Consider the following 46,465-nt stretch of genomic DNA (forward strand, 5'->3'; position numbering starts at 1 on the left):
GTGGAGTCCAGAGGTAGGGAGGGGGGAGTCGGAACACCCCTCCCTGCCTCTGGCCCAGCGGAGCGTCCCTGCGCGCTAAAGGCAAGCTGGAACTTCCCCTGCGGAGCATCTTCTAAATCGTCCCCGCTCCCGGCATTGCCGCGCCAGCGGCACATCATTCCTCCGGCAGCTTTGCCACCAGCAGGGTAAAGACCACCAGCCCCACGCAGGGCACGATGTTGGAAGCCATACCGGCGGCAAGCCCCACACGCTCGGCCACCATGCCGATGACCCACGGCATCAGGATGGCACCGCTGGAGGCCACCGGCAGCATGATGCCCATGCTGGTCACGCTGGTCATGCGTCCCGCGCTGGCCACGGCGGTGGGGTTCAGCCCGGACATCGAGATGGCAAAGGCGAACAGCAGCAGGATGGCTGCGCCCTGCGTGTGCGCCATGACCAGCAGCACATAGAACACGGTGCACAGCACGCTCATGCCCACCATGGCCTTGCGGGGATTTTTTAAGGGGAACACAAAGGCAATGAGCAGACGTCCCACCAGCGTAGCGCCCCACATCACGGTAACGGTGTAGGCCGCCAGCGTGCCCGCAATGATGCCGCTGCCTTTGAAGTAGGTCACCATCCAGCCGTTGACGCTCTGCTCGGCGGCGTTCTGGAAAAAGAGCAATCCGGTCAGCAGCCAGAAGCGGGCAGAGCGCAGAAAGCTCCAGTCGATGGCTTCCTTCTCGGCGCTGCTTTTGCTCCTACCGCCGCGCAGCGGGGTAAAGACGTATACCAGCCAGAGCAAAAGCCCCATGGCTGCCAGCAGAAAGACGGCCAGCTCGGTGCTTACCCGGGCTGCTGCCGCAATGAGGAAGGGGCACAGCAGTGCGCCGCAGGCGTAGCAGCTGTGCATCAGGTTCATGCCCCGGGTGCGGTCGGCGGAATGATCGCTGACCAGAATGGTACAGGTATTGATCACGCTGCCCTTAGCGATGCCCACCACAAAAAAAGCCGCTGCCAGCAGCGCCACTGCGCCGGTCAATCCCATGACGGCGTAGCCCACCGCATAGCCGATGGTCAGCAGCAGCACACTGCGTTTCATGCCCAGCGCACTGGGCAGCATGCCCATCAGCAGCCCCGCCAGCAGGTTGCCCACGCTCATCAGGGAGAGCAGTGTACCGGTCATGCCGTAGGCAAAGCCGTAGCGCTCCTGCAGCAGGCTGACCACCACACCTGCGCTGATGGCGCAGATGCCGCTGAAGAAAAAGGTCGCAAAGCCCGCATTGCGCAGGCGCGTGTTCTGTTGTTCCATGGTGTACCTCTCTTTGCGGAAATATCCTTTCTCTATTTAACCATTTTTTTGCGGCTTTGCAACCGGATTTTCTTACAAAAAGCAGCAAAAAACTGCCGCACAAAACGTGCGGCAGCCTTTTGCTTTTATAATATGTATTTCTCAGTCCAGATCTTCCGCTTCCAGCACCGCAACACCTTCGTTTTCAAAGGTCTTGCGGAGAAGATCGGCCAGACCCGGGTTGGGTGCCTTGTTGTGGATGCACAGGATGATCTTTCCGTTCAGGCTGGCGGCTTCCACACCCACGGATGCGCCATCCGGCGGCACCCAGACACCAAAATCTGTGGTGTACTGTGCCAGCTCCGGGGTGGCGGGCATCAGCGGGTTGCCCAGATAGCTGAGCCAGAAATCCGAAATGATGCCGCCAATGTACTCGCCCATCTGGAACACCCGCTGCTTGATGCGCAGGGGGGCTTTTTGCTGGTCCACCTTGTACACCCAGCCCATCTGCTCGGTCATGCGGCGGCGCTTGGACTGCGGCTGCAGATCCCGCTTGATATCTGCATCGATATCAGATACAAGATCTGCAAGGCGGGTGTGGGCTTGCAGCTGCACTGTATGCTCAAAGCTGCATACGCAGTTGTACAGCGCATGCGGCACACCGGCCACATCGCGGGTATCGGAGGAGTAGGAATACTGGATCTTCTCCTTGCCCAGATACTCCCGCATGGCCATGCACAGCAGACTCATCAGGGCGCTTACCGGCTTTGCGTTGTTTTCCAGTGCTTTTTCCACAAGGCTCTGCTTACTCAGGCACACCCGGGTACGGCGCAGCGCACCCTCGTAGGTCTGCACTACGTCCCGCCGGATGGCATCGCTCCCGGCCTCCACGGGTGGATACTCTTCCAGCATGGCCTGCATATCGTAGGGCGGGTCGCACATGATCTGCTGCACCGCAAAGGCTGTGCCGTAACGCAGGTTGCAGTACTGCTCCAGAATGCTGGTGAACAGGGGCGATACCCCGTGGCCGTCCAGTAGGAAGTGGTGCCAGTCAAAATAGACGGTATCCCCTTCGCAGCTGATGCAGAACAGATAGCCGTTCGTCTGTTCCGGGATATTGCGCATGGTGCTGCCGTGGTACACAAGGCAGGGCTCCGTATTGGGCTCCAGCCACATCTCCCGCTTTTCCTGCACCAGCCGCTGGGTATAATAAGGCGCACTTGCCAGGGCCGTTGTCAGTGCCCGCTGCAAAAGGGTGATATCCACCGCATCCCGCAGCGAGAACTGGTACCGGCACTGGACTTTTTCCCGACGAAAAAAATACATGACACCCTGAAAGTTATATTCCGTCGAGCGCTGTTGCGTTTCCATTGGTTTTTACCCCACGTTTGCTGCCAGATAATCCACCAGATCACCCATGGTGACAAAGTTGCGCAGCTCCTTTTCCGGGATGCGCAGACCAAAGGTCTCCTCAAGATCTGCCACAATGGTCAGGATCTCCATAGAGGACAGATCCAGATCGTCCATCAGGACGCTGCTTTCGGTCACATCCTCCGGCGATACCTCTGCGACGTCCTCCAGAATAGCCGTGATCTGAGAAATGATTTCTGCACGTTCCATCGTATTATGCTTCCTTTCTGTTGCGTTTTACTTGCGCACCAGCTTGCCCGTAGCGTTGCGGGGCAGCGGTGTTTCGCTGAACTCCACCACACCGATGCGCTTGTACAGCGGGACGGTGCGGTTCATCTGGGCAACAAAGTCACGCACGGTCTGCTGGTGCTCCTTTTCACAGTATACCACAACACCTATCTTTTTGCCCAGTTCTTTTACGATACATTCCTGTACGGCGGGACATTTTTCTACCATGCCCTCCAGCTCCTCGGGGCTGATGTTCTCGCCGCTGTCCAGAATGATCAGGTTCTTCTTGCGTCCGATGATGTAGTAGTAGCCGTCCTCGTCCACCCGGGCAAGGTCGCCGGTATGCACCCAGCCGTCCTTGTCGATGACCTCTGCGGTACCCTCCGGGTCTTTATAGTAGCCCATCATCACGCAGTCGCCGCGCATGCACAGCTCGCCGTCCGGCTCGATCTTGTAGTCCATGTACGCGCTGCCCTGACCCACGGCGCCAATGTGCTTTTCGTCCTGTGCAAAGTTGATGATACCGGCGGCGCAGGTCTCGGTAGCGCCGTAGCACTGGATGACGAACATCCCGTTGTGCGCCATATCCAGCAGCACCTGCGGGTCAAACATGGCAGAGGAGCCGATAGGCACCCACAGATTGCCCAGACGGTCGCGGTGGCCGCGCATCACGTCCTTGTGCAGGGCGTTCATGATCATCGGCACCACAGACATGATCTGGCTGGGCATCTTCTGGATATCGCGGTAGAAGTTGCGGATATCGCTGCCCAAGTTCAGCGGCCAGCCCATGACGGTGGTGGAGAACAGATCGATGAAAGCGCCCAGATGGAACATGGGCAGCACCATGTAGTGGCCGGGCAGGGGCTTTGTCAGATCGATCTTGTCTGCCAGCTGTGCGGAGATTGCCCACAGCACATGACCTGCGCTGAACAGGTTGCGCTCGCTCATCATAACGCCCTTGCTCAGGCCGGTGGTGCCGGAGGTGAACATCAGCACCATCAGGTCATCGTGACCGATGGGGTGCAGCTCGGCTGCCGGCTCATAGCTGCGGAAGCCGTCCATGGGACGCAGGATGCTGCCATAGGCGGCTTCCAGCTGTGCCTTGTTGCCGTAGTCCTCGCCGTCGGTCAAGATGGCGGCGGGCTCTACCAGCTCCAGCTCGTGGGACATCTCTTCCCAGCTCTTGCGCTGGTTCATCGGCACCAGCACGCAGCCTGCCATGATCGCGCCAAAGGTGTTTACCACATATTCGTAGCTGTTCTTGCTCAGCAGACAGATCTTTTTGCCTTTCACATCCGGGATGGTGCTCTGCAGGCAGGTGACCGTCCGGCGGACATCCTGTGCCAGCTCCTTAAAAAGGACGGTGGTCACCGTGTCAGTCTCCTCGGTGTAGTAACGGAAGGCTACGCGCTCGGGAAATTCCTTTTCCATGCCCTGCGTAATGGCATCGTACATCGTGTTCACGAATTTTTCCATTGTAGGCTCCATCCTGTTTTGTTCTGTTTGTTTTATCCTCAGCGCAGCAGTTTGCCCGTGGCGTTGCGGGGCAGCGGCTCTGCACTGAACTCCACCACACCGATGCGCTTATACAGCGGCAGGGTACGGTTCATCTCGGTGATATGCTCCTGCACAGTCTGCTGCTTGTCCTGCGGGCAGTACACCACAGTGCCGATCTTTTTGCCCATTTCCTTCACGACACATTCCTGCACGGCGGGGCATTTTTCCACAAGACCCTCCAGCTCCTCGGGGGTGATGTTCTCGCCGCTGTCCAGAATGATCAGGTTCTTCTTGCGGCCAGTCAGGTACATATAGCTGTCCTCTTCCAGCCGGGCGATGTCGCCGGTGTGGAACCAGCCGTCCTTGTCGATGACCTCAGCCGTGGCCTCGGGGTCCTTATAGTAGCCCAGCATGATGGGGGTGCCGCGCATGCACAGCTCGCCATCGTCCAGCTTATACTCGCAGCTGTTGTCCACATGGCCCACGCTGGTCAGGTGCTTTTCCTCCTGGGAGGAGTTCCAGGCACCATCGCCGCAGGTCTCGGTCATGCCGTACATCTGGGCAATAAAGAAGCCCTTGTCCATCAGATCCTTGAGCATCTGGGGGTCGAACATGGCTGCGCCGCAGGTCAGGACGCACAGGCCATTCAGGCGGTCGCGGCGGCCCTTCATCACATCCTTATACAGGCTCTTCAGCAGCACCGGCACCACAGCCATCACCTCGCTGTGCATCGCGCCGATATCGCGGTAGAAATACTTGAGGTCGTTGCACAGGTTGATGCAGTGGCCGGTAATGCTCCAGGATACCAGGCTGGTCATGGCCGAGATGTGGAACATGGGCAGCGCGGACAGCGAGCAGAACTTATCGGTGTCCCAGCCGGTCGCCTTGCGCACATCATCAAACGGATTCAGGAAGGCGGGCATGGCCGCAAACAGGTTCTTCTGGCTCAGCATAACGCCCTTGCTGCGGCCGGTGGTGCCGGAGGTAAACATGATAAAGGCCATCGCGGCAAGATCTTCCACTTCCTTTACATCCTGTGCGGGGGCAAAGGCGGTAAAGGCATCCATCGGCTCCAGCTTTGCACTGTAGGCATCCGCCAGAGCAGGCTCCCACTGCAGATACTCACCGTCCTGCAGCACACAGACCGGCTCCACCAGATCCAGCTCGTACTGGATCTCGTCCCAGTTCTTGCCCATATTCAGCGGCACTGCCACACCGCCCGCCAGCATGGTGCCGTACATGCAGATGACGTAGTGGTAGCTGTTGCGGGCTAGGATCGCGACCCGCTGCCCCTTGACATCCCCTGCCTTACTGCGCAGGAAGCTGACGAACCTGCGCAGATCCTGGGCATACTGGCGGTAGTACACCTCTGTTACGCCCTGTTTTGCCTCGTCATAATACCGGATCGCCACGCGGTCCGCATAGATCGTTTCCATATTACAAAGTGACTGATACAGCGATGTGACCATAATTTTAACCTCCCGGAGCATTTTGTCCTGCCCAGTGTCCGGCTCCGTCCTTCGGGGCGCAGCCCGGGCGCTCAACTGTGCCCAGTATACAATATCTTCCAGTGCAATGCAATACTTCTGCAACATTTAATTTCCAGCATTGACAATTTTTACTTGCATATCTTTTGGTGCGGTTCGGCCAAATTCTACCTTTCGTTGCAATCTGTCCGTTCCTGTGCTACAATTTTTAGCGCAAAATACCAGTTCCGGTATGATGCGGACTGCAAAACAAAATTGACAGTCTCTATAAAAAGCATTATACTAGCCATATATCATGACAATGCTGTATAAAAATCGATCGTTTGCGCCGTATCCGGCTTTTTTCTTGAGGGGTATTGGTCCGGCGCAGGGAAGGAATCTTTCATGGAAACAACCAAGCCCCGCACTGTCAGCTCCATCGGGATGTTTGATATGCTCAAGGGCGCTGGGATGCTGGCCATCGTGCTGGGACACACTGCGGAGCTTTATCCGCTTCAGTTGTCGAACGGCCTGTCGCTGACCGCCTTTTTGGTCTTTGTCTACCGCGAAACGCTGATGGCGGCCTTTTTCATCGCCAGCGGCTACGGCTTCCGCAAGCGCTCCATCGGCAAGTGCATCCACCAGCAGCTCAAAAGCCTGCTCAAGCCCTTTTGCTACACTGCGATGTTCACCACGGTGCTGCATTTTATCATTCACTATAAGACTTTTCACTACCTGCCCGGCTCCCTGAGCGAGAGCATCAAGGTGGCGGGCGGTTTTCTGCTGGGTCTGCCCCATACGGCTACCTACTTCGGGCAGGAGTTCTTTTCCTGCGGGCCCATGTGGTATCTGCTGGCGCTGCTGATGGGCTGGATCGCGCTGGACGTTATCCTGAACATCTTCCCGGAGCGGTACATCCCGTGGGCGGTGGGCGGCTGCGCCCTGCTGGGCTGGGGTGCCAGCCTTGTATGGGAGCTGCCCTTCTGCCTGATCCAAGGCGCGGTGATCACGCCGTACCTGTACCTTGGTTACCTTGCCAAGCGTCAGCACTGGCTGGATCAGCCCTTGTCCCGCCGGATGTCCTGCATCCTGTGGGCTGCCGTTCTGCTGATCCCGGCGGCTGCCTTTGCCACCGGCATCACCGACTGTGTGTCCATGGCAGAGTGGACCTTAGGCCCCATCAGCATCCTGCTGGACGGCCTTGCCGGCCTGCTGTTCGTCCGGCTGTTTCTGCGGCTGAACCGGCACCGGAACGCGCTGGTAAGCTTTTTTGAGGCCATTGGCCGCCGCTCCCTGTACATCTTCTGCATACATACCGTAGAGCTTACCGCTATTCCGTGGTATCTGTTCGCGGCGAAATACGCCGACCGCCCTGTTTTGGGCATCTGCCTGCAATATGTCCTTTCGCTGGGTTCCATCTGGCTTGTCTGTGCCCTGCTGCAACGGCGGCGGGATCTGGTCATCAAGCTGTTCCCCGCCCGGCGGCACACCCCGCAGGTGCACTACACCCCACGGCACTGATATTCTGAATGTTCCGGCTGCGGCGGCGCAGCCGATCTTAGGATTAGGAAGAGGAGGATCCCGTTATGAACCACGATGCCCCCGTGACCCCTGCTGCCCTGCAGGCGCACATTGCCGAGCTGGAGCAGCAGCTCAAGCTTTCGGACGAGGGTGTTTCCCAGCTGGCGCAGCGGTGTCTGGAGCTGGAACAGCAGCTGCTGACCTGCCAGACCGAGCTTTCCAGGCACAGCGCCGAGGCCGAAAACATTACCCTTACCCTGCCGCAGCTGTTCTATGACACCGGCAGCGGCTTTTCGCCCCGGGAATGCCTGATTGCCACCGAGGATGTCTACAACGAGCTGACCCACGAGGTGTCGGTCACCTTTATTCTGCCGGAGGACGCCCGCGCCGTCCGGCTGGACCCGGGCGAACTGGCCTGCTGCATCACTGACCTTGCCATCTCGGACGAACGCATCAGCTTTCAGCCGGTCAACGGCCTTGTATTGCAGGAGGACAGCCTGCTGTTTTTGGACGTAGACCCCAACCTTTCGCTGCACTGCACCACCGGCTTTGGTGCCGGCATGAAGTTTGCGGTGAACTATCACTACTACCCGCTGGGACGTTTTCTGCACGAGCAGCCCGGCAAATCTCTGCTGCGGGCGCTGAACGACCTGAAGCTGAAAAACGCCACCGCCGCGCAGGAAGCAGCCGAGGTATTGCAGGCCAGCCGCGCCGAGTGTATGCGGCTGAACCAGCAGCTGCTGACCCTGCAGGGCATCCAGCACGAATATCAGGTCTCGCTGGAAAATATGCGCGCCAGCAGCAGCTGGCGGCTGACCGCCCCGCTGCGCAAGCTGCTGACCCTGCTGCGCGGCCACTGAGCCCGCCCGATATTCTGCCCGGAGGAGTTGGATCATGTACACCAGTTACAGTACCCTGCAACGCAAGCAATTGTCCAAGCAGGTCTATACCGATACCCAGAGCACCTATCTTCTGGTCTACGCGCCGGGGCGTCACAAGGCGCTGGAAACGGCGCTGCAAAACCAGCTGCACCGCAAGTTCCGTCTGGTGACCCGGCTGGAGGGCGAGCTGACCCCCGCTGTGGCCGGGGTGCTGCTGGTAAGCGAGGATGTGGAGTGCACCCCCACCGCCCTGACCTATTTTGCCGCCGCCCTGCGGGAGGGCGCAGACCTTGCGGTCTGCGATGCTTCCTTTGGCTTTGACGGCGCTACCGCCCTGTACCTGAGCACCCAGCACCTGCCCGGCAGCCGCTGCGCACTGGTGTCCCGCACATTGCTGGACAAGGTACGCGCCACCGCCCGGGGCAGGGACAGCGTTACCGAACTGCTGCGTCTGGCCCATGCCATGGCGCAGCACAGCTGCCGCATCCCGCAGGCGCTGCTGCACTTCCGCCGGGAGCTGTGCGCCGACGATGTGTTCTCCGCCAAGGGACGCCGTGCGCTGATCCTGAGCCACGAGCTGACCATGACCGGTGCGCCCATCGTGCTGGTAAGCGCCGTGCCGGTGCTGCGCAACCTTGGCTTTGAGGTGGTGGTGCTGGGGCCGGCGGACGAAGGCTCGCTGCCGCTATTTCTGGAAGCCGGAGCCGCCGTGGTCACCCGCCCGGACTGCGTTACTTCCAGCGCCCTGTGGGGGCTGGCCACCAGCGCAGACCTTGTGCTGGCCAACACGGTGGTGGAAGCGCCGGTGGTGAACACCCTGAACGGCTCCTTTGTGCCAGTGCTGTGGTGGCTGCACGATGCCTTTGCGGGCTACCCCTTCATCTCTCACAGCATCCCCAAGGCGCTGGGCAAAAATATCCACGTCTGCGCCGTAGGCTCCCACGCCACCGCCGCCATGCACTCCGTCCGGCCGGATTTTGAAATCGAGCAGCTGATCTACGGTCTGCCGGACTACGCTGCCGAGCAGTTTCCCCGCTATGACATCAGCTTTGCCGGGGGGCGTCCCCTCTTTGTGACGGTAGGCTCGCTGGAGCACCGCAAGGGGCCGGATATCTTCTGCAATGCCATCCGGCTGCTGCCCTCTGCGGTGCGGGAAAAAGCCGTCTTTCTCTTTGTGGGCAAAGCCGCCGACAAGGGGATGTACAGCGCCGTGGACAGTCTGGTGCGAGACTACCCCCAGACCGTTTTCTACCGCAAGCGGCTGGAGCGCCCGGAGGTCAAATCCCTGATGGAGCAGTGCAACTGCGTGGTGTGTGCCTCCCGGGATGACCCCATGCCCACCTTCGTCACCGAGGGTCTGATCTTCGGCAAGCCCTCCATCGTATCCGAGCACACCGGCACCGCCGGGCTTGTGACCGAGGGCGTGGACGGTTTCCTCTACAAGGACGACGACCCGCAGCAGCTGGCCGATAAGCTGACTTGGGCCATCGAGCACCCGGAGGCACTGGCTGCCATGCACGACAGTTGCCGCCGCCTGTACGAGCAGCAGTTCTCCAACGAATCCTATGTAGCCACCCTGACAAGGCTGGTAAAAGAGCTGACGGACGGGGAAGAATAATGAAAAAACAATGCCGGACAGCTGCACGCTGCCCGGCATTGCTTTTTCACGGGAGAGGTCTCCCCATTTTATCAAATGCTCCAAATTGCCCAACAAAGTTCCGCTTCCGTTCACAAAGGGCGGCGGGAGATGTGCTATACTGGTCACAGAATTTCCGGTTGTGAAAGGAGTTTTGTTTCCATGAGCCAAGCCGCCGCGCAGCAGCCCTCCCGCAAAAAGACTGTGATCTCTCTGCTGGTGCTGCTGGCACTTACCTGCATCATCGTGTTCATTTTTAAGGATCACTGGGCCGAGATTACCACGGCGCTGGCGCAGCTGTCGGTGTGGCAGGTGCTGGCGGTTCTGGCGGTCGGCCTCAGCTACCCCCTGCTGGAAGGGTGCGTGGCGTGGGTCATCGTGCGCAGCCGTCTGCCGCAGTTCACCCTGCGGCAGGGGCTGGATGTGGGCTGGTGCGGCACCTTTGGCAACGTGGTCACGCTGGGTGCCGGTGCGGTACCGGTGCAGCTGTACTACCTGCACAAGGCCGGGCTGCCGCTGGGTCCCGGCGCAGGACTGATGACGCTGGAATACGTTTTCCACAAGAGCACGGTGCTCCTGTACGCCACCGTGATGCTGCTGTTACAGCACCGCTGGCTTGCCGCCAACACCACCGGTGTCATGCGCTACCTGCCCATGGCATACGCTGTGGTAGCGGTAATTATCGTGGCGCTGGTGCTGCTGTGCGTCTCGCCGCTGGTGCAGAACCTCGCCCGCTGGCTGCTGGGCTTTCTGCCCAAGACCGAAAAGTGGCAGCAGCACCGTGCCGACTGGTTGGAACAACTGGAGGTGTTGGGCACCGAGAGCCGCCGTCTGCTGGCAGATAAGCCCCGCTGCCTGAAAATTTTTGCCCTGCAGGCGCTCAAGCTGTTCGGGCTGTTCTGCCTGCCCTACCTGTGCATCCGGTTCATGGGGCTTTCGCCGCTGGGCTTCTGGCAGGTGCAGCTGCTCACCAGCCTGATGCTCTTCGTTTCCAACGCTCTGCCTAATGTGGCCGGGATGGGCTCGATCGAAACCGCCTTTCTGCTGGTGTTCGGCAGCTTTCTGGAGCAGGGCGAGGTGATGAGCGTGCTGATGCTCTACCGCATCGCCAGCTATTATGTAGTATTTGCCGCCAGTGCCGTGGGCTTTTTCATCGCCCAGCGGCACCTTGTCCAAATGGAGCCGCCAAAGGAGGCGTAAACGGATGAAAAGCTTCCACATTCCCCGCACCGCTTTATTTTTTATCCTGTTTGCACTGGCAGCTTTTGCGGTGCTTTACCGCCCCATCGACCTGAAGGCACTGGTGCGCGCCAGTTCGCAGGGCACGCTCCGCACCGAGGAAGTGGCGCATTTTGGCAGCACAAACGACATGGACTATCACCTCCTCTCCATGGACAGCGAAGAGTTCCGGCAAACGGCAGAATTGCTTTCCACCGTCTCCTGCCGCAAAAAGCTGAACCAGAACTATTCTGCCTACACCCACGATACCTTCCCGGTGCAGTCGGTCACCGTCAGCTTTTATGACGATGCCGAAAACCAGAAGTTTCTGCTGACGGTGTACTCTGACGGTGTGTGCATCCTGAACAGCGCCTTTGTCAGCGTAAAATACCCCGGCGGCGGCGCAGCGCAGTTGTATGAACAGCTGGCGGGGCTGGGGCAGTAAAAACAAAAATCGGGGCACTCAGGTGGTCAAGTTGAGTGTCCCGTTTTTGTTTTCTTTGCGTCGGCTGTGGTACCAAACACAGCCGGTGCCGCGCCGGAAGCAGCAGAGCAAACCGTGCTGCCGCTTCCCGTAGAAAAGAGAAAGGAATGGAGGAATGGAGCGGAGCGCTTGCAGACGCTCCTTTTTTCTGGTGCAACGCGGTTAGAATTAGCTAACCACCGCTGCGAGAACAGGATACCACAGTCAGTTAGTCTTGTCAACCCTTAATTTGCAAATTTTTTCGCAAAGTTGCCGCGCCGCCGGGGTTTCGGCGTTTTTTCTACATTCTGCCCAAAGAATAGCCTTTCCGCTGGAAGAAAACCCACTTGTTTTCTATTGCTTTTTAAAGTGGTTCTTGCTATTATAATAACGCAAGATTTTGTGGGCAGGTTTTTATTTTTGTCTACACCTTGTAGTAAGAGCTGCCGCTGCCGGCAGTTCAAGACCGTTTCGCCCCCAGAAAACCGCCTATGCAGAGCGGTTTTTCAAAGGCTCATTAGTTAGAATATGCTAACCGCGTAATGGAGCAAGGAGGTTCCAATGATTCAGTTTGAACAGTGGGAAGGCTTCGAAGGCCGTATCTGGAAGGAAGAGGTCAATGTGCGTGACTTCATCCAGAAAAACTACACCCCGTATGACGGCGACGAAAGCTTTCTGGCAGGCCCCACCGAGGCTACCGATAAGCTTTGGGGTGCTTTGCAGCAGCTGCAAAAGGCCGAGCGCGCCAAGGGCGGCGTGCTGGATATGGAGACCGAGGTGGTCAGCAGCCTGACCTCCTACGGCCCCGGCTATATTGACGAAACCCTGAAGGATCTGGAGCAGATCGTAGGTCTGCAGACCGACAAGCCCCTCAAGCGTGCCTTTATGCCCTACGGCGGCATCAAGATGGCAGAGCAGGCCTGCACCACCTACGGCTACCAGCCCTCTGCCGAGCTGCACAAGATCTTTACCGACTACACCCGCACCCACAATCAGGCTGTGTTCGATGCCTACACCCCGGAGATGAAGAAGGCACGCCACACCCACATCATCACCGGTCTGCCGGACACCTATGGCCGCGGCCGCATCGTGGGCGACTACCGCCGCGTTGCCCTGTACGGCATCGATGCCCTGATCCAGTTCAAGCAGGAGGATCTTGCCAACTGCGGCGACGGCACCATGACCGATGACGTCATCCGTCTGCGCGAGGAGATCGCCCGCCAGATCAGCGCCCTGAAGGGCATGAAGAAGATGGCCGAGGCCTACGGCTACGACATCTCCCAGCCCGCCAAGGACGCCAAGGAGGCCTGCCAGTGGCTGTACTTCGGCTATCTGGCTGCCATCAAGACCCAGAACGGCGCTGCCATGAGCGTGGGCCGCATCTCCACCTTCCTTGATATCTATATCCAGCGCGATCTGGACAAGGGCATCCTGACCGAAAGTCAGGCGCAGGAGCTCATCGACCACATGGTCATGAAGTTCCGCATGGTCAAGTTTGCCCGCATCCCCAGCTACAACCAGCTGTTCTCCGGCGACCCCGTGTGGGCGACTCTGGAGGTGGGCGGCATCGGCATGGACGGCCGCAGCATGGTCACCAAGAACTGCTACCGCTTCCTGCACACGCTGGAGAACATGGGCCCCGCACCGGAGCCCAACCTGACCGTGCTGTACTCCTCTGCTCTGCCGGAGGCCTTTAAGAAGTACGCCGCCAAGGTATCCGTCAACACCAGCAGCGTCCAGTACGAGAACGACGATGTGATGAAGCCCGTCTGGGGCGATGATTACTCCATCTGCTGCTGCGTGTCTGCCACCCAGACCGGCAAGGAGATGCAGTTCTTCGGCGCACGCGCCAACCTTGCCAAGTGCCTGCTGTACGCCATCAACGGCGGCGTGGACGAGAAGAGCCACGAGCAGTGCGGCCCCAACTATGCCCCCATCACCAGCGAGTACCTGACCTATGACGAGGTTCTGCCCAAGTATGTGCAGATGCTGGACTGGCTGGCCGGGCTGTACGTCAACGTGCTGAATCTCATCCAGTATATGCACGACAAGTATTACTACGAGGAAGCCGAGATGGCACTCATTGACACCGATGTGCGCCGCACCTTTGCCACCGGCATTGCAGGCTTCTCCCACGTGATCGACTCCCTGAGCGCCATCAAGTACGCCAAGGTGAAGGTGGTGCGCGATGAAAGCGGCCTTGCCACCGGCTTTGAGACCGAGGGCGACTTCCCCAAGTACGGCAACGATGACGACCGCGCCGACGAGATCGGCGTGTGGCTGCTCAAGACCTTCCTTGAGATGATCAAGAAGCGCCACACCTACCGCAACTCCGAGGCTACCACCTCCATCCTGACCATCACCTCCAACGTGGTGTACGGCAAGTACACCGGCGCTCTGCCGGACGGCCGCGCCGCCTTCACCCCGTTTGCCCCCGGTGCTACCCCCAGCTACGGTGCCGAGCAGAACGGCCTGCTGGCTTCGCTGAACTCCGTGGCAAAGCTGCCCTACCACTGGGCACTGGACGGCATCTCCAACACCCAGACCATCAACCCCGAGGCACTGGGTCACAGCGAGGGCGAGCGCGTGGAGAATCTGGTGCAGGTGCTGGACGGCTACTTCGATCAGGGCGCACACCACCTGAACGTGAATGTCTTTGGCAAGGAGAAGCTGCTGGACGCCATGGAGCACCCCGAGAAGGAAGAGTACGCCAACTTCACCATCCGCGTTTCCGGCTACGCTGTCAAGTTCATCGACCTGACCCGTGAGCAGCAGCTGGACGTGCTGGCCCGTACCTGCCATGGCGTCCTGTAAGACCCTTGGGTACGTCCACTCGCTGGAATCCTTCGGCTCGGTGGACGGCCCCGGCGTGCGCTTTGTGGTGTTTTTGCAGGGGTGTGCCCTGCGGTGCAAGTACTGCCACAACCCCGAAACATGGGCGGAGGGCGGCGAAGAATGGACGGCAGAAGCGCTGTTCCAGCGGGTATACCGCTACCGCAACTACTGGGGCAAAAAGGGCGGCATCACGGTCAGCGGCGGCGAGCCGCTGCGGCAGCTGGACTTTTTGACCGAGTTCTTCACGCTGGCGCGCGCTAAGGGCGTGCACACGGCGCTGGACACCGCCGGGCAGCCTTTCCGCCCAGACGACCCGGCGTATCTGACGGCATTTGACCGTCTGATGGCTAACACCAGTCTGGTGATCTTAGACCTCAAGGAGATCGACCCGGAGCGTCACCGGCAGCTCACCGGCAAAGACAACGCCAACATCCTTGCCATGGCGCGGCACATCTCCGACCTCGGCATTCCGCTGTGGGTGCGGCACGTCCTTGTGCCCGGTCTGACCGACGATGAGGAGGGTCTGCGCAAAACGGCTGACTTTATCCGCAGCCTGAAAACGGTGCAGCGGGTGGAGGTGCTGCCCTACCACACCTTGGGGCTGTTCAAATGGCAAAAGCTGGGCATCCCCTATCCCCTGCCGGACGCTGTACCGCCCACCGCAGAGCAGGTAAAGCGCGCAGAGGAGCTGCTGGAAGTGAACCGCTATCCCGGGTAAAGCACCACCGTTTTGATCGCGCTCCGCTTCGCTCTGCGCCCTTCCCGTGAAAATGGGATATCGGAACGCCCGCAGGCGTTCCGATATCCCGAAATTTAAAATAATTCTTCCGCTGAAGATGCCCAAAGCAACGCGGCGGGCATTCTGAATCGTTCTTCGTTCCACCTTGACTTCCCTGCACCGCACCGCTATAATAAAGGGGTAAAAGGATAAATGCGTTTATCCGGGCAGAGTAGCGCCGCACACCGTCTGCGCAGAGAGAACAGGCCACTGGCTGGAAGCCTGTTTGCAGACCGCTGCGCAAAGTGCGCCCGGACAGCACGCGGCGGGAACCCCGTGGGGAAGTATCGCCGTGCGGTGCGCCGCCGTTACCGGCTTTGAGCGACAAACAGAAGTGGAACCGCGATTTTGATTTTAAAACCGCCTTCGGAGTTGTGCCTTGTGCACCGCTCCGGGGGCGTTTTGTTTTGCGGCTTCTGTTTGGAACAAAAAGGAGAATTAACCATGCAGATCTTCAACACCCTGACCCGACAGAAGGAAGAATTTGTGCCGCAGGTGCCCGGCGAGTACCGCATCTACGTCTGCGGCCCTACCGTGTACAACTATATCCACATTGGCAACGCACGCCCGCTGATCGTGTTCGACACCCTGCGCCGCTATCTGGAATACCGGGGCAACAAGGTGATCTACGTTTCCAACATCACCGATATCGACGATAAGCTCATCAAGAAGGGACAGGAAGAGGGCACCTCCATGAAGGAGGTGGCGCAGCGCTTTGAGGCCGAGTACCTGAAGGATGCCGCCGGTCTGAACTGCGAAAAGCCCACCGTGCAGCCCCGCGCTACCGAGCACATCCCCCAGATTTTGGATATCGTCAAGGATCTGATCGACTCCGGCCACGCCTACGTTGCCAAAAACGGCGATGTGTACTTCCGGGTGAAGAGCGACCCCGGCTACGGCAAGCTGAGCCACCTGAATCTGGACGATCTGGAAAGCGGCAACCGCGAGCTGCGCAGCCGCATGGAAGACGATCTGAAGGAAGATCCCGCCGACTTTGCCGTCTGGAAGGCAGCAAAGCCCGGTGAACCCGCATGGGAAAGCCCCTACGGCATGGGCCGCCCGGGCTGGCACATTGAGTGCAGCGCCATGAGCCGCACCCATCTGGGCAAGACCATCGACCTGCACTGCGGCGGTCAGGATCTGATCTTCCCCCACCACGAAAACGAGATCGCCCAGAGCGAGTGCGCCAACGGCTGCGAGTTTGCCCGCTACTGGATGCACAACGGCTTCATCAACGTGGACAACCAGAAGATGTCCAAGAGCCTGCACAACTTCTTTACCGTGCGGGATGTGGCAAACCTCTACGGCTACGAGCCCATCCGCTACTTCATGCTGACCGCCGGCTACCGGATGCCCCTGAACTACACCGTGGACCTCATCGAGAGCTGCAAGAACAGTCTGGAGCGCCTGTACACCTGCCGCGAGAATCTGGACTTTGCCCTGAGCAAGACCGACTTTGGCACCGACGAGACCCTGAAGGAAAAGGCCGCCGAGGCACGCACCAAGTTCTGCACCGCCATGGACGACGACCTGAACACCCCGGATGCGCTTGCTGCCGTGTTTGATCTGGTCAAGGAGATCAACACCCTGTCCGCTGCTTCCAGCAAGGCTGCACTGGAGACCGCTGCCGCCGCTTTTGACGAGATTACCGGCGTGCTGGGTCTGCTGTACAACCGCAAGAAAGACGAGGTGCCCGCCGAGGTGACCGCGCTGGTAGAGAAGCGCGCTGCCGCCAAGAAGGCCAAGGACTGGGCCACCGCCGATGCCATCCGCGCACAGCTGACCGAACTGGGCTGGGCTGTGAAGGACACCGCACAGGGTCCCCAGCTGAGCAAGCTGTAACGCCTTAGTAGTATGAAAGGGGTTCGGAAACGCCTACGGCGTTTCCGAACCCCTTTTTTCACGGGAGAATGCAGGCGAAAACGGCAAAAGCCCCGCAGGGCGGTATGCTCTGCGGGGCTTTTGGCGCTAGGGGAGGTGTACTAAAGGAAGGACGGATCAGAAATCCACCTCGGTGTCGTAGTAGCAGCACTTGAGCAGCTTCTCCATTTCCTCCTGACTGGGCTGGCGGGGGTTGGAGCCGGTGCAGGCGTCGGCGATGGCGTTCTTGGCGATCTCGGGCAGACGCTCCAGGAACACATTCTCCGGCACAAAGCCCTGCTCGGTGGGGTAGGAGTCCGGGCCATAGTGCTGGATGCAGTGGGGGATGTTCAGCGCATCGTTCATGCCGCGCAGGTACTCGATAAGCAGCTTGACCTTCTCGTCATCGTTTGCGCCGCCCAGCTTCATCTCGTCTGCGATGACGCCGTAGCGCTTCTTGGCCTCGGGGTCCTTGGCGTTGAAGGCGATGACCTTGGGCAGGTACATGGCGTTGGCAGCGCCGTGGATGATGTGTGCGCCGTAGTCTGCAAAGGCAGCGCCGGTCTTGTGTGCCATGGAGTGCACGATGCCCAGCAGAGCATTGGAGAAGGCCATACCGGCAAGGCACTGGGCGTTGTGCATGGAGTCGCGCTTGGACATATCGCCATTGTAGCTGTCCACCAGATCGCCTTGGATCATACGGATGGCGAAGATAGCCAGAGGATCGGTGTAGTCGCAGTGTGCGGTGGAAACATAAGCCTCCACAGCGTGGGTCATGGCGTCCATACCGGTGTGGGCAACCAGCTTCTTGGGCATGGTCTCAGCCAGATCGGGGTCAACGATGGCCACGTCCGGGGTGATCTCAAAGTCTGCGATGGGGTACTTGATGCCCTTCTGGTAGTCGGTGATAATGGAGAAAGCGGTCACCTCGGTGGCAGTGCCGGAGGTGGAGGAAATGGCGCAGAAGTGTGCCTTGCGGCGCAGCGGCGGGATGCCGAACACCTTGCACATTTCCTCAAAGGTGATCTCGGGGTACTCGTACTTGATCCACATAGCCTTGGCAGCGTCAATGGGAGAGCCGCCGCCCATGGCGATGATCCAGTCGGGCTCAAACTTCAGCATAGCCTCGGCACCGCGCATGACGGTCTCCACGGAAGGATCGGGTTCGATGCCCTCGAACAGCTCTACCTCCATGCCGGCTTCCTTCAGGTACTCCACCGCACGATCCAAAAAGCCGAAGCGTTTCATGGAGCCGCCGCCGACGCAGATCATTGCCTTTTTGCCGGTAAAGGACTTCAGTGCCTCCAGAGCGCCCTTGCCATGGTACAGATCACGGGGCAAAGTAAAACGAGCCATAATACAAAACCTCCAAAAATAGTACGGCACACACAGCGCTGTGCCGTATTTTTATTTATTATGTTAATTATATAACAATTCGGAGGTAGCTTCAATTGACGTAGCGGAAGAAAAAGTCGTTCTATTTTGGGCGGTTTCCACAAGCAGTAGGATGCAACAAGCCCTCTGCCCTGAAAAAGCGCAAAAAAGCACCCCGAAGTCCTAAAACTTCGAGGTGCTTGCCTTTGGAGCTGCTATCCAGATTCGAACTGGAGACCTCATCCTTACCAAGGATGCGCTCTACCAACTGAGCTATAGCAGCAAATGGCGACCCGGATCGGGCTCGAACCGACGACCCCCAGCGTGACAGGCTGGTGCTCTAACCAACTGAGCTACCGGGCCATGATCGCTCAAGTTCGTGCGGCATCTTACCGCGGGAACGTGCTCTATTATATCGGAAAGTCGGCCTGTTGTCAAGCACAAATTTGCGGAAAATGCAATTTTTTGCAAAAGGGGGTAAAGGAACGAACTCCCTCAGTCAAAACCTGACGGTTTTGACTGAGGGAGTTTTACCAAAAAACAAAACGCACAAGTTCCGAAGAACCTGTGCGTCATGGCAGGGGTAGTAAGTTTCGAACTCACGGCACGCGGTTTTGGAGACCGCTGCTCTACCAGCTGAGCTATACCCCTATATACATTCGCTGAATGCTTGATTATTATAGCCGATGCAAAGGGGAATGTCAAGCCTTATTTTTACTTATTTCTCATTTTTCGTGCCGCCGCAGCTGCAGCAGCTCTCCTGCGCGGCGGAATCCAGCGCAGGCAGCTGGCTTGCCAGCTGCTCCAGCGTAACGCTGTCGATGTACTGGTTGATCACCTCATCCAGCCCCGCCCAGAACGGCAGAGTGAAGCACTGCTCGGACATAGGGCACTCGTTGGTCACGCTGCCAAGGCACGGAATGGGCGCCACGCTGCCCTCGATGGCGCGCAGGATCTCGCCGGCGGTGTAGTCGGCAGCATCCTTAGTCAGGCGGTAGCCGCCCTGACTGCCCCGCTCGCTCTTGACCAGCCCCACCCGCGCCAGCGGGGTGACGATCTGCTCCAGATATTTCAGGCTCAGGTTCTGCCGCTCGCTGATCTCCTTTAGGCTGACGGTGGTGCCCGGCGCATAGCGCGCCAGCTCCGCCATCAGGCGCAGGGCGTAGCGGCTCTTGGTGGAAAATTTCATGGTAGTCCTCTCCTTGCTGTATTTCATAGTATAGCACGTTACTCGGATTTTGCAAAGGACAAACCTCTTGTGCAAACAAAAAAGGTCTGCTATCATAGGATGGAACAGAACCTATCTTTGAGGAGTGAGAGTATGACAGAGAAGATCACCGCAGCAGACGCCATCCGTCTGCTGGATTCCGGCAAGGCTGTCGCCGTGGATGTGCGCGAGCCGGACGAATACGCCGTGGGGCACATCCCCGGGGCAAAGCTGCTGCCGCTGGGGCAGGTCATCGACCGTGCCGCCGAGGTGCTGCCGGACAAAAACGCCCTGTGGCTGGTATACTGCCGCACCGGCCGCCGCAGCGCCGATGCCGTGCAGAAGCTGGAAAGCCTTGGCTACACCAACCTGCGGGACCTTGGCGGCATTTTAAGCTGGCCCTACGAGATCGAGGGCGACTTTGAGGGGCATTTTTAAGGAAAACCATTGAAATGCCCTCCGCTTATGCTCTGGGCATAAATAGCGGAAAATTTATTTTTATTTCGCGTTTGTCGCGGCCTGCGGGCCGCTCCAAACGCATTTTCACAAAAGGGGCTTAGAAAACCGGCGTCCTTCACTCGTGAAAAAGAGCATCTGAAAAGCCCGCAGGCTTTTCAGATGCTCAAATAAAAAATCCAATTCCACTAAAAATATCCAGAGCGCAGCGGAGGATATTCCAAATCGTCCCGCCAAAAAGCCGCTTATTATAATAAGAAGCGCAAAACCACAACAGAAAGGAAACCATGCCATGTCGTTCCATGCAAAAGAGTTCGCGGGCAGCCACTGCGGCTGCCGTTACCAGCAGGATTACCGCCCTACCTTAGGGCGGGACGGCAAAAAGGAATCCGGCACGCTGGAGGTCATCAAGTTCTACTACGATGGCGCTATCCGCTTTGAGCAGCACTGCTACGGCGAGGCTGCCACCTTTGTGTTCGGCGTGTGGGCGTCCGGCATGGATGAGGACGGCACGCTGCACTGGGTACTGCCGGACCGCCGCAAGAGCTATTACGACGAGAGCTATCTGCCCAAAAAGCTGGACCGGGTGGACGAAGCCGGAAACTTGTACTTTGACGGCGGCATCTTTCCGTGGAAGCTGGCGGACGACTTTGCCGAGGATAAGCGCTGGGGCTACCCCAAGTGGAAGGTGTTACTGGGAAAACTGACCGGAAAGGGCAAAAAAGGTGACTGAATCACGAAAATCCAGTATTCATATTGACATACTAGGGAATGATATGGTATAACTTATCCGTTGAAAGGATTCCGCATCTGCACAGGGCATTCAAGGCTCCTGCAGACGCGTTCATAAGAAAGGATCATTCCTATGGAAAACATGGAAAAAGTGGTTTATCTGGATAATGCTGCCACCACTCCCTGTGCTCCCGAGGCACTGGAAATGATGGTCAAAGCCCTGAGCGGTGCCTGCGGCAACCCCAGCAGCCATTACAGCATCGGCTACGAGGCAAAGGAATTTGTGGACACCGGCCGTGCGCAGGTGGCAAAGGCCATCAATGCAAGTCCGGCTGAGCTCTTCTTTACCAGCTGCGGCTCCGAGGCCGACAACTGGGCGGTGAAGGGCACTGCCTTTACCAAGGCACGCCAGAACAAAAAGCACCTCATCACCAGCGCTTTTGAGCACCATGCCATCATGCACAGCATGGCTGCACTGGAGCGCATGGGCTTTGAAGTGACCTATATCAAGCCCACCGCCGAGGGCTACATCCGTCCCGAGGACGTGGAAGCTGCCATCCGTCCCGATACCGCGCTGGTCAGCATTATGATGGCCAACAACGAGATCGGCACCATCCAGCCCATCAAGGAGATTGCCGAGGTCGCTCACAAGCACGGTGTCTGGATGCACACCGATGCCGTGCAGGCTGTGGGTGCCATCCCCGTGGATGTGAAGGAGCTGGGCGTGGATATGCTGTCCATGAGCGCCCACAAGTTCAACGGCCCCAAGGGCATGGGTGCACTGTACTGCCGCAAGGGCGTATGGCCCCAGAACCTGATCGACGGCGGCAGTCAGGAGGCCCGCCACCGTGCAGGCACCGAGAACGTTGCCGGTATCGCCGGCATGGGCAAGGCGCTGGAAATGGCTACCACGCATCTGGAAGAGCGCATGGCCCACGAGAGCGAGCTGCGCGATTACGTCATCGACCGCATCCTCAAGAACATCCCGGAAGCCCGCCTGAACGGCGGCCGCAGCCCCCGTCTGCCCAACAATGTGAACATCAGCTTCCCGGGTCTGGAGGGCGAGACCATCCTGCTGGATCTGGATATGCACGGCATCTGCGCCTCCACCGGCTCTGCCTGCAACTCCGACAGTCTGGACCCCAGCCATGTGCTGCTGAGCATCGGCGTACCTGAGGAGATCGGCCACGGCTCCATGCGGTTCACCTTTGGCCCGCAGAACACCATGGAAGAAGCAAAATATCTGTGTGACGTGCTGGAGGAGGTCATTCCCCGCCGCCGCGCTATGAGTTGTATGTGGCTGCAGGGTCAGAACAAGGCCCGCCAGTTCAGCCTGAAGGGAGAACAGTAATTATGGCAAGTATGTATAGTGCCAAGGTCATGGAGCATTTCGCAAATCCGCACAACGTAGGTGAGCTGCCTGACGCAAACGGCGTGGGTGAAGTGGGCAACCCCAAGTGCGGCGACATCATGCGCATGTACCTGAAAATTGAGAACAATGTGATCGTGGACGTCAAGTTCCTCACCTTTGGCTGCGGCGCAGCCATTGCCACCAGCAGCATGGCCACCGACCTGATCAAGGGCAAGACCGTGGACGAGGCGCTGAAGCTGACCAACAAGGCCGTTGTGGAGGCTCTGGAGGGTCTGCCCCCGGTCAAGGTGCACTGCTCTGTTCTGGCCGAGCAGGCCGTCAAGGCTGCTCTGTCCGACTACTACCGCCGTCAGGGCATTGATCCGGAACCCATCGTGGGCAAGCTGGAAGAGGACTGTGAGCACTGCGAGAGCTGCGGCAACTGATCCTGACAGCATCCTAAGCAAAAAAAGAGGACACCGCTTCGTGCGGTGTCCTTTTTTTGCGTCCCCACTTGTGAGAAAAGGGGTTCAGAAACGCCCGCAGGCGTTTCTGAACCCCAAAAAATCAAATCGTTTTCCGTGCCTTACACCCCGCCGTGGCGGCGCTGCTCGGCGGCAAGCTCCTGCTGCAAAGCAGCCTTGCGGTGATCCAGCAGCAGATCCTTGTTATACTTGAAGTACCGTTCGCAGCCGTTCTCGGTGAGGAACTGGTGGGAGGCGGGGTTCACCGTAAGCTCGGTGACGAATACCACCATCTCCTGACTTTCCGCAAAGGCCTGCTCCATAAAGTCGAAAGCGGCTTCCAGCGCAGCAGCGGCGGTCTTTTGGGTGGTCTCGCGCTGGTCCGCCAGCGCACGGAACTGACCGCGCAGCAGGTCGAAGGCCTCCTGCGTACCGGCGGCGTTGGCGCGGCGCAACTCCCCTTCCCACTGGTGCAGCGCGGCCTGCACCTGCAGACGGTTTGTCAGCTCTGCCTTGCCCAGCAGCCCGGCGTCACGCTTTTGCTGGGTCTCGGCTTCGTAGTCCTTAATCTGCTGGCTGAACAGCTCCGCAGAGCCGTCCGGGATATCCTCCGGCAGGGTAGCCAGCGCCTTTTTGGTCTCCCGCAAAAAGGCATAGCAGGCATCGGCCACGGCATCCGCCTGCAAAGAGGCAGCAAAGCGGGTATCCAGCCCCGCCAGCAGCAGGCTGACAAGGCTGAGCCGCTCGTCAAAGGGAGCCTGCAGCAGCCGGGCGAACACAGCGGGCTTTGCCTGCCCGGCAAGGATCTCCTCCACGCCGTAGTCGTCCCGGTACTTGTAGTACAGGTCCAGATAGGCCGAGAAGTCCTCGGCGATTTTCGGGTGCTGGATATACTCCCGGATCAATTCCTCGTCTGCCTGCAAGCCCAGCGTTTCGTAGGTGTCCAGCAGGTTGGAAAGATCCTCCCAGCCGCGGGCGGTGACGAACTGAGTGCCGTCCACGTCCGCATTGATCTGGTAAAAGTTCTGGGGATGCAGCTCCAGATAGCTCAGGATGGCGCTGTGGATATGCGCAGCACGGGCGTAGTCCTTCCACACCGGCAGATCGGGCTCGATATCCATGCGGCGCACACGGTCAAGGGTCACGATGTCAAAATCCCGGACGGACTTGTTATACTCCGGCGGGTTGCCTGCCGCCACGATGACCCAGCCCGCAGGCACGGCCTGATTGCCAAAGGTCTTGCACTGCAAAAATTGCAGCATGGTGGGGGCCAGCGTCTCGGACACGCAGTTGATCTCGTCGATGAACAAAATACCCTCAGAAAGGCCGGTGGTCTCCATTTTGGCATAGATGCTGGCAATGATTTCGCTCATGGTGTACTCGGTCACCGATACGTCCTTATCGCCGTAGTGGCGCTGCCGGATAAAGGGCAGACCCACGGCGCTCTGGCGGGTGTGGTGGGTGATGGTGTAGGCCACCAGCGCTACCCCGCACTCCCGGGCCACCTGCTCCATCACCTGCGTTTTGCCAATGCCCGGAGGCCCCATCAGCAGGATGGGGCGCTGCCGGATGGCGGGAATGGCGTATTCGCCCAGCGCATCCTTGGCAAGGTAGGCTTTTACGGTATGCTCGATCTCTTCTTTGGCACGTTTGATATTCATAATGGTTCCCCCTCTTGTCAGGAGTTGTTCAGTTCGCGGTACAGATCGTCCTCCTCGGCCAGAGCGTCCGCAAGGGCGCTGGCCGGGCGGGCTGCCGCACCGGTAAATTCTTCTTCGTCCAGTACCACCTTCATCGCCCACGGCGGCACATTGGCATCATCGAACCGCTCCCCCAAAAACAGGAAGGCGGTATCGTAGCCGGGACGCCGCGCCGGGTAGGTGCCCATGCCGTCGGTGAAGTACAGCAGGCCGCGCAGGTTCGAAAACTTCTTTTCGGCGCAAAGCTGGTTTACATATTCAAAGGCCGGACGGAAGTCCGTTCCGCCGCCGCCCCGCAGCTCAAAGTGGTTCATGGCGTGGATGAGCTCGTCCTCGTTGCGAATCAAAATATCCTGCCGCACGGCGTTGTCGGCCTGAATCAGGTGCAGGTTCATGCGGTGGAAAAAGTTTTCCCGCCCTTTCAGCAGGGTGTAGGTCTCAGCCAGAAAGGCGCGCACCAATTCGCCGGAGGTGGAGTAACTGGTATCAATGACCAATGCCAGCTCCTCGATTTTTTTGCTCTCCCGGCTTTCCAGCGGCTCGATCAGGGGCAGGTTGCCGTACACCGAAAGGCCGTAGGTGTAGAAGTTCAGGTCAAACTCGTCCGGGTCCAGCTTGACCTCCTCGCGCAGGACGCAGAACCGGCGCAGAAAGTCCTTGTAGCTGCGGCGGCTGCGGTTGGCGGCTTTCACCTGCTGCTTCAAGACATCGGTGTCCTCGCCCGCCTCCTTGTCCCGCAGGTCCAGCTCGGTCTGCATCCGCTCCCCGATCTTCTGCCACGTTTTCTGCGGCAGAGGGGTGGGCATCTGCTGGGGCTGCTCCGGGGCATCCTTCGGCCACAGGCGGTGGTCATCGGTGACAAATTCCCGTTCCAGCTGCCGCAGCACGCCGGGCGTCTGCCGGGTGAGCCAGCGGTACACCGGCGCTGCCGCCACCACCTTTTCCTCGGCGGTGATCTGCCGGTAGGCGTTCTGCCGCACATAGGTCAGCGGGCGCATCACGCTTTTGCGCTGTAAGCTGTCAATGACGTTTTCCACCGCGATATCGCACGCAAGGCTCCACAGCTGCGGCTCCCGGCGGCCTTTCAGCCACAAATGCCGGAATACGCAGTGGAATATGGTGTGCAGATACAACCGGTTGAGATATTTCGGGTTTTCCTGATAGAGCTGCAGCAGGCGCTGCGGCTGGTAATACAGGGTCTGCCCGTCCGTAGCCAGCACCCGGCAGCGCTCGTCCGGGGCGGGGTTCAGGGCGCTGAGTGCCATATCCAGAAACCGGAAGTCCAGATACAGCCCGCTGCGCACCACCGCCAGCACCTCGCCGCCCATGCGTGCCTGCCACTCCTCGTGGGTCTCCGGCCGCTGGGATTGGAAGGGCTTGCGGGGGTCGAAAAATTTTTCCTTTGGCAACGTGTGGTCACCTCTCAAAAATCAAAATCGTACCGCTGCTTTTTGGACTGGGGAGCATATTTTTTGTGCTCCGCATCTGCCAACAGGGCGGCAGCGGCGGCGTTCTCTGCCATGGCGGCAAGGGCGGCGGCAGATGCAAAAGCGGCTTTATCCAGCACGTCCAGCGCCAGCAGGGCGCGGATGCTGTCGGTGTCCTGCGCCTTTAAAAGTCGGGCGAACACCCGATCGGTGTTGGCTGCCAGAAACGCCCGGTAGTACCCAGCAGCAGCTTCGGTCAGCTGCCACGGATACCGCAGACGGGCAAAGCAGAGCATCGCCATAATGGCGGCGTCATCGGCATCGTGCCCCTGTGGGAAGATAGCGTCATATTCTGCGGGGAGGAATTTATTGTCGAGAAAACACTGCCTGTAATGGTATCCCTGCCCGGAAAAGGTATGCAGCAGAATGTGGGCGGGGGTCTCCTCGATATCCTCCCAGTAGGCGGGATACCACAGCGCCGCCAGCGGCGCGGGGGCATCGGCGGGCCAGAACTGCGCCTGCACCGCCTCGGTGATGTTGTTCACCAGTGCAAACAGCCCGGTGGGCTGCTCCGGTGCGGCCTGCACCCGCAGGGTCTCCAGCGCAAAGCAGTTCAGAAACACATCACTGCCCACGGTAAGTCCCCTGCTGCCCACCGTGAGCAGGCGCAGGCTGCGGCAGTTGTAAAAGGCGCAGCTGCCAATGACCTGTACACTGTCCGGCAGAGTGACTTCCTCCAGAAAGCTGCCGCACACCGGGTGCAGCTCTTCTTCGTCCGCAGCCGGGGCGTCAAGGTCAAAATCGTATCGGCGGGCGGGCTTTTGCCCCACCGCCTGCCCAAACGCCCGGGTCAGCCGCACCGTGCCGTCTGCGCTTACTGCGTAGCGACACAGGGCATCCGGCGCAGGCAGGCTGCGGGGCTTTTCGGAAAAGCAGTAGTCGCCCAGCTCGGTCAGGGCAAGGCTGCCGCCCTCCGGGGCGGGCACGCTGCCCGGCAGCACCACGCAGGGTGCTGTGCCATACACCCGCACCAGCCGTGCTGTATCTGCCGAAAGGGGCAAGATATCCAATATCAGTTCGTTTGCCTGTTCCACCATGCTGCGACCTCGTTTTTCTGCATTCATTCAGCTTTCAGTATACCGCGAACAGGGGGTGATTGTCCAGTGCAGAGAAAGATTTGAACGGTTCTGTGCTGACGGGCTGCGGGACCCGGCAACGCTGCCGGTGCTCCCCTTTTGCTGCCGCCCTGTTCAAGTCCTCTGTTCTTCCGGTGCTGCCGAAGGGAAATTGCCGCATAAAACAAAAAAGACAGCCATCAAAAGCTGTCTTTTTTGTGGTGCACCTCGCGCACTCATATCCGAACTTTTCTCCGCTTTTACGGCTTCCCCAAAAGCGACCGTTTCTGTACCTTCCTTATAATTAAAGGTAATAAGTACCTTATCATCGTAGAGATAGATGGCATTGATGAAGGTGTCCACCAGCGCCTGCCGCTGCTCCGGCTGGGTCATATCCAGCTTGCGGAAGCGAAGCAGCCAAAACCGGACGAACTCCTCTTTCATCTTCGGCTTGGCCAGCCGTTCCTCTGCAATGCGGGCTTGCAGTTCTTTTCGCTGATCTTCCAGAGCTTCCAGCCGCTCCTTTGTGGAGCTGGTCAGGATGCCCATCTGGATGGCGTTCAGCATATTGGTGATGCCAAGTTCCGTTTCTTTCAACTGCTTTTCATAGATGGGCAAATCCGTGCTTTCCTGATTTTGCAATTCCATGACTTTGGCAATGATGGCATTCATGGAAGCGTCATCTTCCACCAGCTTCATGGTCTCGTTGACCACCAAATCTTCCAGCCACTGTTTCCGCACGGCCTTTTTATCACAGGTCTTTTTCTTCTTGGCAGCAGCACACTTGTAATAGGTGTACATCTTCCCGGTGTGGCTGACACCGCTTTCTCCGAACATCAGCGCTCCACACTTACCGCAGTATAGCTTTGTGGTGAGCAGATAGCTTTCCTCTGCCTTATGACGGGCAGGGGCCTTTTTATTTTTCACCAGCTTTTCCTGCACCTTGTTGAACAAGTCCTCTGACACGAGAGCCGGAATCGCATTGGGCTGTACCACATCCCGCAAACGCAATTCGCCGATGTACCGGCGATTACTCAGCATCCGCTGAATGGTGTTATAGGACATCTCCCCGCCCATAGAATTTTTGATGTTGTGTGCCTTTAACCAATCCCGCAGGTCCGTCATGGTCGCACCGTCTGCATACTTCTGGAACGTCTGCTCTACATACGGAGCCAGCAGCGGGTCGGGCTGGTAATGCCGGGTCTCATCGATCATGTAGCCGAACGGAATCGTGCCACCATTATAAATGCCCTTGAGAGCGTTCTCGGTCATGCCGCGCACGACCTTTTCAGACAGGTCAGCCGAGTAGTATTCGGCGTAGCCTTCCAGCACCGATTCCAGAATAATGCCCTCCGGGCCAGCCGAAATGACTTCCGTTGCCGATACCAGTTTCACGCCGTTTCGCTTCAGCTGAGTCTTGTACCGGGCACTGTCGTAGCGGTTCCGGGCAAAGCGGTCGAGCTTCCAGACAATGATGATGTCAAAGATGCCACGCTCACTGTCCTTGATCATCTGCTGGAACTGCGGGCGGTTATCGGTCTTAGCGGAGATGGCACGGTCAATGTAATGCTTCACCACCGTGAAGCCGTTCTTTTCCGCATAGGCGGTGCATTCCCGGATCTGACCTTCAATGGATTCTTCGCGCTGACTATCAGTAGAATAGCGGGCATAGATCACGGCGGTCATGGCAGGCACCTCCCATTTATACATCATTGAACGGTGGAGCGTTCTTTCAAAACAGTGTTTCGTATAATGTATATACCACAGTTTTTAACTGAATGCAAGACTTTTTCCCAAATAAAAGCCGCCATCATTCTCAGATCGTCCAGTTCTGGCTTGCCGACTGCAGATCCACCATGTGGGCATACAGTCCCTTCCGGGCGTACAGCTCTGCCGGGCTGCCCTGCTCTGCCACGATGCCGCCCGACAGCACCACCACCTGATCCGCACCGGCTACGGTGCGCATCCGGTGGGCGATGATGAGGACGGTCTTGTTTTTTATGAGCCGGGATAGTGCCTCCTGAATGGCAGTTTCGTTTTCCACATCCAAGCTGGCGGTGGCCTCGTCCAGCAGGATGATAGGCGCATCCTTCAGAAAAGCACGGGCGATGGAAATGCGCTGACGCTCGCCGCCGGAAAGAGCGCAGCCATTCTCGCCGATGTTGGTGTTCCACTTGTCCGGCAGCTTTTCGGCAAATTCCTCGCAGTTTGCCAGCTTTGCCGCCGCCAGAACCTCCTCGTCGGTGGCCCCCTTGCGCCCCAGACGGATGTTTTCGAGGATCGTGTTGTCAAACAGGGTCACATCCTGAAAGACGATGGAATACAGGCTCATGAGCTTTTCCGGGTCGATTTGGGAAACCTCCATGCCGCCCACGGTGATGCTGCCCTTCTGGTAATCCCAGAACCGTGCTGCCAGCCGGGAAACAGTGGTCTTGCCGCCGCCGGAGGGGCCCACCAGTGCCGTGACCTCGCCCTGCTTTGCGGTAAAGGAAACATCCCGCAGAACCGTCTCGCCAGAGTTATAGGCAAAGCCCACATGGTCGAACACGATATCGCAGCCCTGATTGGTCAGCTGCTCGCTGCCGGTCTGCAGGGAAGCGTCCAGAATCTCATTCATCCGCCCCACATTGGTACGCATGGCGATGACCGCCGCCAGATTCTGCAAAGCCCCCTGCATGGGGTCGTACATCCGGGATGCCGCCATCAGGAACAGAAACAGGGTCAGTACGTCGATGCTGCCCTGCACCAGCAGCACCGAACCGGTGAGCGCCACCGACGCAATACCCAGCTTGAGCACCATGCCGGCGGAGGACACAAACAGCGCTGTTTCCAGCTCTGCCACAATAGACTGCTTTTCCACTGCCCGAATTTTGTCGGAAAGGCCAGACAGATACCGCTGCTCCGCGTTGCTGGCTTTCAGGTCCCGGAGAGTCTCGATGTACTCCTGAATGCCGTCCGCACAGGCCATTTTCGCAGCCATGGTCCTGGCCTGCACCTTATCCTGTACCCAATAGCTGCCCACCACGATGGCAGCAGATACCGGAATGACCCACAGAGCCGCCAGTGCCATCCGCCACTCAAAGGCAAACAGGCTCAGGGCAATGAGCACCGTGGAAATGAGGGAGCCGAACAGACCGGGGATGAAGTGGGAGCAGTCCTTTTCCAGTACCTCGCAGTCTGCCATGATGGTGCTGGTCAAGTCGGCAAGATCCCGCTTGCCAAAGAAGGACAAGGGCAGCTTGCGCAGCCGCTCTGCAAGGGTCAGGCGGCGGGTGCCGCTCTCTTTATAGGTGGTAAAATAGGTGCCGTTGTACTGGAACCATGTGGTCAGCAAAATCAGCACAAAGCAGGCAACGCATCCCACCAGATAAAAGGTGCTTCTCCCACTCGTAGAGCCTGCCAGCAGGTCTTTTACCAGAAGATACAGCAGCCCGGTGGGCAGCATGAACGCCATGTTCTGGAACGCACAGGCCAGAACGCCCTTTACAAGCCCCTTTGCGCCCTCCGGGGAGCTGGCTGTGGCGTGTTGAATTTTTTCGATCATTCCTTACCCCTCCTTTGCGACCTTCCACTGCACCGACGCCTGATACTCCTGCCACATCCGGGCAAACAGACCGTTCTGCGCACACAGTTCGTCCTTTGTGCCGGATTCCACAATCTGCCCATCCTGCACCACATAGATGCAGTCGGCGTTGGCGACTGTGGACAGGCGGTGCGCGATCATCAGCACCGTTTTGCCCTTGGCAAGCTGGGCAAAGGCTGCCTGCACCTTTGCTTCATTGTCCGGGTCGGCAAAGGCGGTGGCCTCGTCCAGGATCAGGATGGGCACATTTTTCAGCATGGCGCGGGCAATGGCAATGCGCTGCTGCTCGCCACCGGAAAGATACACGCCCTTGGTGCCGATGACCGTGTGGATGCCCGCCGGGAACTTCTCCACGATATCCATGCACTGTGCAGCTTTCAGCGCCGCCAGCACCTCGGCTTCGGTGGCCTGCGGCCTACCCAGACGGACGTTGTCCAGAATGCTGCCCTTGAGCAGGCGGCTGTTCTGGAACACAAAGGAGATGGTGTCCATCAACTCTTCCTTGGGGATGTCCCGCACATCCGCTTCTCCCACCCGGACGCTGCCGCTCTGCACATCAAAGAACCGGCAGACAAGGTTTGCCAGCGTGGATTTGCCGCCGCCGGAGGGGCCTACAAAGGCCACCGTCTGACCCGGCTGAATTTTCAGCGAAACGCCCTTGATAACATCCGTTTTGCCATCATAGCTGAAATGCACATCCTTCAGGGACACAGAGGCATCTTTCGGATGCCGCGGATGATCGTTTTCTGGCACAGGTTCCGCATCCAGAACCGAATCCACACGAGCCAACGCATCTGCCACAACGAGTTCATTTTCGCTCATGTACATGATGCGGGTCAGGGTCAGGGAGATTACCGGGGTAATGATGATGTAGAACAGCAAGTTCAGCAGAAATTCCGAAGTCACACCGTTCCGGGTGAACAGAAGCCCACCTACAATCAAGAAAGCAAACACACCGTTGATTGCGGCAGTATAGAGCATCATCGGCATCCGCAGCTCTTTGGTGTAGGCAATGACCCACTTTTCGTACTCATCAATGGTCGCTTTGAATTTTTTGAACGAAAAGACGGATTGCCCGAAGGTCTTGACTACCGGGATGCCGCGGACATACTCCACGGCCTCGTTAGACATTGATTCCAACGCATTACCGTATTGCCGCATTTTGTCTGCCATCCGCCTTCCTGTCATGGCGGACATGATGACGAAGCCCAGTGCCACCGGAACGAGACTCAGCAGACCCAGCCGCCAGTCGAACACAAGCAAAAGAACCAACAGACCTATGGGTGTTGCCATTGCATTATATTTGTCCGGCAGCTGATGGGCGAGAAATGTCTCCGCTGCGCCAGTACTCTCGTGGATGATCTTGCGCAGCTTACCGCTGCCAAACGTCTCCGTAAAGCCCAGCGGCAGTGTGGCAAGGTGTTCGGAAACCTCCAGCCGCAGATTGGTCGCCACCCGGAACGCCGACAGATGGGAGCACATCAGTGCCGCAATGTAAATGAGGTAAGCCAGCACCGCAAACAGCACTGCCATCCAGCCGTAATGGGGGATGTTCACCGCCTGCGCATAGTCCGGCGCGGCGTTCAACACATCCCGCAGGATCTTCCAGATGTACACAAAAGGCACCAGCGCCACCAGCGCACTGACCGCAGACAGCACCCACGAAGCGTAGGTGAAATATCGGTAGTTCCCGGCGTAGCCCATCAGCCGGGAAAGATCGGACTGTTTTTTCACGGAAAGACCTCCTTCAAATCAGATTGCGGCAAAAATGTGCTGTGGTATTTCAACTCCACAGCACATTCTGCGTTTTAACCCGCCAGATTTTCGGTGCAGAACAGCTCAATGCAGTTGTCGATCATCGTCTGGTCACAGTCGGTGGAAATGCCGGAGGCCAGCCAGTAAGCATATTCGCCTGTATCGTACTGGCTCAGAGCTTCTGCATCCGAACCATAGCGAAACTCAATATGGTAAGTTTCCGCACTGGTGTCCGGCGCAAGGAAGAAGTAGGTGAACTCGCCGGAATCGGCATCATCGCTTTGAAACTCATACAGCCCACGCACAGGCTCCATGCCAATATAGTGATAGGTATGGGAGAACAGCACATTGCCGTCCTTATCGGTGCCGGAAATGGTAGAAGTTGCGCCGTCAAAGGTCAGGGTCGCAAGGTCGTTGGTAAAGCCGCAGAAGTAGGCACCGCCGCCGTTTGCATAGGCCTCGACGGCATCCTCGCCGTAAACATCACCTGTCACCATAGAGGACAGCTTCTCAAAAGCAGCTTCGGCATTGTCCTCGCCCACGAGAGCGGTACAAACATCCAGCCATGTCTGCTTATATTCGTCCGCCAGAATCACCGGCCACAGTTCCTGATAGCTGCCTGTTAGGTCGTTCAGCAGCTGTGCAGCGGCAGCTTCGTTTTCATCCACAGCAGAAGAGGCGGTCTCTTCTACGGAAGAAACAGTGCTTTCTGCGGCAGAACTTGCAGAAACGGGAACAGAGCTCGCCGTGCCGCTGCTGCAGCCAACCAGAAGAGAAGCAGACAGAGCTAGCACAGCAGCTGCACTCAGAATTCTTTTCATCAAACGCATTATCAATTTCCTCCACAAAATCAGAACATCGGCGTTAGTTTCAACTAATCACGATACTGATTTTACTGGAACCGGACTTTCTGCGCAAGAACCAAATCGACAGAATCTATCCAATCGGACGCATCTTCCGATACTCCGTAGGCGTCATGCCGGCTGCTTCCCGAAATGCAGAAGAAAACTTATTCGGATTTTCGTACCCGACCCGATGGGCGATTTCAGCAACCGTGCAATCGGTTTCGAGTAGTAGCTTCTGTGCCAGCTGCAGCCGGTACTCTTTCTGATACGCATAGACCGAGCTTCCGTAAATGCCTTTGAAACAGCTTTTTAATGCCGTAGGCGAAAGGCCGACCTCCTGTGCAAGCTGTTCGATTGTACGGCGAACTGTCAGTTCCTGCGTGAGAAGAGCCGCAGCCTGCTTCACACACTCCACCTGATGCTGATTGAAATACTCTGTCTGCTGCACATCTTCCCTGTTTTTCAGCCGGGTCAGAATATGCAGCAACTCCAGCACTTTCAGCCGAAGATAGCCGGTGTCCGGCACAGAATGCGCTGTGTAAAGCTCTGAAAAAATATGGGCAATGGTCGGTTCTGACCGCAGGATACAGCAGCGGTTTTCCGTGCAGATGTACCGCCGTATGACATCAAGGTCTACGCCGTACCATTCCATTTGTTTCCGCATTTCCGGCGAAATCGCATCCAGATCCAGTAGGATGGTGATGCCGTGGTAGTGCCGCAGCGGAAAGCAGGAGGACGACTTTTTGCGCGCTGCTGCACAGACGGCAAAGTCCCCTGCCGCCAGATAGCAGCAGCTATTTGCCCCAAAACTGCACTCGTAACGCCCCACGCGGCAGTGGTTGATCTCAATGACATTCCGCATTGGTGCCGTGGCTTCCTCAAAGAATGCAAGGTGCATATCGTTATAATACAGTTCTGCCCCCGAAAACAGTGGACAGATGGTCATACTCCCGCTCCCCGTTCCGTTGGAGAACACGACGGTGCGGGGCATCGCCGTGGAAACAGTTTGCTCCGGGGAAAGATCAAAAAGTGATTCATACATAGCCATTCTCATTTCCTGAAGATTCGCTTTTTCTTGCTGATTCGCAGACGTGAAGTGTCAAATTCCATTTCTCTGCAAAAATGTTTCCATCAAATCAAGATACCGTTCCGCCTGAACAATGAAGCTCACATGACCGCCCGGAACCGTGCGGATCTCCGCTCCGATCCGCGGCCCCAGATAGGTGGCAAACCATGCCATGGTGGCCACCCATGTATGGATAGTCAGCGCCACCGCAACGGTGAATATCCCGCACAGAAACTGGACGTTTTTGATTTTTCTGTATTTTTCGTCGATGTCCGCATTCAACGCTTTTACCACAAAGTAATAGAGAAAGCCCCCGATCGCTCCCAACCCAACGGTAAGGATCGGTCTCCACAACCCATAGGAGCCGGACAGATAATAGGCTCTGTTGAAAAGACCGGTGTCCGTTTCCTGAAGCGGAATACATCCCAGCAGCCAGTCCCCGGCAGCCATAAATCCGCATCCGACTGCTCCAAGAATGCACCAGTGGATGAACTGTTTCGGTTCTTCTTTCTTCATCTTTTTTGCCTCCGATTGCAGTTCATGATTCTGCTTTTCATTTGGGCAATTTCCAACTTCTTAGAAAATCAAATGGACAATACCGCCGACAATTGCCGCTCCCGCAACCCAGATCAGCGCCAGTATGCTTCGCTTTTTCAGCACCTGCCTCCAGATCTGCACGAACGGCGCATCTTCAAGCCCTGGCAGCACCCAAAACTGGCTGTGCCCGACCCATAGCTTGTCGATTACAACGCCGTCATAGATATTCATAACCTCAAGAAACAGCAGCGCCTGCCAATAGGCCTCACCAAAGGAGGAAGCCCCGTTCCATAAGCCGATGATCAGCACAAGAGCAGCAAGCATCACGATAAAGAACGGTATCATAAAGCATTTTCGTTTCCGGTTCATCGTATTGCGGTCGATCAGTCCCAGTTCGATGGTGCGATCCTGCACCTCCTTGGGATAAAAGTACAGTCCATTGACAGCACCGCCGATCACAGCGATTTTTACCATTGCGGTAAACAGCAGACAATAAAACAGCAGTTGCAGTACGATCATTGTTTTTCTCCTCTCAGTCTGCGTGCGAATCGGGCATCTGGCATCATCGCTGTATATCGGACACCCTGTTTCCCCGCCTGCTGAAGCTACTGGATATGGGCTTCTGTTGTTTTTCTTTTTTCATGCAGGACTTTTTATCACACGCATAGAAAATCTCTGCCTCCAAAAATTTATTGCTCCTGTCACACGTCCTCAAAGCAGTGCGCAAAGCCACGCTGCCACAGCGGAGGCGGGAATGTAGATCACAAAGTGCCGGATATGTGTTCGCTTGTTATAGCCGAACATATGCGGACCGACCACGCCCTTCAGCTCCGGATAGAAATGCGGAAAGAAATTGGAGTGACACAGCAGCACCCAGTCAAAGAAAATGATGTCGTAGATCTCCATGGCGTAGAGCACGGCGAGAAACCGCACAAAGAAGTCCAGGAAGCCGAAGCCGTTTCTGACGCCGTCCCATACGCTTAGTGCCGCCGCAGCGAGAAAAAGCAGGATGGCAATGATCTCAATCACCCAGCCGATACTATGTGCGCCGGGAAATCGTTCCTTTGTATCGGGGATTGCGTCCAGATTTTCCTTTGGTGCGGATGAGAAAAAACGCTTGTCCTGAATGAAACCCACCCCGCCGTATAAAACAAGAAAGTATGCCAGAAATACCATGAGCGTTACAAGAACCGTGATTTTCATTTTGATGTTGATGCCTCCGTACTGACAGACTGCTGCTTTTCCGCGTCCGGTTTTTTGATCAGGTCATACAGCTTTCCAAATTCGCCGATGTCCCGCACTCCGGCAAGTTCCATGCCCAGATGGACATATTTGTCGCACTTGCTTTTTGCATCCGTTTCCAGGATCACTGGCACGCCCAGCCGGTCGCCCTCAGCAAAGGCAAGGTCCAGCACCTTTCGCATATAGCCCTGCCCCTGATACTGTTCCCGCACACAGACAAGTCCAACGAAAATGTAGGGTTTCTTTTCCTTGTCCATGCGGTCTTGCAGGGAAGCCCCGCCCCGCTTGATGGCAATACCAAATTGCAAAAGGCGCTTCAGGGTGGAGTTGTGCAGCATTCCGCAGGCGATGGGCCACATCGTCTTGAGTCCCATCTTCTCCTTTGGCAGCTTGTAGGCGATATATCCCTCGCCCCGCTCGCTGGTGGTGTGCAGAAAGCCGCCCCGCAGCACCCCGCGCACATAAGCGCAGATATAGTTTGCCGTGGCTTCTTTCCCGGAAAAGGCAGCGGACATTCCTGTTTCCTCTTCATAGTCATAATAGCCGAAGGCATGGCCGATATCACGGATGGATTTCTCGTCTAATGTTGTAACTTTCATTGTATTTCACTTTCCTGATCCTTCAGCACATCTCTCTGTCCCGCCATCCGTCAGAAAGTGCTCCATCTCCGACACAAGCAGTGCCGGATGATTGATGATCTCGCCATGGCCGAAACCGGGGAAGCAGCGGACGATCAGGCTCGGATATGCCGTTCGCAGCCGCTGGATGGCCTTTTTCATGTGCCCTTCTTTTTCTCCGTACCAACAGGCGACCTTTGCATCGGGCTGTACCAAAAAGTCCGTTCTATAGAGATAAAGTCCTGCCTCCCAAGTGGCCCGGACGGATTCCAAGCTGATATGATCCGGGATACGGCGGAGCATAGTCTGCATTCCCTGCTCCGTCTGCCCCATAAAGCGCAGCGCCCATGCAGGCATGTACTTTTCGTGTGCCGTTCGATATTGCTTTTGCGGCATGACCTTCAAAATCAGTCGATTCAGCACTCCGAAATCCAGATACTCCGGCCCGTTGAGGATCATCCGATCGATCTGAACAGTTGGGGAAGCCTTCAGAAAAACAGCCGGTCCGCAGCCCAGCGACTCTGCAAAAAGCAGATCCAACTGTCCGTCACGCTCTTTTTCAATATAAGCGGCCAACTTATCCGCCTGATCCCGGGCAGTCGTGTAGGTCGTTTCACCGGTTCCATCAAAGCCGTCGAAGCTGACGGCATACACGCAGAATTTCCTTTCCAGCAGCGGGATCAAATCCTCAAACTGCCGCCAGCACATAAGATTTCCGTGCAGCAGCATCATGGTCTTTCCCTCTATATTGCCGAATCGTTTGATTTTCATACCAAACTGCCTCCCCGCTATTTTTTGACCTTCATGCAGAAATCGCAGCGGTCATTTCCGCGCCCCAGCGTCATGCTTCTCTCCCAGATCAGCTTCGGATGCAGCCCGGTATAGCTGATGTCATCACTGTCGCAAAAGCAGCGGCACAGCTCTGGGCAGCCGTATTCTATGCAGGTGTCGTGATAGGGACACTTCATCATATCCACACGCCAGACGCCGTTACCGGTCTGCAGTTCTTTTGGGGCAAAGCCCGCCGCCGGGCCGAAAACGCTCCGGGTGGATTTGACGAAAACGTCGGGAACAAGGCGGTAAAGCCCCGGTATGTGCAGCAGGGCGGCAAGCTGTTTGTGGCTCGTTCTCGCCAGCCGCTCCACATAGCCGTGAACGGTTTGCAGTGCCTCCTCTTTCGGCATGACCCGCTGCAAGGTCTCGTAGGCCGCAATGCCCGGCAAGATCTGCCGCTTGAGGTGGTATTGCTTTTCCTTGCTTGCACCCGCATTTTCAGCCAGCAGCGCATTCAGGCGTGCATCAAAAGCGGCGTTCAGCTGCTTTGCCTGCGCAGGAAAGCGTTGCGCCGCAGTCTCCCGAAAGTCACGGGAAAGATAGGTTTCCTTCACCTTCATCGTCCGTCACCCCTTCTTTTTGTACCCGCAGTCGCAGTAGGATCCGCCGGAGGCAAGGGTATACTGCCGCACAAAATTTGTCACACCGCCCGCTTCGCTCATGGTGTAGTCCAGATGGCACAAAGCGGGGGTCAGGTCGTACAGACCCAGCTTCTTCATCAGCACACAGATGCCGCATTTGGTAAAGCGTCCCTCGTAGCCGCTGCCATCCGGGTATTCGTAAAATTCCATGTTCCACGAATAGGGGTTGCGGTCGGCGGCTTTCAGAGCAGCGGTGGCCTTCATGGCGGCAATGTCCTTTGCGGTAAACTTGCTTTTTCCGCTTTTGCGGCAGAACCACTGCATGGGCTTTGTCATCATGGACTTTGCGTAGTAATCCGTCAGCCTGTCCACCTCCGGACGTTGCGGCATGGAGAGGATGAACGCGCCGAGCATTGCGCAGTTGACGATGTTCATCTTGAAGCGGTCCGCTTTTTCAAACTCCGGCAGCCTGCGGATGATCTGCCGGTATTGCGGCTTTGCCTTTTTCGTGATAGCTCTTGCGGTGGCTGCATCATAGCCCAGCACAGCGGTCAGCTGCTTTCGGAACGACGGTGCAAACAGAGCCCACATACCGAAAGGCATTCCAGCGTATTTCATTGCAGGTACCTCCCGGCTTCCGTTTCCAGTGCCTGCCATACCGGGTAGGCTGCGCCATGTTCATCAAAAAATTTCTTGAGGTCCCGGTTCAGCGCGCTCATTTCGTCGATGGCGTTCATAGCATGGTCGGAGGCGCAGAGTTTGCCCAGCGAGGTAGCGCACATCAGCTTGAAAAAGTGCAGGCAGGTCTTGCGGTACTTTTCCCCTTCAAAGTCTACATCCGCTTTGGGCAGAATGGCGTGCCCGGCATCTCGGATGGCGCGGTATCCCTCGATGTTGGCATCCAGCACACGGTTCAGGTACGCAGTATCTCCCCTGAGCTTTTTCAGGTCGCCGTCTGTCTTATAGCAGGCGAAGGCCGCAGGCATCACAAACGCGGCATGGCAGAGCAGATAGTCCTCCATGTTCGGCTCGTAAACAACCTTATATTTTGTGCCGTGGAAGATGCGCCCAATCAGCTGTTTATTGGAGATTGCACCCGGCAGCTGTCCGATGGTGATCTTTTTCAGGTCGATGGAGACCACCCGGTCAGCCTCCCGATGCCCCGCAGAAAGCGCAAAGGCAAACAGGACGTTCTTCCCCGGCAGCGCCGCTGCCAGCGCCCTCGCCTGCACATTGTTCCCCACAAAAACGACGTTCTTCGTCCGGTTCGCCCGCAGCGTGTCCAGAACGGAATCCAGCTGTGTATAGCGCAGGACCACAAAGATCACATCGTACATTGCATCCGGTGCAAGTTCCGTCACCACCGGAATGCGGCTGACCGAAGTGTGGAGCGAAAATTTGTCCTTGATCCGCAGGCCGTTCCGCCTGATCTCCGCTGCCCAGTTTCCTCGCGCAAGCAGGGTAACATCCTTTCCGGCGCGCAGCAGATTTCTTGTCAGATTGCACCCCAGAACGCCTGCACCATATACCAGAATTTTCATAGCTTGCCTCCAAATCCGATCTTTACGATCTGCATTTTCATCCTGCTGTCCCCGACCTTGGCGAGGAAACGGAAAAAGCCGCTGACAGAAGGGTCTTTCAAATCGTTGTAACCCAGCATATAGCCCCGGCTGGACACTTGCAAACGGCTGTCCCATGGGGAAAGCTCGCTTTTCGCATCCGAAACTGCGAAATATGCCCCCACATCCTTGATTTTTGCCGTTCTGAGCCATGTTTTTGCGATCATCTTTACCGCCGTTCGGTTGGCGGCATCAAAGACCAGTACCCCGCCGGGGAAAGCGTCCGCCATCCCCTGCACCAGCGCCTTGACCTGCTGGGTCAGGAAGTAATAGAACACCCCGGAGGCAAAAAATACCGCCCCGCCGGAGGCATCGATTTTGTCAAACCATGCGGGGTCTTTCAGGTCGCAGGGGATGTTTTGCTCCCGCTCCCCGGCGGGCAGCAGCTGCTGCCGCAAGGCGATCACATCTGGGAAATCCAGATTGTAGATCTTGCATCTGCCGTTGTCGCAGGCTCTGCCGGTGTTATCCAGCCCGCAGCCCAGATTGACCACTGCCGCGCAGGGGTGCGTTTTCAGGTATGCCCGTACCTCCCACGCAAGATCATTCTGCCGCATGGCGACCTCCAGCGCACCGAACCGCTGCATCAGGCTGCGGGAGTTTTTCTCTGCCTCTGAAAAGTCGTAGTCGATCTGGTCAATCAGATGCACCGCTGTCTCGTCCAGATAAAGGTTTGGGTACAGTTCGGTGCACAGCTTCCGGGAATACAGTGGGAGGATCAGCGTCTCCTGCACGGTGTTTTTCTCGATTTTGTATTTCATATCGGGTCCTCTCACTTTCTGATAAACGGCAGCTTCGGCATACCGTCCTGCGCAGCGATAAATGCCAGCATTTCAGCAAAGCCCTTCGGATCACGAATCTGGTATTGCATGTGATCGTATCCTTCAAATATGGGGTAATTGCCGCAGGGATAGGCTTCTATCACCGCTTGACGGTATTTGAAATGATCTTCTATGCTGCCAAACTCGAAATAGAGATGCTTTTGCAGTTCTTCGGAAAGTGCTGGAAAGGGTTTATCCTCCAGGCTGTCCAGAATCTGTCGCCGCAAATTTGTGTAGGTCAGATTTTTCCCTGCGGCTATAAAATACGGCTTTATGGAATCATCGTCACACCACAGGATCTTTTTCAATGTGCCGCCCTTTGACCAGTACATGCTCTTGATGGCCAGATACAGAAACGGTGTCATCATGCGGCGCGTACCTTTTCCGATTTGTGCAAACTGCCCGCCGTCAAAGAAAACATGTCCGATGGGCAGCTTCGTGCCTGTCAAAAACGCCATGGCAAGGTCAGCACCGATCGAAGAAGCCACAACCAGTTCAAGGCGTTCCACCCCCTGCGATTTCAGGTATTCTTCCACCTGACGAACCTCGTCCGCCTTGCTGACATATTTCTGCCCCTCGCAGTAAACGGTGGAGGTGGGCAAGATGCAGAAATATCGATCCTGCAAATACCTCGCAATCGGTTCGCTGCTCGCTCCTGTCACACCCATTGCATGAAAGAACAGTACGGCAGGATTCCTCCTATCGCCATATGTTTGAAACAGCATTTCTATCACCTCATATTTTCATAAAAAGCATCATAATCGCCGCCAGTGCTGCCGAAATGATCGCCATACCAACTGTGCCGAACAGCCACTTTTTGCCCTTATCCTTGGCTGTAATGTAGGGTTTCAGGTCTTCCGTTCCCGGAATTTCCCATGCGTTCGTATGTCCTACCCAATAGCCGTCAACCCAAAATCGGTCTATGAGATTCATAACGGACAGTATGACCAGCAGCTGCCAAAAGCCCTGAACGAAGCCCTTTGCGCCGTTGAGCGCATAGACGCATACCAGCACATAGGCGATGTATCCGGGGACGCAGACAGCTTTGAAAATCAAAGCATTTCGCTTGATTTTCGCGTGTGTTGTAAGTCCCAGCGTTACGCACCGCTCCTGCACCTCCTGGCTGTAAAGATGCACCATGCCCACCGCGCCCTTGCGGATACCGATGGCGCAAACCAAAATGAGCAGAACGCCCAGCCCGATGCCTTCCAAAATCACCTGTAAAAGCATTACCGATTCCTCCTGAAGCCCGCCTCATCCCGATATTCGGGATGTTCTTTTACATACGGGTCCTGATCGCCGCAGATGGTATAGTCGCATCGGCAGCCGTTCACGCAGGTAGTCGCCCGTATAAGCTTTGCGTGGAGCAGCTCCATGGACGCATAGTCCACATTGCACAGGGCGGGCATAATATCCGTAAGGCCGTGCCGGATGGCAAACTCCGCTGCCGGGCACGCTGTAAATTCATAATAAATAGGCTTGTCGGTTTCATAAGGCGCAACCGACATCTCGTAATCGTGCCATTTGTCGCAGCCGCTTTTCGCACGAACAAACGCCTTGTACATCAGCTTCCTCCAGAACGGCTTGTTGCAGTCCACGAATTTCAGCTTGCGGAAGGTCGGCAGGATCAGATTTTTCTCCATCTCTTCAATTTCACGGAATGAAGTAGCGGCTTTGCAGACCACATAATAGCTCAGGATGGCGATGCAGTCGTAGGTGCCGCCTACGCCGTTGTGGAAGTTCCGCTTGCCGCCCAAATCGGTACGCCAGTCGGAGAGGAAGTCCACATACTGCCGCTGTACCTGTTCCCATATCGCCTCCCGCTCCACTTCCGGGTAGTGCAGGGCGATTTTCGCCCGTATCTCTTTCTTGCAAGGCTTGGAATACAGCACATGGCTTTTGCGGTCGAATAGAAGCTCGTTGTCCTTCATCTGATTGCCTCCCTCCTTGTTCTTTCTTGCGTGCATGAGACCATCTCAGATTTAACCCGCTTTTCGGCAGACAAACCATGCCATGCTTTTCAGGTTTCCCATGTCCACATCCGTATACATTCCATCCAGCCGTGCTTTCAGACTGGAAACCGTCTCATAGGGCGGTGTGAAAAACCTGCCTTTTCATAAACGTGCCGGACAAACCAATCCGTCCGCTTGTGCTCGCCCATCACATAAAAGCAGCCGCAGAATGTCCCGCCGGGTCTCAAAACCCGGAAAACCTCCCGATAAGCGGCTTCCTTGTCCGGAAAAGCATGAAAGCTGTTCAGCGGCAAAACGATGTCGAAGGTGTCGTCTGCATAGGGAAGCGCTCCCACATCTCCCTGCCGGAAGGTTACATTTTTCAGGTGCAGGCGGTCAGCCTTTTCCCGTGCCTGCCTCATCATATCGGGCGAATAATCGAGACAGGTAATGTCCGCCTCCGGCATACGCCTGGCGAAACGACTTGATGGGCTTATTCATTCTAGATGTAAGACTCATGACTGTTCCTCCTGACCGTTACTCTTCTTTCGGCATCGACTGATCACCAGTGATTTTGAATGAAATCGACCGCCTGCTCCGACAGATCCGTGCGTTCCGCGGCACACTCCTCCGGGAATCGTCGCTCAGATCGGAACATCAGCTTCAGAAGCCACGTGTTGCTACGCATGGGGATCGCAAAATGACTGATCTTCTCATAAGTCAAACTTTTTACTTCGTAAGGAAAATCGTGCTCCTGCAGATCGCTCACGATATGCGCGGCCTGTTCCGTCGAAGGCCAGACCGTATCCGCTTCGGTGGATATGAGGAGGATCGGACCACGGATGTTTTCCACAGGGATGATCGATTCATCCGTGACGTCTTTTCCTGTATTATAGGAAAGGATATTTAACTCCCCATACGTGCGCAACTGCTTTAAAATATCGAAATCACGTATTATGTATGGTGTATAGTTCAGTTCCTCCCCATGATATGACCAGCAGGAAGTCCCCGATGGGCCACTGCGCCCGATCATACCCTCACTGACAAAATAGGACGGAACACGGGCGATCACGCAGCTGATGTCGTCAAATCGCGATGCTGCCAGAAGGGCGTATTCCGATCCTTTGGAAATCCCGTCAACGGCAATCTTTTCAAAGCCCTGTTCTTTCAGCCATGCAATGGCGTTTTCCACATACTCCAAAGGGACACGGTCCAGGTTTTCTCCTGTCTCTTTTCCTGCGAAAAGTGTCACGCCCAGCGCAGATATACCATGCTGCTGATAATACCAGGCCATGGTATCACTGGCTTTGGAACCGCCCTCACTGCCCGAGAAGGTAATAACTGCTTTTTCCCTTTCCCCGGAATCATAGAAATGCCCTTCGAAACCTTGCTCGGAGATTGTAAGGATAAGGTCTGCATCTGTGCGGCTGCTCTTTATCTTATAAATACCGAGAGCGGCAACAAAAACTGCAGCAACGATGATGACCGTGAGCCGCCAGCGGCGCTTCTTTTTATCTCTATTCTTTGCCATCGAAATCTCACCTTCTATGTTTCAAATCGTTGAATAAGTATTAGGGCAACACCGCACAACAGCTGAAATCTGACAAATATCTATTGCTTCGGCAAAGAAGCTTGGTGTTCCTCCCTATTTTTGCTCGCATGAGCGCACTGACTCAAGCTGCCAGGCAGGGCCTGTCAGCCAGAATCAGATTCGCTAAAGCGAACATGATATTGAATTTGGCCTTCTGCTTTTCAAGGCCTCGGTATCGTGTCTTTCGGAAGCGTAGCTGCTTCTTCACGACCCTGAATACGTGTTCCACTTTTGCTCGTACAGATGACTTTGCGTGTTCCGCTTCTTTGACGACTGCTTGTTCTTCTTTGCTCAGTTTCTTTATCTGGGACGGACGGAGGTTGATCTTGTACCGGATTTTTCGTCCGGATTTGTTTTCTACGACGGCATCCTCGCGCTTTTCCGCGCCGAGATAGCCGCTGCCACCGTAGACTTCATTTTCGTCTCCCGTCAGCAGCTTGGATGTTTCGGTCACATCGTGGACATTCGCCGCCGTTGCCTTAGAGCAGGTGATCATGCCGTCATAAAAGCTGCTTTCGCCTGTCAGTCGGTATGCGCTGCGAATGGCCTCTTTTCGTTCCATGGTTTTCTCTCCGCGTTTCAATCATCACACGACCGTTTCCGATCTCATTTTTTCAAAATGTCCACGATTTTCGCAAAGTCCTCCTTTGCCTCCTTGAAGATCGGCAGCATACAGTAGCAATGCACCATCTTCGGGCGGGCGGACACCGTGTAGGGGACAGTTGCCCGTTTGCAGGCTTCCTCAAAGTCCGGCAAAGCACCGTAGAGCACCTCGTCAGCAGAATAGAAGAAGTGAATATCGCCTACGCCGGTAAAATCTCCCCGGGAGCCGGAGAGCATATAGTCCGGCACATTCTTACAGCCATGCCGCATGAACTTCTCCACTGTCACCATAAAGGCATAGTCGATGGAGACGTCCCGTTCATTGAGCGCCTGCATCCGCGCCTTTTCCGCATCGTTCCACGGCACCTCGCCGGGGGATACAACGACGATGTGTCTCGGCTGCGGCAGCGGCTCGGGCTGCGCGTTGTTGTGCGCCGCGATCCCCAGAGCCAGCGCACCGCCGGAGGAAAAACCACAGGTGCTGACATTTCCGCCGCCGTACAGTGTAATCATTTTTCGATAACATTCGTACACCATCGCGTATGTTTCAGTAATGCAGTGTTCCATGCAGAGCGGGTAAAACGGAAACCACACATCACAGCCGGTCTCGCGGCAGAGCTTGCGTATCACAGGCAGGTCTCCCTTATCGGGGCCGATCACCATGCCGCCGCCAAAGAAATGATGTTCGCCCCTCCGCCGCAGCCGCAGTCCAGCACCTTGGCGTCCGGAGTAAGCTCCAAAAAGCGAAGTCCCCACCGTGCCACAGGACTGTGCCCCAGGTTCATCATGGCGAGCATGATTTTCCCGCCAAGCCCCACAGGCTTTCTGGTGTTCTCAAAAAATGACATCTTATCACACCTCCGATTTCACACATTCCGCATAGGTCAGCGGGAAGGACGCCTTCAGAACAGCGCTTTTCCGCACTGTCCAATCATTCTGTTGCAGAAATTTTAGGTATTCTTCACTCGTCCACTTGCTGTGGAGAGGAAAGCCTGCCAGATTCATGAAAAAGGCTTTGATCTTACCGAGAAATGAGTTTTCTGCGTGCGTAAAGGTAGGCGCAATCAGCACACCGTCATCCTTCAGCACCCGTTTGATCTCTCGCAGTGATTTTTCTGGCTGAGGCACAATGTGCAGTGCGTTTGATACGATTACCGCATCGAATGATTTGCTCGCGTATGGCAGAGAAAACATATCCTGCACGGAAAAACGCAGCTTCGCAGAGTAATTCCCCCGTTTGGCCTCTGCAATCATTTCCGGAGAGGCATCCGTCGCCTCGATGTGTGCCGCTGCTTTTACGATGTGCTTGGCGATCAGTCCCGTTCCGGTAGCCACCTCCAGCACTGTTTTGTCTTTCACGACCGGACGGATCAGCTCATACATTTTCTCGTATACTGCCCTGTCTTTTCGCATAAAGCAGTCATACAGACCTGCATTTCTGTCCCAGAAATTCTTGCGTGCTCGCATTGCTGTCTCTCCTTTTATAGTTAGATTTGCCTAACCACCACGCGCGCACCGATAAGTTAGATTCAGCTAACTTCCAGCCTTATAAAAAGCCGCTTCTCAGCGATCCTTCTACCAAAATAATACGCCCTGCCGTCTCCTCTGTCAAGAAGTTCAGGCATTTTCGGAGATTTTGAAAAAGATTTCGTTATTGGAGCTTCCCCTGCGGCATAGAGGAGGCAAAACGTTTCCCGCATCGAAAAAATTTCGTCCCTGTAAACTTGTCTGTTTCTGCTTGACAACGCCCGGTGGGAGTGCTATTTTTACTTCGCGAATTTGTTTTGCCTAACCATCTGAGGGGTTTTTCCCCTGTATTTTTTGCGCCAATTGTTAGGTAAAGCTAACTGTTTTTTCAAAACTGAGATAGAGGTGTGTTACCATGAGATTGAAAAAAGTATTTGCAGGTGCACTTGCGGCCGCTATG

At 56.6% G+C, this 46,465-nt stretch carries 44 protein-coding genes, 3 tRNA genes and 1 pseudogene; 12 read left to right on the plus strand and 36 right to left on the minus strand.

Features of this window, described 5'->3' with window-relative positions; all coding sequences use genetic code 11:
- Positions 1-154 precede the first annotated feature (154 nt).
- The 5 genes from WMO44_RS09855 to WMO44_RS09875 form a co-directional block, all read right to left on the minus strand.
- On the minus strand, positions 155-1,294 hold the full coding sequence (locus WMO44_RS09855) for an MFS transporter (RefSeq protein WP_349152476.1): 1,140 nt from the start codon (positions 1,292-1,294) through the stop codon (positions 155-157).
- A gap of 141 nt (positions 1,295-1,435) precedes the next feature.
- Positions 1,436-2,599 (minus strand): hypothetical protein, encoded by a 1,164-nt coding sequence (locus tag WMO44_RS09860; protein WP_349152477.1) that lies wholly within the window; start codon positions 2,597-2,599, stop codon positions 1,436-1,438.
- A gap of 51 nt (positions 2,600-2,650) precedes the next feature.
- Positions 2,651-2,893: an acyl carrier protein gene (locus tag WMO44_RS09865; protein WP_005922973.1), complete on the minus strand. Its 243-nt coding sequence runs from the start codon at positions 2,891-2,893 to the stop codon at positions 2,651-2,653.
- A gap of 27 nt (positions 2,894-2,920) precedes the next feature.
- Entirely contained in the window at positions 2,921-4,387 is a 1,467-nt protein-coding gene (locus tag WMO44_RS09870; protein WP_349152478.1) for a class I adenylate-forming enzyme family protein, read from the minus strand.
- A gap of 38 nt (positions 4,388-4,425) precedes the next feature.
- On the minus strand, positions 4,426-5,877 hold the full coding sequence (locus WMO44_RS09875; protein WP_349152479.1) for a class I adenylate-forming enzyme family protein: 1,452 nt from the start codon (positions 5,875-5,877) through the stop codon (positions 4,426-4,428).
- 402 nt (positions 5,878-6,279) lie between these two features.
- Between WMO44_RS09875 and WMO44_RS09880 the strand changes: the two genes are divergently transcribed.
- From WMO44_RS09880 to cysS, 8 genes are all read left to right on the plus strand, one after another.
- Positions 6,280-7,395, plus strand: coding sequence for an acyltransferase family protein (locus WMO44_RS09880; RefSeq protein WP_118658427.1), 1,116 nt, complete (start codon positions 6,280-6,282; stop codon positions 7,393-7,395).
- Positions 7,396-7,460: 65 nt separating this feature from the next.
- Complete coding sequence (locus WMO44_RS09885) at positions 7,461-8,255, plus strand: hypothetical protein (protein WP_349152480.1); 795 nt, start codon at positions 7,461-7,463, stop codon at positions 8,253-8,255.
- Between the two features lie 34 nt (positions 8,256-8,289).
- A complete protein-coding gene (locus WMO44_RS09890) occupies positions 8,290-9,894 on the plus strand; it encodes a glycosyltransferase family 4 protein (RefSeq protein WP_349152481.1) in 1,605 nt (534 codons plus the stop codon).
- Between the two features lie 180 nt (positions 9,895-10,074).
- Complete coding sequence (locus tag WMO44_RS09895) at positions 10,075-11,112, plus strand: lysylphosphatidylglycerol synthase transmembrane domain-containing protein (RefSeq protein ID WP_349152482.1); 1,038 nt, start codon at positions 10,075-10,077, stop codon at positions 11,110-11,112.
- Positions 11,113-11,116: 4 nt separating this feature from the next.
- Positions 11,117-11,575 (plus strand): hypothetical protein, encoded by a 459-nt coding sequence (locus tag WMO44_RS09900; protein ID WP_349152483.1) that lies wholly within the window; start codon positions 11,117-11,119, stop codon positions 11,573-11,575.
- Between the two features lie 579 nt (positions 11,576-12,154).
- Positions 12,155-14,407, plus strand: a complete 2,253-nt coding sequence (gene pflB, locus WMO44_RS09905; protein ID WP_349152484.1) for a formate C-acetyltransferase — start codon at positions 12,155-12,157, stop codon at positions 14,405-14,407.
- Positions 14,394-15,146: a pyruvate formate-lyase-activating protein gene (gene pflA, locus WMO44_RS09910; protein ID WP_349152485.1), complete on the plus strand. Its 753-nt coding sequence runs from the start codon at positions 14,394-14,396 to the stop codon at positions 15,144-15,146. Before pflB ends, pflA begins: the two co-directional genes overlap by 14 nt.
- A gap of 504 nt (positions 15,147-15,650) precedes the next feature.
- A complete protein-coding gene (gene cysS / locus WMO44_RS09915) occupies positions 15,651-17,048 on the plus strand; it encodes a cysteine--tRNA ligase (RefSeq protein ID WP_055186840.1) in 1,398 nt (465 codons plus the stop codon).
- 156 nt (positions 17,049-17,204) lie between these two features.
- On the opposite strand, the gene WMO44_RS09920 is transcribed toward cysS, so the two are convergent.
- The 5 genes from WMO44_RS09920 to WMO44_RS09940 form a co-directional block, all read right to left on the minus strand.
- The gene (locus tag WMO44_RS09920; protein WP_015537293.1) at positions 17,205-18,422 is read right to left on the minus strand and encodes an iron-containing alcohol dehydrogenase; all 1,218 of its coding nucleotides are present in this window, start codon (positions 18,420-18,422) and stop codon (positions 17,205-17,207) included.
- A 225-nt stretch (positions 18,423-18,647) separates the two neighbouring features.
- Positions 18,648-18,723: transfer RNA gene (locus WMO44_RS09925), tRNA-Thr, on the minus strand.
- 3 nt (positions 18,724-18,726) lie between these two features.
- Positions 18,727-18,803 (minus strand) — tRNA-Asp (locus tag WMO44_RS09930).
- Positions 18,804-19,015: 212 nt separating this feature from the next.
- Positions 19,016-19,091 (minus strand) — tRNA-Trp (locus tag WMO44_RS09935).
- A 67-nt stretch (positions 19,092-19,158) separates the two neighbouring features.
- On the minus strand, positions 19,159-19,629 hold the full coding sequence (locus WMO44_RS09940) for an RrF2 family transcriptional regulator (RefSeq protein ID WP_055186842.1): 471 nt from the start codon (positions 19,627-19,629) through the stop codon (positions 19,159-19,161).
- A gap of 132 nt (positions 19,630-19,761) precedes the next feature.
- On the opposite strand from WMO44_RS09940, the gene WMO44_RS09945 reads away from it, so the two are divergent.
- From WMO44_RS09945 to nifU, 4 genes are all read left to right on the plus strand, one after another.
- Positions 19,762-20,085 carry a rhodanese-like domain-containing protein gene (locus WMO44_RS09945; protein WP_055186843.1) on the plus strand — a complete coding sequence of 108 codons (324 nt, stop codon included), beginning with the start codon at positions 19,762-19,764 and terminating at the stop codon, positions 20,083-20,085.
- A gap of 310 nt (positions 20,086-20,395) precedes the next feature.
- A complete protein-coding gene (locus WMO44_RS09950; RefSeq protein WP_055186844.1) occupies positions 20,396-20,836 on the plus strand; it encodes a hypothetical protein in 441 nt (146 codons plus the stop codon).
- Positions 20,837-20,968: 132 nt separating this feature from the next.
- Positions 20,969-22,186 (plus strand): cysteine desulfurase family protein, encoded by a 1,218-nt coding sequence (locus WMO44_RS09955; protein WP_349152486.1) that lies wholly within the window; start codon positions 20,969-20,971, stop codon positions 22,184-22,186.
- 2 nt (positions 22,187-22,188) lie between these two features.
- Positions 22,189-22,632, plus strand: a complete 444-nt coding sequence (gene nifU, locus WMO44_RS09960; protein WP_015537288.1) for a Fe-S cluster assembly scaffold protein NifU — start codon at positions 22,189-22,191, stop codon at positions 22,630-22,632.
- A 140-nt stretch (positions 22,633-22,772) separates the two neighbouring features.
- Here nifU and WMO44_RS09965 read toward each other — a convergent pair whose 3' ends face one another.
- The 26 genes and pseudogenes from WMO44_RS09965 to WMO44_RS10090 all read right to left on the minus strand — a co-directional run bounded on the left by WMO44_RS09965 (position 22,773) and on the right by WMO44_RS10090 (position 46,005).
- Entirely contained in the window at positions 22,773-24,311 is a 1,539-nt protein-coding gene (locus WMO44_RS09965; RefSeq protein WP_349152487.1) for an ATP-binding protein, read from the minus strand.
- Positions 24,312-24,328: 17 nt separating this feature from the next.
- The gene (locus tag WMO44_RS09970; RefSeq protein WP_349152488.1) at positions 24,329-25,759 is read right to left on the minus strand and encodes a vWA domain-containing protein; all 1,431 of its coding nucleotides are present in this window, start codon (positions 25,757-25,759) and stop codon (positions 24,329-24,331) included.
- Positions 25,760-25,773: 14 nt separating this feature from the next.
- Complete coding sequence (locus WMO44_RS09975) at positions 25,774-26,874, minus strand: leucine-rich repeat protein (protein ID WP_349152489.1); 1,101 nt, start codon at positions 26,872-26,874, stop codon at positions 25,774-25,776.
- A 153-nt stretch (positions 26,875-27,027) separates the two neighbouring features.
- The gene (locus WMO44_RS09980; protein ID WP_349152490.1) at positions 27,028-28,578 is read right to left on the minus strand and encodes a recombinase family protein; all 1,551 of its coding nucleotides are present in this window, start codon (positions 28,576-28,578) and stop codon (positions 27,028-27,030) included.
- Between the two features lie 130 nt (positions 28,579-28,708).
- Positions 28,709-30,436, minus strand: a complete 1,728-nt coding sequence (locus tag WMO44_RS09985) for an ABC transporter ATP-binding protein (protein ID WP_349152491.1) — start codon at positions 30,434-30,436, stop codon at positions 28,709-28,711.
- Between the two features lie 3 nt (positions 30,437-30,439).
- Complete coding sequence (locus WMO44_RS09990; protein ID WP_349152492.1) at positions 30,440-32,209, minus strand: ABC transporter ATP-binding protein; 1,770 nt, start codon at positions 32,207-32,209, stop codon at positions 30,440-30,442.
- Between the two features lie 74 nt (positions 32,210-32,283).
- The gene (locus tag WMO44_RS09995; protein WP_349152493.1) at positions 32,284-32,898 is read right to left on the minus strand and encodes a hypothetical protein; all 615 of its coding nucleotides are present in this window, start codon (positions 32,896-32,898) and stop codon (positions 32,284-32,286) included.
- Positions 32,899-33,166: 268 nt separating this feature from the next.
- Positions 33,167-34,021, minus strand: coding sequence for a helix-turn-helix domain-containing protein (locus WMO44_RS10000; RefSeq protein WP_349152494.1), 855 nt, complete (start codon positions 34,019-34,021; stop codon positions 33,167-33,169).
- A 153-nt stretch (positions 34,022-34,174) separates the two neighbouring features.
- A complete protein-coding gene (locus WMO44_RS10005; protein ID WP_349152495.1) occupies positions 34,175-34,657 on the minus strand; it encodes a DUF6796 family protein in 483 nt (160 codons plus the stop codon).
- Between the two features lie 60 nt (positions 34,658-34,717).
- Complete coding sequence (locus tag WMO44_RS10010; RefSeq protein ID WP_349152496.1) at positions 34,718-35,197, minus strand: hypothetical protein; 480 nt, start codon at positions 35,195-35,197, stop codon at positions 34,718-34,720.
- 192 nt (positions 35,198-35,389) lie between these two features.
- Positions 35,390-35,881, minus strand: coding sequence for a hypothetical protein (locus WMO44_RS10015; RefSeq protein ID WP_156067042.1), 492 nt, complete (start codon positions 35,879-35,881; stop codon positions 35,390-35,392).
- Entirely contained in the window at positions 35,878-36,519 is a 642-nt protein-coding gene (locus WMO44_RS10020) for a GNAT family N-acetyltransferase (RefSeq protein WP_249234239.1), read from the minus strand. The genes WMO44_RS10015 and WMO44_RS10020 overlap by 4 nt, the downstream gene beginning before the upstream one ends.
- Positions 36,520-36,525: 6 nt before the next feature.
- Positions 36,526-37,308 (minus strand): alpha/beta fold hydrolase, encoded by a 783-nt coding sequence (locus tag WMO44_RS10025; RefSeq protein WP_349152497.1) that lies wholly within the window; start codon positions 37,306-37,308, stop codon positions 36,526-36,528.
- 17 nt (positions 37,309-37,325) lie between these two features.
- Entirely contained in the window at positions 37,326-37,931 is a 606-nt protein-coding gene (locus WMO44_RS10030) for an L-2-amino-thiazoline-4-carboxylic acid hydrolase (protein ID WP_249252271.1), read from the minus strand.
- A 6-nt stretch (positions 37,932-37,937) separates the two neighbouring features.
- A complete protein-coding gene (locus WMO44_RS10035) occupies positions 37,938-38,570 on the minus strand; it encodes an L-2-amino-thiazoline-4-carboxylic acid hydrolase (RefSeq protein WP_249252273.1) in 633 nt (210 codons plus the stop codon).
- Entirely contained in the window at positions 38,567-39,493 is a 927-nt protein-coding gene (locus tag WMO44_RS10040; protein ID WP_249252275.1) for a ketopantoate reductase family protein, read from the minus strand. The genes WMO44_RS10035 and WMO44_RS10040 overlap by 4 nt, the downstream gene beginning before the upstream one ends.
- Positions 39,490-40,332 (minus strand): class I SAM-dependent methyltransferase, encoded by an 843-nt coding sequence (locus WMO44_RS10045; RefSeq protein ID WP_349152498.1) that lies wholly within the window; start codon positions 40,330-40,332, stop codon positions 39,490-39,492. Before WMO44_RS10045 ends, WMO44_RS10040 begins: the two co-directional genes overlap by 4 nt.
- Before the next feature lie 11 nt (positions 40,333-40,343).
- Positions 40,344-41,117, minus strand: coding sequence for an alpha/beta fold hydrolase (locus WMO44_RS10050; protein ID WP_349152499.1), 774 nt, complete (start codon positions 41,115-41,117; stop codon positions 40,344-40,346).
- Positions 41,118-41,127: 10 nt separating this feature from the next.
- Positions 41,128-41,622, minus strand: coding sequence for a hypothetical protein (locus tag WMO44_RS10055; protein WP_349152500.1), 495 nt, complete (start codon positions 41,620-41,622; stop codon positions 41,128-41,130).
- Positions 41,622-42,323 carry an L-2-amino-thiazoline-4-carboxylic acid hydrolase gene (locus WMO44_RS10060; protein WP_349152501.1) on the minus strand — a complete coding sequence of 234 codons (702 nt, stop codon included), beginning with the start codon at positions 42,321-42,323 and terminating at the stop codon, positions 41,622-41,624. Before WMO44_RS10060 ends, WMO44_RS10055 begins: the two co-directional genes overlap by 1 nt.
- A gap of 137 nt (positions 42,324-42,460) precedes the next feature.
- On the minus strand, positions 42,461-42,811 hold the full coding sequence (locus WMO44_RS10065) for a class I SAM-dependent methyltransferase (protein ID WP_316545806.1): 351 nt from the start codon (positions 42,809-42,811) through the stop codon (positions 42,461-42,463).
- 95 nt (positions 42,812-42,906) lie between these two features.
- Positions 42,907-43,875: an acyl-CoA thioester hydrolase/BAAT C-terminal domain-containing protein gene (locus WMO44_RS10070; RefSeq protein ID WP_349152502.1), complete on the minus strand. Its 969-nt coding sequence runs from the start codon at positions 43,873-43,875 to the stop codon at positions 42,907-42,909.
- A gap of 142 nt (positions 43,876-44,017) precedes the next feature.
- A complete protein-coding gene (locus WMO44_RS10075; protein WP_396343255.1) occupies positions 44,018-44,431 on the minus strand; it encodes a transposase in 414 nt (137 codons plus the stop codon).
- A 110-nt stretch (positions 44,432-44,541) separates the two neighbouring features.
- Complete coding sequence (locus tag WMO44_RS10080; protein WP_349152503.1) at positions 44,542-45,168, minus strand: alpha/beta hydrolase; 627 nt, start codon at positions 45,166-45,168, stop codon at positions 44,542-44,544.
- A 41-nt stretch (positions 45,169-45,209) separates the two neighbouring features.
- Positions 45,210-45,386 (minus strand): annotated as a pseudogene (locus WMO44_RS10085) (SAM-dependent methyltransferase); the annotation flags it as partial.
- 4 nt (positions 45,387-45,390) lie between these two features.
- A complete protein-coding gene (locus WMO44_RS10090; RefSeq protein ID WP_349152504.1) occupies positions 45,391-46,005 on the minus strand; it encodes a class I SAM-dependent methyltransferase in 615 nt (204 codons plus the stop codon).
- Positions 46,006-46,465: the final 460 nt, after the last annotated feature.

Source organism: Faecalibacterium tardum (assembly GCF_040096515.1).
GTDB lineage: Bacteria > Bacillota > Clostridia > Oscillospirales > Ruminococcaceae > Faecalibacterium > Faecalibacterium tardum.

What these genes read in the sequence shown, in the direction of transcription:
- WMO44_RS09855 (WP_349152476.1), bottom strand. Translation starts at nt 1,294, where the DNA reads ATGGAACAACAGAACACGCGCCTGCGCAATGCGGGCTTTGCGACCTTT.
- pflA (WP_349152485.1), top strand. Translation starts at nt 14,394, where the DNA reads ATGGCGTCCTGTAAGACCCTTGGGTACGTCCACTCGCTGGAATCCTTC.
- WMO44_RS09870 (WP_349152478.1), bottom strand. Translation starts at nt 4,387, where the DNA reads ATGGAAAAATTCGTGAACACGATGTACGATGCCATTACGCAGGGCATG.
- WMO44_RS09945 (WP_055186843.1), top strand. Translation starts at nt 19,762, where the DNA reads ATGACAGAGAAGATCACCGCAGCAGACGCCATCCGTCTGCTGGATTCC.
- WMO44_RS10000 (WP_349152494.1), bottom strand. Translation starts at nt 34,021, where the DNA reads ATGACCATCTGTCCACTGTTTTCGGGGGCAGAACTGTATTATAACGAT.
- WMO44_RS10065 (WP_316545806.1), bottom strand. Translation starts at nt 42,811, where the DNA reads ATGCCGGAGGCGGACATTACCTGTCTCGATTATTCGCCCGATATGATG.
- WMO44_RS10035 (WP_249252273.1), bottom strand. Translation starts at nt 38,570, where the DNA reads ATGAAATACGCTGGAATGCCTTTCGGTATGTGGGCTCTGTTTGCACCG.
- WMO44_RS10025 (WP_349152497.1), bottom strand. Translation starts at nt 37,308, where the DNA reads ATGAAAATCAAACGATTCGGCAATATAGAGGGAAAGACCATGATGCTG.
- WMO44_RS10040 (WP_249252275.1), bottom strand. Translation starts at nt 39,493, where the DNA reads ATGAAAATTCTGGTATATGGTGCAGGCGTTCTGGGGTGCAATCTGACA.
- WMO44_RS09900 (WP_349152483.1), top strand. Translation starts at nt 11,117, where the DNA reads ATGAAAAGCTTCCACATTCCCCGCACCGCTTTATTTTTTATCCTGTTT.
- WMO44_RS09920 (WP_015537293.1), bottom strand. Translation starts at nt 18,422, where the DNA reads ATGGCTCGTTTTACTTTGCCCCGTGATCTGTACCATGGCAAGGGCGCT.
- WMO44_RS10055 (WP_349152500.1), bottom strand. Translation starts at nt 41,622, where the DNA reads ATGCTTTTACAGGTGATTTTGGAAGGCATCGGGCTGGGCGTTCTGCTC.
- WMO44_RS10070 (WP_349152502.1), bottom strand. Translation starts at nt 43,875, where the DNA reads ATGGCAAAGAATAGAGATAAAAAGAAGCGCCGCTGGCGGCTCACGGTC.
- WMO44_RS10045 (WP_349152498.1), bottom strand. Translation starts at nt 40,332, where the DNA reads ATGAAATACAAAATCGAGAAAAACACCGTGCAGGAGACGCTGATCCTC.
- WMO44_RS10010 (WP_349152496.1), bottom strand. Translation starts at nt 35,197, where the DNA reads ATGATCGTACTGCAACTGCTGTTTTATTGTCTGCTGTTTACCGCAATG.
- WMO44_RS10015 (WP_156067042.1), bottom strand. Translation starts at nt 35,881, where the DNA reads ATGAAAATCACGGTTCTTGTAACGCTCATGGTATTTCTGGCATACTTT.
- WMO44_RS09980 (WP_349152490.1), bottom strand. Translation starts at nt 28,578, where the DNA reads ATGACCGCCGTGATCTATGCCCGCTATTCTACTGATAGTCAGCGCGAA.
- WMO44_RS10075 (WP_396343255.1), bottom strand. Translation starts at nt 44,431, where the DNA reads ATGATCACCTGCTCTAAGGCAACGGCGGCGAATGTCCACGATGTGACC.
- WMO44_RS09875 (WP_349152479.1), bottom strand. Translation starts at nt 5,877, where the DNA reads ATGGTCACATCGCTGTATCAGTCACTTTGTAATATGGAAACGATCTAT.
- pflB (WP_349152484.1), top strand. Translation starts at nt 12,155, where the DNA reads ATGATTCAGTTTGAACAGTGGGAAGGCTTCGAAGGCCGTATCTGGAAG.
- WMO44_RS09860 (WP_349152477.1), bottom strand. Translation starts at nt 2,599, where the DNA reads ATGTATTTTTTTCGTCGGGAAAAAGTCCAGTGCCGGTACCAGTTCTCG.
- WMO44_RS09985 (WP_349152491.1), bottom strand. Translation starts at nt 30,436, where the DNA reads ATGATCGAAAAAATTCAACACGCCACAGCCAGCTCCCCGGAGGGCGCA.
- WMO44_RS10005 (WP_349152495.1), bottom strand. Translation starts at nt 34,657, where the DNA reads ATGAAGAAAGAAGAACCGAAACAGTTCATCCACTGGTGCATTCTTGGA.
- WMO44_RS09895 (WP_349152482.1), top strand. Translation starts at nt 10,075, where the DNA reads ATGAGCCAAGCCGCCGCGCAGCAGCCCTCCCGCAAAAAGACTGTGATC.
- WMO44_RS09965 (WP_349152487.1), bottom strand. Translation starts at nt 24,311, where the DNA reads ATGAATATCAAACGTGCCAAAGAAGAGATCGAGCATACCGTAAAAGCC.
- WMO44_RS09940 (WP_055186842.1), bottom strand. Translation starts at nt 19,629, where the DNA reads ATGAAATTTTCCACCAAGAGCCGCTACGCCCTGCGCCTGATGGCGGAG.
- nifU (WP_015537288.1), top strand. Translation starts at nt 22,189, where the DNA reads ATGGCAAGTATGTATAGTGCCAAGGTCATGGAGCATTTCGCAAATCCG.
- WMO44_RS09865 (WP_005922973.1), bottom strand. Translation starts at nt 2,893, where the DNA reads ATGGAACGTGCAGAAATCATTTCTCAGATCACGGCTATTCTGGAGGAC.
- WMO44_RS10050 (WP_349152499.1), bottom strand. Translation starts at nt 41,117, where the DNA reads ATGCTGTTTCAAACATATGGCGATAGGAGGAATCCTGCCGTACTGTTC.
- WMO44_RS10060 (WP_349152501.1), bottom strand. Translation starts at nt 42,323, where the DNA reads ATGAAGGACAACGAGCTTCTATTCGACCGCAAAAGCCATGTGCTGTAT.
- WMO44_RS09885 (WP_349152480.1), top strand. Translation starts at nt 7,461, where the DNA reads ATGAACCACGATGCCCCCGTGACCCCTGCTGCCCTGCAGGCGCACATT.
- WMO44_RS10020 (WP_249234239.1), bottom strand. Translation starts at nt 36,519, where the DNA reads ATGAAAGTTACAACATTAGACGAGAAATCCATCCGTGATATCGGCCAT.
- WMO44_RS10030 (WP_249252271.1), bottom strand. Translation starts at nt 37,931, where the DNA reads ATGAAGGTGAAGGAAACCTATCTTTCCCGTGACTTTCGGGAGACTGCG.
- WMO44_RS09955 (WP_349152486.1), top strand. Translation starts at nt 20,969, where the DNA reads ATGGAAAACATGGAAAAAGTGGTTTATCTGGATAATGCTGCCACCACT.
- WMO44_RS09950 (WP_055186844.1), top strand. Translation starts at nt 20,396, where the DNA reads ATGTCGTTCCATGCAAAAGAGTTCGCGGGCAGCCACTGCGGCTGCCGT.
- cysS (WP_055186840.1), top strand. Translation starts at nt 15,651, where the DNA reads ATGCAGATCTTCAACACCCTGACCCGACAGAAGGAAGAATTTGTGCCG.
- WMO44_RS10090 (WP_349152504.1), bottom strand. Translation starts at nt 46,005, where the DNA reads ATGCGAGCACGCAAGAATTTCTGGGACAGAAATGCAGGTCTGTATGAC.
- WMO44_RS09880 (WP_118658427.1), top strand. Translation starts at nt 6,280, where the DNA reads ATGGAAACAACCAAGCCCCGCACTGTCAGCTCCATCGGGATGTTTGAT.
- WMO44_RS09975 (WP_349152489.1), bottom strand. Translation starts at nt 26,874, where the DNA reads ATGGTGGAACAGGCAAACGAACTGATATTGGATATCTTGCCCCTTTCG.
- WMO44_RS09890 (WP_349152481.1), top strand. Translation starts at nt 8,290, where the DNA reads ATGTACACCAGTTACAGTACCCTGCAACGCAAGCAATTGTCCAAGCAG.